General features: G+C 65.2%; 35 protein-coding genes and 1 riboswitch (2 of these 36 cut by a window edge). Of the genes, 22 read left to right on the top strand and 13 right to left on the bottom strand.

The genetic code is table 11. The annotated features are described in order from the left end of the window. Positions 1 to 321, bottom strand: partial view of a ShlB/FhaC/HecB family hemolysin secretion/activation protein gene (locus EDF56_RS06185; protein ID WP_165912098.1) — the start only. It extends 1,425 nt beyond the left edge of the window; only the first 321 of its 1,746 coding nucleotides appear in the window; the start codon lies at positions 319 to 321; its stop codon lies beyond the left edge, outside the window. A gap of 2 nt (positions 322 to 323) precedes the next feature. Beyond that, entirely contained in the window at positions 324 to 12,194 is an 11,871-nt protein-coding gene (locus EDF56_RS06180) for a YDG domain-containing protein (protein WP_165912097.1), read from the bottom strand. Positions 12,195 to 12,597: 403 nt separating this feature from the next. Here EDF56_RS06180 and EDF56_RS06175 point away from each other — a divergent pair, with 403 nt between their 5' ends. Next, entirely contained in the window at positions 12,598 to 13,155 is a 558-nt protein-coding gene (locus tag EDF56_RS06175) for an XRE family transcriptional regulator (RefSeq protein ID WP_132386313.1), read from the top strand. A 13-nt stretch (positions 13,156 to 13,168) separates the two neighbouring features. Further along, entirely contained in the window at positions 13,169 to 13,693 is a 525-nt protein-coding gene (locus EDF56_RS06170; protein WP_132385887.1) for a GNAT family N-acetyltransferase, read from the top strand. 2 nt (positions 13,694 to 13,695) lie between these two features. Here EDF56_RS06170 and EDF56_RS06165 read toward each other — a convergent pair whose 3' ends face one another. The 5 genes from EDF56_RS06165 to EDF56_RS06145 all read right to left on the bottom strand — a co-directional run bounded on the left by EDF56_RS06165 (position 13,696) and on the right by EDF56_RS06145 (position 24,755). Next, on the bottom strand, positions 13,696 to 15,627 hold the full coding sequence (locus EDF56_RS06165; RefSeq protein ID WP_132385886.1) for an alpha-L-fucosidase: 1,932 nt from the start codon (positions 15,625 to 15,627) through the stop codon (positions 13,696 to 13,698). A 41-nt stretch (positions 15,628 to 15,668) separates the two neighbouring features. Next, a complete protein-coding gene (locus EDF56_RS06160) occupies positions 15,669 to 17,114 on the bottom strand; it encodes a glycoside hydrolase family 125 protein (protein ID WP_165912144.1) in 1,446 nt (481 codons plus the stop codon). A 23-nt stretch (positions 17,115 to 17,137) separates the two neighbouring features. Beyond that, a complete protein-coding gene (locus EDF56_RS06155) occupies positions 17,138 to 19,747 on the bottom strand; it encodes a glycoside hydrolase family 3 C-terminal domain-containing protein (protein ID WP_243652423.1) in 2,610 nt (869 codons plus the stop codon). Further along, a complete protein-coding gene (locus tag EDF56_RS06150; RefSeq protein WP_243652484.1) occupies positions 19,747 to 22,293 on the bottom strand; it encodes a glycoside hydrolase family 2 protein in 2,547 nt (848 codons plus the stop codon). The genes EDF56_RS06155 and EDF56_RS06150 overlap by 1 nt, the downstream gene beginning before the upstream one ends. Before the next feature lie 62 nt (positions 22,294 to 22,355). After that, positions 22,356 to 24,755 (bottom strand): family 20 glycosylhydrolase, encoded by a 2,400-nt coding sequence (locus EDF56_RS06145; protein ID WP_132386309.1) that lies wholly within the window; start codon positions 24,753 to 24,755, stop codon positions 22,356 to 22,358. Positions 24,756 to 24,940: 185 nt separating this feature from the next. On the opposite strand from EDF56_RS06145, the gene EDF56_RS06140 reads away from it, so the two are divergent. The 5 genes from EDF56_RS06140 (at position 24,941) to EDF56_RS06120 (ending at position 33,360) form a co-directional block, all read left to right on the top strand. Next, positions 24,941 to 25,681: a GntR family transcriptional regulator gene (locus tag EDF56_RS06140; protein ID WP_132385885.1), complete on the top strand. Its 741-nt coding sequence runs from the start codon at positions 24,941 to 24,943 to the stop codon at positions 25,679 to 25,681. Then, positions 25,678 to 28,590, top strand: a complete 2,913-nt coding sequence (gene galA / locus EDF56_RS06135) for a beta-galactosidase GalA (RefSeq protein ID WP_132385884.1) — start codon at positions 25,678 to 25,680, stop codon at positions 28,588 to 28,590. The genes EDF56_RS06140 and galA overlap by 4 nt, the downstream gene beginning before the upstream one ends. 234 nt (positions 28,591 to 28,824) lie before the next feature. Continuing rightward, on the top strand, positions 28,825 to 30,831 hold the full coding sequence (locus tag EDF56_RS06130) for an elongation factor G (RefSeq protein WP_243652422.1): 2,007 nt from the start codon (positions 28,825 to 28,827) through the stop codon (positions 30,829 to 30,831). Positions 30,832 to 30,948: 117 nt separating this feature from the next. Then, positions 30,949 to 31,716, top strand: coding sequence for an SDR family NAD(P)-dependent oxidoreductase (locus EDF56_RS06125; protein ID WP_132385882.1), 768 nt, complete (start codon positions 30,949 to 30,951; stop codon positions 31,714 to 31,716). A 151-nt stretch (positions 31,717 to 31,867) separates the two neighbouring features. Further along, positions 31,868 to 31,944, top strand: a riboswitch (Fluoride riboswitch). Between the two features lie 24 nt (positions 31,945 to 31,968). Beyond that, the gene (locus EDF56_RS06120) at positions 31,969 to 33,360 is read left to right on the top strand and encodes a voltage-gated chloride channel family protein (RefSeq protein ID WP_165912096.1); all 1,392 of its coding nucleotides are present in this window, start codon (positions 31,969 to 31,971) and stop codon (positions 33,358 to 33,360) included. A gap of 50 nt (positions 33,361 to 33,410) precedes the next feature. On the opposite strand, the gene EDF56_RS06115 is transcribed toward EDF56_RS06120, so the two are convergent. Continuing rightward, positions 33,411 to 33,872 carry a DUF4136 domain-containing protein gene (locus EDF56_RS06115; RefSeq protein WP_165912095.1) on the bottom strand — a complete coding sequence of 154 codons (462 nt, stop codon included), beginning with the start codon at positions 33,870 to 33,872 and terminating at the stop codon, positions 33,411 to 33,413. 320 nt (positions 33,873 to 34,192) lie between these two features. Between EDF56_RS06115 and EDF56_RS06110 the strand changes: the two genes are divergently transcribed. The 6 genes from EDF56_RS06110 (at position 34,193) to EDF56_RS06085 (ending at position 41,472) form a co-directional block, all read left to right on the top strand. Then, positions 34,193 to 35,497, top strand: a complete 1,305-nt coding sequence (locus EDF56_RS06110) for an ammonium transporter (RefSeq protein WP_132385880.1) — start codon at positions 34,193 to 34,195, stop codon at positions 35,495 to 35,497. 463 nt (positions 35,498 to 35,960) lie between these two features. After that, positions 35,961 to 36,614, top strand: a complete 654-nt coding sequence (locus EDF56_RS06105) for a TIGR02466 family protein (RefSeq protein WP_207904637.1) — start codon at positions 35,961 to 35,963, stop codon at positions 36,612 to 36,614. Positions 36,615 to 36,988: 374 nt separating this feature from the next. Next, the gene (gene paoA, locus EDF56_RS06100; RefSeq protein WP_132385878.1) at positions 36,989 to 37,633 is read left to right on the top strand and encodes an aldehyde dehydrogenase iron-sulfur subunit PaoA; all 645 of its coding nucleotides are present in this window, start codon (positions 36,989 to 36,991) and stop codon (positions 37,631 to 37,633) included. Further along, on the top strand, positions 37,630 to 38,592 hold the full coding sequence (locus tag EDF56_RS06095; RefSeq protein ID WP_132385877.1) for a xanthine dehydrogenase family protein subunit M: 963 nt from the start codon (positions 37,630 to 37,632) through the stop codon (positions 38,590 to 38,592). The genes paoA and EDF56_RS06095 overlap by 4 nt, the downstream gene beginning before the upstream one ends. Next, a complete protein-coding gene (gene paoC, locus EDF56_RS06090; RefSeq protein ID WP_132385876.1) occupies positions 38,589 to 40,802 on the top strand; it encodes an aldehyde oxidoreductase molybdenum-binding subunit PaoC in 2,214 nt (737 codons plus the stop codon). Before EDF56_RS06095 ends, paoC begins: the two co-directional genes overlap by 4 nt. Before the next feature lie 49 nt (positions 40,803 to 40,851). Continuing rightward, the gene (locus tag EDF56_RS06085) at positions 40,852 to 41,472 is read left to right on the top strand and encodes a cysteine hydrolase (RefSeq protein WP_132385875.1); all 621 of its coding nucleotides are present in this window, start codon (positions 40,852 to 40,854) and stop codon (positions 41,470 to 41,472) included. A gap of 46 nt (positions 41,473 to 41,518) precedes the next feature. Here the strand turns inward: EDF56_RS06085 and EDF56_RS06080 are convergent, their stop codons facing one another. Continuing rightward, positions 41,519 to 42,418, bottom strand: a complete 900-nt coding sequence (locus EDF56_RS06080; RefSeq protein ID WP_132386307.1) for a LysR substrate-binding domain-containing protein — start codon at positions 42,416 to 42,418, stop codon at positions 41,519 to 41,521. Positions 42,419 to 42,534: 116 nt separating this feature from the next. Here EDF56_RS06080 and EDF56_RS06075 point away from each other — a divergent pair, with 116 nt between their 5' ends. From EDF56_RS06075 to EDF56_RS06045, 7 genes are all read left to right on the top strand, one after another. After that, the gene (locus EDF56_RS06075) at positions 42,535 to 43,287 is read left to right on the top strand and encodes a glucose 1-dehydrogenase (RefSeq protein ID WP_132385874.1); all 753 of its coding nucleotides are present in this window, start codon (positions 42,535 to 42,537) and stop codon (positions 43,285 to 43,287) included. Positions 43,288 to 43,551: 264 nt separating this feature from the next. Further along, positions 43,552 to 44,058: a sigma-70 family RNA polymerase sigma factor gene (locus EDF56_RS06070; RefSeq protein ID WP_165912094.1), complete on the top strand. Its 507-nt coding sequence runs from the start codon at positions 43,552 to 43,554 to the stop codon at positions 44,056 to 44,058. A gap of 138 nt (positions 44,059 to 44,196) precedes the next feature. After that, positions 44,197 to 45,219, top strand: coding sequence for a FecR domain-containing protein (locus EDF56_RS06065; RefSeq protein ID WP_132385872.1), 1,023 nt, complete (start codon positions 44,197 to 44,199; stop codon positions 45,217 to 45,219). Between the two features lie 131 nt (positions 45,220 to 45,350). After that, positions 45,351 to 47,864: a TonB-dependent siderophore receptor gene (locus EDF56_RS06060; RefSeq protein WP_165912093.1), complete on the top strand. Its 2,514-nt coding sequence runs from the start codon at positions 45,351 to 45,353 to the stop codon at positions 47,862 to 47,864. Between the two features lie 22 nt (positions 47,865 to 47,886). Beyond that, complete coding sequence (locus EDF56_RS06055) at positions 47,887 to 48,921, top strand: PepSY-associated TM helix domain-containing protein (RefSeq protein ID WP_132385870.1); 1,035 nt, start codon at positions 47,887 to 47,889, stop codon at positions 48,919 to 48,921. After that, complete coding sequence (locus EDF56_RS06050; RefSeq protein ID WP_132385869.1) at positions 48,918 to 49,133, top strand: hypothetical protein; 216 nt, start codon at positions 48,918 to 48,920, stop codon at positions 49,131 to 49,133. The genes EDF56_RS06055 and EDF56_RS06050 overlap by 4 nt, the downstream gene beginning before the upstream one ends. Further along, the gene (locus EDF56_RS06045; protein ID WP_132385868.1) at positions 49,123 to 49,833 is read left to right on the top strand and encodes a TonB family protein; all 711 of its coding nucleotides are present in this window, start codon (positions 49,123 to 49,125) and stop codon (positions 49,831 to 49,833) included. The genes EDF56_RS06050 and EDF56_RS06045 overlap by 11 nt, the downstream gene beginning before the upstream one ends. Positions 49,834 to 49,921: 88 nt before the next feature. Here EDF56_RS06045 and EDF56_RS06040 read toward each other — a convergent pair whose 3' ends face one another. Next, on the bottom strand, positions 49,922 to 51,220 hold the full coding sequence (locus EDF56_RS06040) for an oligogalacturonate lyase family protein (RefSeq protein WP_243652421.1): 1,299 nt from the start codon (positions 51,218 to 51,220) through the stop codon (positions 49,922 to 49,924). Positions 51,221 to 51,510: 290 nt separating this feature from the next. Between EDF56_RS06040 and EDF56_RS06035 the strand changes: the two genes are divergently transcribed. Further along, a complete protein-coding gene (locus tag EDF56_RS06035) occupies positions 51,511 to 51,840 on the top strand; it encodes a YbaY family lipoprotein (protein ID WP_243652420.1) in 330 nt (109 codons plus the stop codon). 23 nt (positions 51,841 to 51,863) lie between these two features. Here the strand turns inward: EDF56_RS06035 and EDF56_RS06030 are convergent, their stop codons facing one another. Together EDF56_RS06030 and EDF56_RS06025 are read right to left on the bottom strand one after the other, a co-directional pair. After that, a complete protein-coding gene (locus EDF56_RS06030) occupies positions 51,864 to 53,468 on the bottom strand; it encodes a GMC family oxidoreductase N-terminal domain-containing protein (RefSeq protein ID WP_132385866.1) in 1,605 nt (534 codons plus the stop codon). After that, positions 53,468 to 54,604: a serine hydrolase domain-containing protein gene (locus tag EDF56_RS06025; protein ID WP_132385865.1), complete on the bottom strand. Its 1,137-nt coding sequence runs from the start codon at positions 54,602 to 54,604 to the stop codon at positions 53,468 to 53,470. The genes EDF56_RS06030 and EDF56_RS06025 overlap by 1 nt, the downstream gene beginning before the upstream one ends. Positions 54,605 to 54,838: 234 nt before the next feature. On the opposite strand from EDF56_RS06025, the gene EDF56_RS06020 reads away from it, so the two are divergent. Continuing rightward, positions 54,839 to 55,546 (top strand): FCD domain-containing protein, encoded by a 708-nt coding sequence (locus EDF56_RS06020; protein ID WP_132385864.1) that lies wholly within the window; start codon positions 54,839 to 54,841, stop codon positions 55,544 to 55,546. A gap of 20 nt (positions 55,547 to 55,566) precedes the next feature. Here EDF56_RS06020 and EDF56_RS06015 read toward each other — a convergent pair whose 3' ends face one another. Beyond that, on the bottom strand, positions 55,567 to 57,671 hold the 3' portion of the coding sequence (locus EDF56_RS06015) for a GH92 family glycosyl hydrolase (protein ID WP_132385863.1). 235 nt of this gene lie beyond the right edge of the window; the window shows 2,105 of its 2,340 coding nt (coding positions 236-2,340); its start codon lies beyond the right edge, outside the window — the gene reads right to left on this strand; its stop codon occupies positions 55,567 to 55,569.

The following is a 57,671-nucleotide window of genomic DNA, read 5'->3' as shown; positions in this document are numbered from 1 at the left end:
AAAGGCCGGATTGGCCAGCAGCGGCAGCCCGCGCACTTCGACGCCGGAGCTCGCCCCATCGGCGGCAATGCCCGCCGGTTGCAGCCCGGCGGGGCCGTTCACGAAGACCAGTCCGCGCAGCACGGGAAGGATCTGCGTGGCATCATCGGCGGAAGCGGCCGGCGCCGGCGGCGTGGGCACTTCCGGAGCGGGCTGGTTGGGCGGCTGTTTCGGCATCCGCCGCTCGAAGTCCTGCGCATGGGCCAGCCCCATTCCCAGCCCGGTCCCGAACGTTGCCGCACCCGCCGCGACAAGCGCGGTCACCACCTTCATCGATTTCATCATCATTGCCCCCCGCCAAGACCGATTGCCGGTGAAGGCGTGTCGTAGTGGATCTGGATCTGCACGCTGCCGCCGCCCCGGTTCAGGATCTGGTCACTGGAATTGACGACGGCGGTGCGCTTGCGGATCGTCCAGTCAGTCGCGGTCTGGTCGATCCCGCCAGGCTGGAGGATGCTCGGCATCGCCGCCATGCCCTGCGTGAGTCCCTGATAACGCGGGAAGATGCTGGGGTAGACGATATAGAACCGCCCGAAGAGGCCGCCCCAGAACTTGGCTTGCAAGTCCGGCAGATCAGGCAGGCAGAGCACCACCGAAGCGCACGGATAGGCATAGAGGATCGTGCCCGGCCCGGTCGCAACGTCCGGCAGGTTGTAGTTGGCGAGCAGCGTGCCCTGGTTGGCCAGATAATCGGAAGGCGAAAGTGCGGCGGTCACCAGATGCTGGCCCGGTTCGGGCGAGGCATAAGTGCCCTGCGTCTGCGTGATGCTGGCGCCGTCACCCGCCACGAAACCGGTGATCGTGTAGTCGCCGGGCTTGAGGGTGGCATTGGTATTACCGTCGCGCTGCTTGGTGGGATTGCCGGTGATCGCCACCGTCAGGTCCGCGCGGTTGATCGTGCCGTCGCCCGAGGCGCTGGTGGGCAAGACATAGTTGCTGAGCAGCGTGCCGCTATTGGCGGTGTAGTCCGAACTGTCGAGCGCCGCGGTCTCGGTATGGGCACCGGCATTGGGGCCATCGTAGAGGCCCGAGGTCTCCGTAATCCGCGCGCCCTCTCCGGCCACGAAGCCGGTCAGGCTGTAATTCGCGCTGGTCAGCGTGACGTTGCTGTTGCCGTCATAGGTCTTGGTGGGATCGCCGATGATCGCCGCCATCAGGATCGCGCGGTCGATCGTGCCCGCACCCGAAGCGCTGGTGGGCAGGACGTAGTTGCTCAGCAGCGTTCCGCCGTTCGCGGTGAAATCGCCCGTGGCAAGGCCAGCCGTGACAATGCGGGCGCCGGCATTGGCGCTGTCGTAGGTGCCGACGGGTTGGGTGATGATGGCGCCCTCCCCGGTGGCGAAACCGGTCAGGCTGTAGTTGGCGCTGGTGAGCGCGATCGTCTTGTTGCCGTCGTAGGTCTTGGTCGGATTGCCGATGATCGCCGCCATAAGGACCGCGCGGCTGATCGTACCGGCACCCGAAGCGCTGGTCGGCAGCACGTAGTTGCTGAGCAGCGTGCCGCTGTCCGCCGTGAAGTCCCCCGCGTCGAGGCTGGTCGAAACAGTGTGCGGACCGGCGTTGGCGCCGTCGTAGAGGCCCGCCGTCTGGTTGACCGTCGCGCCTTCGCCGGGCGCGAAGCCGGTCAGGCTGTAATTCGCGTCGGTCAGCGTGGCCGAGGTGGTACCGTCATAGGCCTTGGTGGGATCGCCCACGACCGTGATCGACAGTACCGCCTGGTCGATAGTGCCCGCACCCGAGGCGCTGGTGGGCAGTGCGTAATTGGACAGGAGCGTGCCGCTGTTGGCGTTGAAGTCGCCCGCGCCAAGGCTGGCGGTGACGGTGCGCGATCCGGCGTTGGCGCTGTCATAGAGCCCCGCCGTCTGCGTGATGGTGGCGCCCTCTCCGGCGATGAAACCGGTGAGGCTGTAATTCGCGCTCGTCAGCAGGGCGTTCGCATTGCCGTTGTAGGTCTTGGTGGGGTTGCCGATGATCGCCGCCAGCAGCGCGGCCTGCGTGATCGTGCCTGCTCCGGTGGCGCTGGTGGGCAGGATATAGTTGGTCAGCAAGGTGCCGCTGTTCGCGCTGAAATCTGCGCCGCCAAGGCTGGCGGTGACCGTGCGCGATCCGGCATTGGCGCTGTCATAGAGCCCCGCCGCCTGCGTCACGCTTGCGCCCTCGCCCACAGCGAAGCCGGTGAGGCTGTAATTCGCGCTCGTCAGCGTGGCATTGGCGTTGCCGTCGTAGGTCTTGGTCGGATTGCCGATGATCGAAGCCGTGAGGATCGCCTGCGTGATCGTGCCCAGCCCTGCCGCGCTGGTCGGCAGCACGTAGTTCGACAGCAGCGTCCCGGAATTGGCGGCGAAATCGGCACTGCCCAGGCTGGCGGTAACAAGGCGCAGGCCCGCGTCACGGCTTTGATAGGTGCCGGAGGTCTGGGTGACGCTCGCCCCCTCTCCCGAAACGAAGCCGGTGAGGCTGTAGTTCGCACTGGTCAGCATGGCGGCGGTGGTGCCGTCGTACGTCTTGGTCGGGTTGCCGATGATCACTGCCAGCAGGGTCGCCTGCGTGATCGTGCCCGGACCGAAGACGGTTGTGGGCAGCAGATAGTTGGACAGCAGGGTTGTGCCGGTTGGCGTGAAATCGGAAGGATCGAGGTCCGCCGTGATCAGGTGGATACCGGCATCCTTCGACGCATACCTGCCCACCGTCTGCGTGACGATCGCGCCGTCGCTACCCACGAAACCGGTCAGGTCGTAATTGGCCGGGGTGAGCGTCGCGATCGTATTGCCGTCATAGACCTTCGTAGGATTGCCGATGATCGCGCCGTCGATCGCGCGCCCGTTGATGGGGCGCGGGTTGATCGTTCCTGCACCGGACGCACTGGTCGGCAGGATGTAATTCGACAGCAGCGTGCCGCTGTCGGCCGCGAAGTCGATGCTTCCCAGTGCGGCAGTGACGATCCGGGGCCCGGCGTTGGGGCTATCATAAGTTCCGAAGGTCTGCGTCACGCTCGCGCCCTCACCGGCGACGAATCCAGTCAACATGTAGTTGGCACTGGAGAGCGTGGCATCGGTAGTGCCGTCGTACGTCTTGGTCGGATTGCCGATGATCGCAGCGGTCAGGATCGCCTGCGTGATCGTCCCCGCGCCGGTCGCGCTGGTGGGCAGGATATAGTTGCTGAGCAATGTGCCGCCGTTCGCCGCAAAATCGCCGCCTGCAAGGCTGGCTGTCACGCTGTGCGCTCCGGCATTGGGTCCATCGTAGAGGCCGGCGGTCTGGGTGACGGTCGCCCCCTCACCCGCGATGAAGCCGGTGAGCGTGTAGTTGGCGCTGGTCAGTATGGCGTTGGCGTTGCCGTCGTAAGTCTTCGTGGGATTGCCGACGATCGCGGCCAGCAGCGTGGCCTGGGTGATCGTGCCCGCGCCGGTGGCATCGAGCGGCAGTACGTAGTTGGTGAGCAGCGTGCCGCTGTCGGCCACGAAATCCGGACTGCCGAACGTGACGCTCACGGTGCGGGGCCCGGCATTGGCGCTGTCGTAAGTACCCGCGGTTTCGGTGATCGTCGCGCCCTGCCCGGCCACGAAGCCGGTGAGGCTGTAGTTCGCGCTAGTCAGCGTGGCGGCGGTGGTGCCGTCGTAGACCTTGGTCGGATTACCGATGATGCTGGCCGTCAGCACTGCGCGCTCGATCAGGCCGAAGCCGGTTGCCGTAGAGGGCAGGAGATAGTTCGACAGCAGCGTGCCGCTATCGGGCGCGAAGTCGCTTGCCCCCAGCGTTGCCGTGATCTGGCGGAAACCGGCGTCGGGAGAGGCGAAGAACCCGTCCGTCCGCGTGATCGTCGCGCCCTCACCGGCAGCGAAACCGGTCAACGAATAGTTGGCGGGGGTGAGCGTGATCGCCGTGGTCGCATCGTAGGTCTTGGTAGGCACGCCGACGATCGAGGCGACCAGTACCGCCCGGTTTATCACGCCGGCGCCGCTGGCCGTGGTGGGCAGGATATAGTTGGACAGCAGCGTGCTGCCGGTCGCGGTGAAGTCGGTGGCGGCAAGGCTGGCGGTGACGGTCCGCGCGCCCGCATTGGGGCTGTCGTAAGTGCCCACGGTCTGCGTCACGCTTGCGCCCTCACCGGCGACGAAGCCGGACAGCGCGAAGTTCGTGCTGTTCAGCAGCGCGGCGGTGGTGCCGTCATAGCTCTTGGTCGGCGTGCCGACGATGGCGGCGGTGAGAAGCGCCTGCGTGATCGTGCCCGCGCCGCTCGCGCTGGTGGGCAGCACGTAGTTGCTCAGCAGCGTGCCGGATCCGGCCGTGAAGTCTCCGCCGCCGAGGCTGGCCGTCACCGTGCGCGGTCCGGCATTGGCACTGTCATAGAGCCCCGCCGTCTGCGTCACACTGGCGCTTTCGCTGCCGATGAAGCCGGTGAGCTGATAATTGCCCGAAGTGAGCGTCGCGGCCGTATTGCCGTCGTAGACCTTGGTCGGGTTGTTGATGATGACGGCGCTGAGCGTCGCCTGCCCGATGGTGCCCGCGCCGGAGGCCGTGGTCGGCAGAACGTAGTTCGTCAGCAAGGTCCCGGAATTGGCCGTGAAGTCCCCGCCCGCAAGGCTGGCGGTGACGGTGCGCGGGCCCGCGTTGGCGCTGTCGTAGGCGCCCACCGTCTGCGTCACGCTGGCGCCTTCGCCGGTGACGAAGCCGGTGAGCTGGTAGTTGCCGCCGGTCAGCGTGGCCACGGTGTTGCCGTCGTAGGTCTTGGTGGGATTGCCGATGATCGCCGCCGTCAGCACCGCCTGATCGATGGTGCCGAGGCCCTGTGCGCTGGTCGGCAGGATATAGTTTGACAGCAGCGTGCCCGATCCGGCGGTGAAATCCCCCGAGCCCAGCGCGGCCGTGACCAGCCAGTTCCCGGCATTGGCGGACGCGTAAGTACCAAAGGTCTGGGTGACGGTCGCGCTCTGCCCGGCGACGAAGCCGGTGAGCTGGTAATTTCCCGCGTTCAGCGTGGCATTGATGTTGCCGTCATAAGTCTTGGTGGGATTGTTGATGATCGCGGCGCTCAGTTGCGCCGGAGTGATCGTGCCGGCCCCGGTGGCGCTGGTCGCCAGCACGTAGTTGGACAGCAGCGTTCCCGAATTCGGGTCATAGTTGGCCTGCGTCAGCGCGGCGGTGATCGTGCGGGCCCCCACGTTGGCGCTGTCGTAGGTGCCCACCGTTTGATTGATGGTCGCCCCTTCGGTGCCCGCGAAGCCGGTGATCAGGAAATTGCCGCTCGCCAGCGTGGCCGCGGTGTTGCCGTTGTAGACCTTGGTCGGATTGCCGATGATCGCGACGTTCAGCGTGGCGGGCGTGATCTCGCCGATGGGCTGGGCGGTCACCGCACCGGAAATGCTGTAATTGCTCGCATCGATCCCGGCGAGCGTCAGTCCGGTCAGCGTCACATTGATCGCGGGCGCCACGTTCTTGTCCGCGTAAGACCCCGTAATCCCGGCAGTATTGACGCTGACGTCATCCCCCGAGACCACGCCGTTCAGCGTATAGGCGGTGGACGCCATCGGCAGATCGGTGGTGGAATCGTAGACCTTGGTCACCTTGGTCAGCTCGATCAGTGCCTGCGTGATATCGGCCGAGAGCCCGGTCGGCTGTGCCACCACATAGTTGTCGAAGGGATTGTTCAGCAGCGCATAGCCCGCCGCCGTGACCGGAATGTTGGTACCGACGTTCTTGGTCGCGAACGTGCCGCTCGCGGCCGAAGAATCGAGTGCGACAGTATCGCCGCTGACGACATTGACCAGCACCGCCGAACCGCTGTTCAGCGTGGCATTGGTGTTGCCGTCATAGACCTTGTTCTGCGCCGTCACGCCCGAGATCGTCAGCACGCGCTGGTCGATAGTCCCCGCTCCGGTGGCGCTGGTCGGCAAGGCATAGTTCGAAAGCAGCGTCGCCCCGGTCGGCGTGAAATCGCCGGCTCCAAGCAAGGCGGTAACTATCCTGCTGCCCTGATTGACCGTATCGTAAGTTCCCGCCGTCTGCGTGATGGTCGCGCCTTCGCCGGACGCGAAGCCGGTCAGCGAATAGTTCGTGCTGCCCAGCAGGGCACTGTTGTTGCCGTCATAGGTCTTGGTGGGATTGCCGATGATCGCGGCGAACAGTTGGGCCTGCGTGATCGTGCCGATATTGCCCGTCACGCTGGAACTGATGGAATAGTTCCCCGCGCTCGCCCCGGTCAGGCCGAGGTTGTTGACCGTTACCGGCTTGCCGGTGCCGACATTGGCGCTGTCGTTGTACTGGCCCGTTACACCGGACGTATCGGCAATCACCGTGTCCCCGCCCAACACGCCGCTGAACGTATAGCCTGTCGAGGCGCCCGGCAGCGTCACCGTGCCATCGTAGACCTTGGTGACCGAAGTCAGGAAGATCTCCAGCGGCGTGATCTGCGCGCTCAGGCCCTGCGGCTGCACGAGGTTGTAATTGCCGGCGTCCACGCCGGTAACGGTATACCCGCTGGTCAGCACGTTCCACAAACCGACATTGGCGGTGGCATTGCCCGCGCCGTCAATGAAAGTGCCGGTGTTGTTGACGTTGTCCAGCCTGACGTCATCGGTTCCGAGAACCCCGCTAAGCCCCGCACCGGTAGTGTTGAGCGAGGCGACGGACGACTGGTTGTAAATCTTGTCCTGCGCAAGGACGCCAGTCACATTGAGCGTGGCAGGCGTGATCGTGCCGATCGCGGCATCGGTCACGCTCGTTGCTATCGAATAGTTGCCCGCGTCCGCACCGTTCAGGACCACGCCGCTCAAAGTTACCAGCTTGCCGGTGCCGACGTTCTTGGTGTCGTAATTGCCGGTAATTCCGCTCGCCGTTACGCCCACGCTGTCCCCGGCGACCACGCCGGACAGCGCGTAGGCGCTGTCCACCGTAGGGACCAGAGTGTTGGCATCGTAGACTTTGGTGACGGAAGCGAGCCGGATCGTCGCCTCGGTAATGTCAGCGGCAAGGCCCACGGGTTGCAGCACGATGTAGTTGGGCGCATCCACGCCCGAGGTCGTATAGCCCGTCGCGGTCACCGGAATGGCGGTGCCGACGTTCTTGGTGGCGAACTGGCCGCTGGCGCCGCCGGACACGAGATTGACCGTATCGCCCGCGAAGACGCCGGACAGCGATCCGCCCGAGCTGTCGAGGGTGGCCTGCGTGGTGCCGTCATAGACCTTGTTCTGCGCGGTAATGCCGATCACTTGCAGGGTGGCCTGCGTGATCGTGCCCGCACCGCTGGCACTGGTGGGCAGGAGGTAGTTCGCAAGGTTGGTGCCCGATCCCGCCGCGAAATCGCCCGCGCCGAGCGATGCGGTGACCACGCGCGAACCCACGTTCTTGCTGTCGTAAGTGCCCACGGTCTGCGTTACGTCGGCGCTCTCGCCCCCAACGAAGCCGCTGAGCGAATAATTGGCGCTCGTCAGCGTGGCGACGGTGTTGGCATTGTAGATCTTGGTCGGATTGCCGACGATGATCGCGGCCAGTTGCGCCTGCGTGATCGTACCGGGGCCGGAGATCGAGGTCGGCAGGACATAGTTGGACAGCAGCGTCCCGGCATTGGCGGTAAAGTCCGAAACCGCAAGAGTGGCGGTCACCGTGCGCGCACCGGCGTCGGGGCTGTCGTAGGCCGCCCCGGCGGACTGTCCGACGGATCCACCCTCGCCCGCGATGAAGCCGCTCAGCGCATAGTTCGCGGCGGTGAGCGAAACTTCCGTAGTACCGTCATAAGTCTTGGTCGGATTGCCGATGATGCTGCCAGTCAGCGCCAGCGGATTGATGTCCGCCGTCAGTCCCGAAGGCTGCGCCAGCGTGTAGTTGCCCGCCTGTCCGCCGGAAATGGCATAGCCGCCGACATCCACCCGCAAGTTGGTGCCGACGTTGGACTGGCGGAACGCGGCGGAAGAGCCCGAACCGCTCAGGACCACATCGTCGCCCGAAAGCACGCCCTGAAGCGTGGCTGTGCCCGAAAGCGTGGCGGCGGTGGTGCCGTCGTAGAACTTGTCGTTCGCCAGCAGGTTGGCAATCGTCAGCCCGCGCGGCGTGATGTTGGCCGTGAGGCCCTGCGGCTGGAACAGCTGGTAGTTGCCGATGGACGCGCCGGTGACGGTATAGCCCGAAACCGTGACCGCGATTCCGTTGCCGACGTTCGGCGTCGCGAAGTTACCGGTGGACGCGCTGGGATCGAGCGTAACGTCGTCGCCGCTCACCAGACCGAACAGCGTAGGCGTTCCGGCAAGCTGAGCCAGCGTGGTCTGATCGTAGACCTTGTTCTGCGCCGTCATGCCCAGGATGACCAGCGGCGCAGGCGTGATCGTGCCGGGCCCGGCGGCTTCAACTGGCAGGACATAATTGGTCAGCAAGGTGTTGGCGCCGGCCGTGAACGCGGCCGAGGAGGGCAGCGCTGCGGTAATCACGCGGCTGCCGGCGTTCGGGCTGTCGAACTCCCCGGTGGCGGCGCCGGTGATCGTCATCGATTCACCGGTGATGAGGCCCGATATCTCATAGTCGGTCGGGTTGAGGCCGATCCGCGTGGTGCCGTTGTAGACGCGCGTGGGATTGCCGATGATGGTCGCGGTAAGCGGCGCGCGCAGGATCGTGCCGATGCCGGTCGCTTCGGTCGGCAGCGTGTAATTGTCGAGATTGGTGCCGGAATCGGCGATGAAATCGGTGGGCGCCAGCTGGGCGATCACGGTGCGCAGGCCGGCATCCTTGCTGCCGTATTCGCCCACCGTCTGGGTGATCGTCGCGCCTTCGCCGGCGATGAAGCCGCTCAGCGTATAGTCCGCCGGAGTCAGGGTGGCGACGGTATTGCCGTCGTAGACCTTGGTGGGATTGCCGGTGATGTCCGCGTTGATGACGCCCGGCCCAAGGTTGCGCCGGACGATCGTGCCCAGGCCGGTGACCGGCGAGGGAATGATGTAGTTCGACATGAGCGTATTGGCGTTGGGATCGAAATTGCTCGCATCGAGATTGGCGGAAACGGTCCAGATACCGGCGTTGGCAGAGGCGTACTGGCCCTGCGTCTGGTTGATCGAGGCGCCCTCTCCGGTGACGAAGCCATCCACGAAGAAGTTGGTGGGGCCAAGCGAGGCGTTCGCATTACCGTCATAGGTCTTGGTCGGATTGCCGACGATGACGATGGTCAGCGGAGCAGGCGTGATCTCACCCTGGATCGCGCCGGTCGTGGGCAGGATATAGTTCGAGAGCAGCGTGTTCGGCCCGGCGACATAGTCGGACGGGTTCAGCGCCACGGCAATATCCCAGATGCCCACGTTCTTGGACGCGTAGTTGAGCCCCGAAGCCTGCGACAGCGAGATGGATTCGCCCGCGACCACATTGCCCAGCGCAACCTGGCTGCTGTCCACGACCGCATTGGTGGTGCCGTCATAGATCTTGGTCGGCATGCCGTTGCCGGTCAGCGTCAGCGGCCTTGGAGTGATGGCGGCCGTCAGCGAGGAGGAGAAGCTGAGATTGTAGTTGCCGGCGTCGGCTCCGCTCAAGACGATCCCGCTGATCGTAACGGGAATGCCTTGTCCCACATCTTTCTGGGCAAAGGTGATCTGCGCCCCCGGCGTGGAAATCGGGACGACCACATCGCGCGAATAGAGGCCGGAAATCTGCAGCCCCGAAGTGTTGACGTCGGCAAAGAACGTACCGTCATAGATCTTGTCGTTCGCCGTGATCCCGGTAACGACCAGAGATGCCCGCGTGATATCGGCCGAAAGCCCGCTCGGCTGCGAAACCACGTAATTCCCGGCGGACGACCCGCTCAGCGTAATGCCGGTGGCGGTAACGGGGATCGCGGTGCCCACGTTCTTGGTCGCGAAGACGCCGGTCGCGCCCGCGAAGTCCAGCGTGACATCGTCGCTGCCCACCACGCCGAAGACCGAGGCGCCGGTGGTATTGAGAACGGCATTGGTGGTGCTGTCGTAGACCTTGTCCTGCGCGACGATGCCGCTGACCAGCAGCGAGGCCGGATTGATCAGCCCCGCCCCGGTCGCGATGGTGGGCAGGATATAGTTGGACAGGCTGGTGCCCGAACCGGCACTGAAGTTCGGCGTGGTGAAAGTTGCATTGACGGTCCGCGCGCCCGCGTTGGGGGAATCGTACGCCGCCGTCGCCGCGTTGGAGACATTGATGGTCTCGCCGGTCACGACACCTGTCAGCGCGAAATTGGCGGCGGTGAGCGAGACTGCCGTGGTGGCGTTGTAGGTCTTCGTCGGCGTACCGACGATCGCCGCCGTCAAAGCCACCCGGTTGATCGTACCGACCGTGTCGGTCACGCTAGGTGTCGTTACGGCATAGTTGTAGACCGGTATGCCATTGTGGGTCGCCTGGAAATTGCTCGCCGTTACGGCAATGCCGGTGCCGGCGTTCTTGTCGGCATAAGCCCCGTCGAGCGTCCATACGTCATTGTTGATAATGCCCGTGACAGTAGTGTTGCTGTCGTTGAGCGTGGCCAGCGTCGTGCCGTCATAATCCTTCACCACCGGCCCCAGCGTGAAACTGACACTGGGCGTCACGCGGTAAAACCGCCCGTTGCCGGGAGCCGGGAACGCGGTCAGGCCGTCGTAGGCGTAGGAATAGTAATCGGGGATCAGGCCGCCGTCGGTATCGTTCGCGGGATCGTTGGAGGCGACGAACCAGTCGGCCGTTCTGGACGTGAGCGCACCGGCGCCCGCATTGTTCACGAAAGTGCCCGTCTCCAGTCCGATGTAACCGTTGGTGGTGATCGAACTACCGGCCGCAAGAGTCAGCGTCCCCGGCAGCGAGAACAGCGTCTGCCCGACCGAGATCGGGGCGTTTACGGTAACATTGCGCCCGGCATCGATCTCCAGTTCACCCACACCCGAGATCATCTGGCCGACAACCACGTCGCGGTAGGCATCGAGCGTAAGCGTACCGGTGCCGGTCCAGACGATCGGCGCGGCAACGGTAATGTCGCCCAGGCCGCCCGTGCCGCTGGCACTCGTCTGCTGCGTGACGTTGGTGCCGGTGTTCAACGTACCGACGATCGTGGAGGCCGCCGTGGCATCAATCACCAGATCATCCGGGTCGATCAGCCAGTTGCCGCCGGTGCCTGCTGAAACCGTGGCCGCGCCGACGCTGAAGCTGTGACCGGAAGTCTCGATCAGCCCGCCACCTTGCGGGCCGCCCGCCGTTATCCGGGCGCCATCGGCAATCGTGGTCGACTGGGCAATATTCGCACCGCTGGCATAGCCGGACGTGCCGACAAGCACTTCGCCGCCGCCGGTCCCCGTCGCGCGGATATCGGCGCTTCCGGCCAGTTGGACTTGCGCGCCGTTGACGCCAACGGTGCCGCCGCTGCCATCCGCGCGCGTGGCGGAGAGCGTGCCGCCGACATCCACGGTGCCCGAAGGCGCGGTCAGCCAGAGCTGGCCGTCAATCGTCGCGGTGCCCGTGGCCTTTACAAGACCGTCACGATTGCCCGCCAGCGCGAAGATATTGCCGTTGGCCGCCTTGAGCGCCACTGCCGCCGCCTCGATCCGGCCGGTCTGGGTCACGTCGCCGCCACCGGCACCGTAGGAGACGTAGATGCCGTCCGCCTTGCCGTCGGTCGTCGCCAGAAGCACATCGTCCGCCGCCGCCAAAGTCACACGGCCCTGCGCGGCACTGATAAGGCCGCTGTTCGTAACCGAGCGCGCGATCAGGACGACGCTGCCGTTCTCGGCACTGATGGTGCCCTGATTGTCGATTCCGCCCGGCGAATTGCCGGCAGCGCGTACTGCCCCGCCCGCCATGAACTGGCCGGGATCGATCTGGCGCGTGGTGCCGACGAAGCTGCCCCCGGTAAGCACTTTGCCCCCCGGCCCCACGATCATCCCGGCGGGGTTCATCAGATAGACCGAGCCGGTTGCCGAGAGCGTCCCGTCGATTTGCGAAAGCTGCCCGCCCATCACGCGGTTGAGCGTGGCGCCGGCCGCATTGTTGATCTGGACGGTGCGGTCCGCCCCGATCGAGAAGTCCTTCCAGTCGATCACCGCGCGGGCCGAGCCCTGCGTGATCGTCATCGTCGAGCCGGACGTGGCGATGGTGCCAGAGCCGCCCGCGAACACGCCGCCTGTCGGCAGCGGGGCGGTTTGCGCCAGACAAGGCGTCGCCAGGGAAAGGAGCAGAGGGACCGCCATCCCGCCCGCCGGAAGTACTCCGCGCGCGCCGCTCCGGAGCAGTCTTTTCAGGATCGTGGTGCTCAGCATAGCTGAGCGAACATGTGCAGATCCGTGCATAAAGCCTCGCTGCCCACCCGTTGTATTATCTACTTTCCTCCTGTTGACGCAGCCATCCGGAAAAACCCTTAGTACTAAGCATAAATACTTGGAGCGACTGGTTACTTAGTTAGTCAGCCGCTTTGTGTGACATAGTCGACGCAGCGTTTGACGGCAGCAAGGTCATCGCGGCTTATGCGACCGGCGGTGGCGCTGCCTTCCCGAAACCCGCTCGTTTCGAGGCCCACAATCTGCATCCACGACTGCGCGAAATCTTGGATTGTCCAATTGCGAATCATTTCATATTCGGGAATATATCTCGTATATGGAACATGCCATTCATCCTTATCGCGCCTTGGCCGATCACATCCGGCTGCTTCGGACCGATCATGGCCTCAGCCTGCAGGATCTCGCCGCGAAGAGCGGGGTCAGCCGCGCCACGCTGTCGCGGATCGAGAACGCAGAAGTCAGCCCCACGGCCGAAACCCTCGGCCGGCTGGCCACCGCCTTCGCGCTTCCACTCTCTCAGCTTTTTGCCCCGCTCGAACGCGATTTTCCGCCACTGGTCCGTCATGCGGAGCAGAGTATCTGGTCAGACCGGGATAGCGGGTTCACCCGCCGCGCCGTCTCGCCTCCGAGCGGCCGGTTGAAGCTGGAATTGATCGAGTGCGAGATCGCGCCCGGCCAGCACATTGCTTACGATCAACCGGCATTTCCGGGGCACGAACATCACCTGCTCCTCCTGACCGGGGCGCTCACTCTCACTGTCGATGGGGTGCGGTACGAACTGCGTCCGGGCGACTGCCTGAGGTACCGCCTGCAGGGTGCGTCCTGCTTCGAGACCGGCGATCAACCGGCCCGCTACATCATCGCTCTGGCCTGAGGAACGGCTCGAAATGGAAACGAAGGTTGTCGCGCTTGACGCTCAGGCGCTTGAGAAATGCGTTACCTCGCTGTCCCGGATCCTTGCCGACAGCGTCGGCGATGGCGCGTCCATCAGCTTCATGGCGCCGCTGTCCCGGGACGATGCCGAGGGCTTTTGGATGGGCGATGTTCTGCCCGAGGTCGCGGCCGGGCGACGGCTATTGTTCGGAGCAGAGCGCGGCAACGAGATCGTCGGAACCGTCCAGCTCATCACGGCGATGCCCCCGAACCAGTTGCATCGCTGCGAGATTGCAAAGATGATCGTCCATCCAGGAGTCCGCCGGCTTGGCATCGGGCGGGCTCTCATGAACCGGGCGCTCGACAGCGCGCGGAAGCTCGGCAAGACCCTCGTCACGCTGGACACGAGAACGGGAGACATTGCCGAGCCGCTCTATGCCTCGGCCGGCTTCAAGGTCGCCGGAATCATTCCTGACTTCGCCTGGGACCCCGACGGGAAGGCCCGGCATGCCACCACCTACATGTACCGGCAGATCTAGCCTTACCGGGCGATGAAACCGCCGATGCCCGCGATGGCAAGCTTGCCTGCCGGAAGCGCTGTTTCCGCGAATGTGAGCCGCAGATAACGGGTCTCCACCATGGCCGGGAACGCGATCCGCTGAGTCGAGAGCGCATAGGCAATATTGCCGAACTCGCCCGCGGCGGCGCGCGTCCAGGTCTTGCCGTCAAGGCTGGTCTCGGCAAGGTAGCCTTTCGGCGGCGCGGAATCCGCCATGACCTGCCGCGAGGGCGTGAGCGTGAAGCCGCCAAGGCGGGTCGGCGCGCCAAGGTCCACGGTCACGTTGGCAGGCTGGCCCGGCTGCGGCGCGGGCTGCTTCCAGATCGTGCCCGCATCATTGTCCAGCAGCACTTCGGCGTGCGGGGCGCTGGCCGAGACGACCGACCACTTCGTGGTGTCGAGCACGCTGGGATCGGTTGAAACGATGACCGGCACGTCCACCGGCGCGACGCTGGCGAAGAGCCCGAATTCCGAGATCGCCGGAGCCGCGCTGCCTTCCAGCACGACCAGCCGCACGCGGCGCGGCGCGATCGGCTGCGGCAGGCGCAGGATGCGTTGGGCACCGATGCATTCCTTTTCGGCAATGCGCTGCCACTGGCCGTCGATCTCCGCCTCGACAGCGAAGCGCGTCACGCGCACGCCGAGCGGCAGGAATTCGCGCAGACGCACCACGTCGAAGCGCGTACCCGGCGCGAGGTCGAGCGTCAGCGTCGGTGTGAGCACGGCATCCGGCGTGGACCAATAAGTCTCGCGCTGTCCGTCCAGCACGTTCGCTGCCGCGAACCGGCTTCCGCGCGTGGCGCTGGCATGGGCGACACTGCCCTGCGCCAGATCGCGAGCGAACGTGGCCCGGATCGCATCGCCGAACGAGGTGAGGATCTTCACGTCCTGATCGGCGATCCGGCCGCGCCGGTCCGGCGGCAGGTTCAGGTTGAGATTGGTGCCGCGCCCCACCGACTCGTCGTAGAGCCGGATCAGGCGCGCCGGGGTCTTGACCTTGGAGTCCTCGTCCGCGTGATAGAACCAGCCGGGCCGGATCGAGACATCGGTTTCGGCGGGCCACCAAAGCTCGCCGCCGCGCAGGCCGGAATTGCCCACGGCCTGTTCGTAGAGGCGGTTGGGCATCGTCGGCCAGCAGGGATCGCCCGCCACGCCGTCCTCGTTGCCCACCCAGCGGACATCGGCGCCCAGCGGATCGAATGTGCAGGCATCAGGCTGGAGTTCGTGGACCAGCTTCACGATCGAGGGCCAGTTGTAATACTTCGGCGCGTCGATCTTGCGGGCCTCGCGCGCGCCGCCGTAGTAGCCGTCACCGCCGTTGGCGCCATCGAACCAGACTTCGAACAGCTTGCCGTAGCGGGTGCAAAGCTCGGTAAGCTGGGTGCGGTAATAGTCGATATAGGCGGGGCGGCCATATTCCGCGTGGTTGCGATCCCACGGCGAAAGGTAGAGGCCGAACAGCATGCCCGCTTTGCGGCTCGCCTCGGACATTTCCGCGACGATATCACCCTTGCCCTGCTTGTAGGGGCTGTTGCGGATCGAGTGCTCGGTGGTCTGGGTCTGCCACAGGCAGAAGCCGTCATGGTGCTTGGCGGTCAGGATCACGCCGCGCATGCCCGCCGCTTTCGCTGCCGCCACGATCTGGTCGGCGTTGAAATCGGTGGGGTTGAACCACTTCGGGTCCTCGTCTCCGTAGCCCCATTCCTTGTCGGTGAACGTGTTCATCGCGAAGTGGATGAAGGCGTACATCTCGTGCCCGTGCCACTTCCATTGCCGCTCACTCGGAACGGCGCCGGAGGGTGCGGGCGCCCCGACCTCACCCAGCTTCGGGCGCGCGGCCTGCGCGGCATCGGCGCCGAGCGCGGCAGTCGCGACGGCGGAAGTGGCCAGAAAGCGGCGGCGGGAAAAGTCCATCGTCAGTCCTTGTGGGGAGCAGGTGTGCCGGAACGCTCTGGTCAGAGCGGGGCAGAGAGCAGTTGCGGCTGGGTATCGGCCAGCTTGACCAGCAGTTCGCCGAAGAGGCCATTGGCCCAGGCGAACCAGTCGCGCGTGAATTTGGCAGGGTCGTTGCTGTCCACCGCCTCGTGGATGAAGCCGGTGCCCGCATCGGTGTCGCGCAGCATGCGCAGCATCGCGCGGATCACTTGAGGATCGCTGCTGGACAGCGCGCGCACGATCAGGCTCATCGGCCAGACTTGCCCAAGCCCGACATGCGGCCCGCCGATGCCCTCGATCTTCGATCCCCGGAAGAAATAGGGGTTCGCATCGGACCAGCAGGCATCGGCCGTCGTCCGCCAGAGCGGATCAGTCGCGGGCACGCATTCGAGGAAGGCCAGACCCAGCAGCGAGGGGACATTGGCATCGTCCATGAACATCGCGTTGCCGAAGCCATCCACTTCGTAGGCCCAGACGCGGCGGCCATCGGGCAGCAGCATCGTGCCCCATTGGCGCAACGCTGCATCCACCTCGTCCGCCAGCGAACGGGCGTCGGCGGCGAGCGCGGTATCGCCGCGCGCCTGCTCGGCCACGCTGGCCATCTCGCGCAGGGCCGTCACCGCGAAAAGGTTCGCAGGGATCAGGAACGGATAAGCGCAGGAATCGTCCGAGGGGCGGAAGCCGCAGTGGATCAGCCCCACCGCGCGGCTCGGCGCGCCCCAGCCGTCCAGTTGCAGTGTCTCGCTCGGCCGATTGCTGGTGCGGCGGAAGCGATAGGGGCCGGGCGATCCCTTGCGCTGCTGTTCGCGCAAGGTGCGCACGCAGGCCCGCGAGGCATCGGCCCAAGTCTCGTCGAAGGGGACCTTGTCGCGCGTCTGGCGCCAGTACCGGAAGCCGAGCCGCATTGCATAGCAAAGCGAGTCGATCTCCCATTTGCGCTCGGCGACGCCGGGCTTCATCTCGGTATCGTCCTTCAGCGCCCACGAGAGGTTCGTCTTCTGCGAAGGATCGCGCATGAAAGCATTGGCGTAAGGATCGATGAGGATCGAGCGCGACTGGCGGGCGATCAGGCCCCGGAACAGCGCGGTCAGCGCCGGGTCCTTGTTCACCAGATGGAGGTAAGGCAGCACTTGCGCCGTGCTGTCGCGCAGCCAGAGGCAGGGGATGTCGCCAGTGATGACGAAAGCATCCGGGCGGCCGTCCACTGTGTCCATGTAGACGGTGGTGTCGAGCGTGTTGGGATAGCAGCCCACGAACATCGCGCGCAGCTTGGGATCGGCGATCTTGCGCGATACGCGGTCGATCTCCGCCTCCACCGCGCGGCTGACATAGCGGCGCTCTGACACCGGCGGGCGGCCTCCGCCTGCGGGCATGGGGATCGTCGCCGCCCGGGCCGCACCCGGAAGGGCGAGGCTGGCGGCGCCCGCAGCAACCCCGGCAAGCGCACCGCGCCGGTCGAGGTTCATGATCGTCTTCATAGTTTCGCTCGTCACTTCGGGAGTTCCAGTTCCTGCCCGGTCAGGGTGAACTGCGCCCATGCGCCCGCGCCGTCGCCCGGCTGGCCGCCGCCGATCCACACCTTGTAGTCGCCCGGAACGACCTTTCGCGTGCCCTTGCGGTCCACCACGGAGATGCTGCGCGGATCGATCGTCAGCGTGACCTCCCGCGACTTGCCCGGTGCCAGCGAGACCCGCGTGAAGGCGGCAAGCTGGCGCTGCAACACGCCCTGCGTCATGACCGGATGGTGCTCGATCACCGGCGGCACGACATAGGCCTGCACCACTTCCTCGCCCGCCATCGCGCCGAGGTTGCGCAGCGTGGCGGTAACCGTGACCGGCTGGCCGATGCCCGGCGCGGAGACCTTGGCGCCCTCGTAGCCGTAAGTCGTGTAGCTCAGGCCATGGCCAAAGCCCCACAACGGCGTGCCGGTGAAGTAGCGGTACGTGCGCTCCTTCATCGAATAGTCGACGAAGGCGGGCAGATCGGTGGTCGAACGATAGAACGTCACCGGCAGGCGGCCCGAGGGGTTGTTGCGTCCGGCCAGAGTCTCGGCAATGGCAGTGCCGCCTTCCTCGCCCGGATACCAGGCCTCCATCACCGCATCGGCCATGGTGTTATCAATCGAGACGGCGCTGCCGCTCGTCAGCACCACGATCACCGGCTTGCCGGTGGCCTTGAGCGCCGCCAGCAGTTCGGCTTGCGGTTCGGGCAAGGCAATGTCGCTGCGGTCGCCGCCGACGAAGCCCGGCACCTGAACCTGAAGCGCCTCGCCCTCCAGATCGGGCGAGAGGCCCAGCACGGCGACCACGGCATCGGCCTGCCCTGCCGCCTTCAGCGCCTCTGCGCGCTGCGCGGCTGCGGGCGGCAGCCACATCAGGCGCAGGCCCTCGTCCTCGCCGTAATGGTCGAGTTCGAGGCTGATCGGCTGCGGCGTCCCGTCAAGGGCGAGTTCGAATTCGACCCGCTGCTTGCCGAGCATCCCGGCGTGAAGCTGCTTGCCCCCGACACTCAGGCGTACCTCATCGTGCCGCTTGCAGTCCTTCCAGCAAGCCGGAATATCGAGCGCGAGGCGGTAGGTTCCCGGCCCCGGCGGGACCAGCGATCCGCTCCAGCGCGCCTTGAAGCCCGCTGCGTCCAGCCCCTTGGGAGCCATGCGGGTGAGGTTGAAGTCCACCCGCCGGTCCTGCCGCACGAATGCCTGCTTGCCCGAAAGGTCGAAGTATTCGGCCCTGAGCCCCGGCTTGCCGTCCGCGACAAGCGCCGTTTCCGGCACGACGACCGGCGCGCCCTCGGCAAGGACGGAGCCTTGCGCATAAGCGACGTTCGCCGCGCCGAACTGGCGGCGGATGCCTTCCAGCGGCGTCACCGGGTCGGCGGCGGTGCCGTGGTAATTGGCCTCTATCACCGCAAGATCGTCGGCATTGGTGCCGATCACGGCAAGGCGAGTGCCCGCCTTCAGCGGCAGCCTGCCGTTCTCGTTCTGGAGCAGGACGATGGCCTTGCGCGCAGCTTCCAGCGCCAGTGCGCGGTGCGCGGGCGTGTTGACCTCGGAAGGCTTGATCTTGCCCCACGGATTGCTCGCGCCGAAGGCGATGCCCAGCTTGTAACGCGCCTCCAGCGAACGCGCGAGCGCACGGTCCACGTCCGCCTCGCTCAGCAGGCCGCGCGCCACGGCCTGCGTCAGCGCCGCATATGTCGTGCCGCAATCGAGGTCCGTCCCGGCCTTCACCGCCGCAGCGGAAGCCTCGGCCGCGTCGTAGCGGTAATTGTGGAACATCCAGATGTTCGCCACCGCGTCGCAGTCCGACACGACGAAGCCCTTGAAGCCCCAGTCCTGCCGCAGCCGCGTGGTCAACAGCGCCTCGTCCGCGCAGACCGGCGTGCCGTGCGTGGAGTTGTAAGCGCACATCAGCGAGAGCGGCTTGCCCTGTGTCACTGCCATGCGGAACGCGGGCGTATACGTCGCCTCGCGGTCCTGCGGGCTGACGTCTACGTCAAAGCTGTCGCGCCCGGCCTCGGGGCCCGAGTGGACCGCGAAGTGCTTCGGCGTGGCGATCACGCGCGGGTGGAGCGGATCGGGGCCCTGAAGACCCTTGATGAAGCCCACTGCCAACGAGCCGGTGAGGAACGGGTCCTCGCCGTAGGTCTCCTGCCCCCGGCCCCAGCGCGGGTCGCGGAAGATGTTGATGTTGGGCGACCAGATCGTCAGCCCTTCGTAGATGCGCCGGTCGGCGTTCACCGGCCCGGCGTTGAACTTGGCACGCGCTTCGGTCGAAACGACCGTGCCAACCTGCTCCATCAGTGCGGGATCGAACGTGGCCGCCAAGCCGACAGCCTGCGGGAACACGGTGGCAACGCCGTTGCGGGCAAGGCCGTGAAGCCCCTCGTTCCACCAGTCATAGGCAGGCAGGCCCATGGCCTTGGCGGCAGGCGCGGTGCTCTGGAGTTGATCCGCCTTCTCGGCCAGATCGGCCTTGGCGATGGCAGCGAGCACGGCGGGATCGGCCTCACCCGACAAGTCCTGCGCGGCAACCGAGGGAGCCGCCAGAACCATTGCGATGGTGATGGGAGCGAGCGTGATCGGGAAGAGGGCCTTCATCACCCTTCTCCCGCCAAAGTACGCAGCACCAGCGCCTTGCGCAGCGCGGCCTCGTCCGCCTTCGACGTGATCTCGATCCGGCGGCTTTCGCCCGGCAGCAGGTCGAACCCGTTGTCCGAAGCCTGCGCGCCGACCGCGCCGAAATCGAGCATGACCGCGCGGGCCAGCGACTTGGCGGTAATCGTCACCACCTTGCCCTCCCACGTTACCGAAAGGCCGGGCGCGGGATAGGCCATGGCCTTGGGCAAGGCCCGCTCGACGATCTGGCGCGAGACGGTCTTGCCGCCGATCGCCAGTTCCGCCACGCCGTAGCTCGCTTCGGCCGGCGCGCTTGCGAAGACTTGCGCATCGGCCACATCGGGAACGGGCGTCGCCGTCGTGGGCGCGAGTGTCACCGCCCCGCCCGCTTCACCCAGCTTGCTGCCATCCATGGCATAGCCAGTCAGACGCCATTCCGCCGCGATCGGGCTGGTGGCATCGGACGCGAAGCTGACCTTGGTGGCCGCGTCATGATGCTCGGCAATCACCGCCTGCGGCGCAAAGAACCGCCGCGCGGCATAGTGCAGCAGCTTCCAGCGCCCGTTATAATCCACGCTCGCCCACGAGATCGAGGGCCAGACATCGTTGATCTGCCAGTAGAGCGAGCCCAGCGTCACCGGCGCGCAGGCGCGGTGATGGCGCGCGGCCAGATCGATCGCCTGCGCCTGATTGACCTGCGTCAGGTAGACGAAGTCCGCAAGATCCTTGGCCGGACGCAGCCTTGCGTCGAGGTAGAACTTCAGGCGCTCATTGCCCTCGCCCGCCAGGAACTTCTGGTGCGCCTTCATCACCGGGCTGTCGGGCGCCTGCGCCGCATCGCCTGCGAAATCGCGGATCGTCGCCATGACCGGCATGGACTGGAAGCCATATTCCGACATGAAGCGCGGGCAGGAGAGCGTGTAATTCTCCACCGGCTTCGAGCCCGACCAGACATCCCAGAAATGGCGATCCCCGGCGGCATCGGTGTCGACCGGACCTTCATAATCGGTCGAGGGCGAGCCGGGCCAGTAAGGCGTCGTCGGCGCATGATCGGTCACGGCCCCGCGCAGCACGCGGTCGAACAGCACGGTCATCGATGTGGCCATGCGCTCGTGTTCGTCGGGGCCGACGGCCTTCTTCCACGCCTTTCGGTCGCTCCAGGTCTCCCAGCCGGACAGCACTTCATTGCCGCCCGCCCAGACCACGATGGAGGGATGCGAACCCAATCGCTCGACCTGCTGGTCGGCCTCGATCCGCACGTTCTCGCGGTAGGCCGCGTCTGCGGGAGGCACCGCGCCGCCGAACATGAAGTCCTGCCAGACCATCAGGCCCATGCGGTCCGCCGCGTCGTAGAAGCTGTCCGGCAGGTAGTAGCCGCCGCCCCAGACGCGGATCATGTTCATGTTCACTGCGCGGGCATCGTCCAGGATCGACTGCATCTTCGCGTCAGTCACGCGCGAGGGGAACATGTCGAACGGGATGAGGTTCGCGCCCTTGGCGAACACGGTCACGCCGTTGACGCGGAAGCCGAAAGCGCCGTTCCCGCGCACCAGCTGGATGTCGCGTAGGCCCACGCTGCGCGCGGCCTTCGCTCCGGCGCCCGCGCCCGAAACGATCTCTCCGGACACGTTATAAAGAGGCTGATCGCCATAGCCCACCGGCCACCAGCGCTTGGGCGCGGCGATGGTCAGCGGCACCGTCACCACGCTCTCGCCCGCATCGAACGCGGCCTCACGCTCGACGGGGGCCAGAACCTGCCCGTCCGGCCCGGTCACACGCGCGGAGAAGCGCGCCTTGCCGGGCTTGTCCGCCACGACGCGGAACTTCGCCACCAGTCGGGCCTCGTCCTTGCCGAGCGATTCCTGCACGACCTCGAACGCGCCGAGCCGCGCCTCGTCCCATGCCTCAAGGCGGACGGGGCCGGAAATGCCCTGATTGACGATGCGCGGGCCCCAGTCCCAGCCATAGTGATACTTGGGCTTGCGGATATAGGCGGAGGTCTGCTTGCCCTTGGGCTCGTCCCCGAAGGCGGAATCGTATTCCCCGGGCAGCGGGTGCGCCTCCGCCAGCACCATCGGCTGCAAGGTGCGGATCGGCGAGGCGAAGCGCACGACGATCTCGTTGCGCCCCTGCTTCAGGAACGGCTTGGCCGCCACGCGCCACTGGCGGTGTCCGTTGTCCGCCTTGAGCACTTGCTTGCCGTTGATGAAGACGGTGGCGAACGTATCCAGCCCGTCGAACACGAGATCGAGATTGTCTCGCACCATGTCCTGTGCACTCACGTCCAGCGTGCGGCGCAGTTCCCAGTCGGTCAGGCCCGCCCACTGGATCGCGGCTTCATTGGTGCCAAGGAACGGATCGGGCACCTGGCGCGTGGCGATCAGGTCCTGCTGCACGCTGCCCGGCACTTGCGCGCGGAACCAGCGCGCGGCCTTGGGATGGGCCTTCACGGCCGCCGCGTCGCCCGGTGCGATGCGGACCTGCCAGCCATCGTCCAGCGCGGTCTGCGCGGGCGGAGCCGCCAGCACCGCGCCCGAAACGCTCGCAAGCCAGATGGCCAGTGCCCCGCCTGCGAACTTGCCCGCCAACTTCACTGCGCCTTCTCCCCGTAAACCACTTTTTCAACTGCATAGACGGGATCGGACAGCGCCGCGGTGAACTGGAAGCACACGTCCGTCTCGTCGCTGAGTTCGGGCCGGTCCGGCAGATTCGCCGTGAAGGTGAACTGCTGAGGCGCGGTCTTCGGATCGGGCAGCGGGAACGAGGCCAGCACAGTCGAGCCCGGCATGGGATCGTGCTGCTTCTGCTTGGGATCGGCACTCTTGTCCGCCGCGCGGCATCCCGCGCTGATCACCAGTTCGCCGTGCGTCGTCACCGCGTAATGCCTGACCAGCGCTGCTTCATCATGCGCGAGCCCGTAATTGCGCGGCAAGCGCGCGACCGAAACGGTGATCGACTTCGCATGGGCCAGCGGCGCGTGGTCGTCGGCCTGACAGGTATCGAAGATATTGACGTTGTAGGCGGGCGCATTGTCCGTCGCATCCGCATTGAGCGGCACGCGCAGCCCCTGCGAACCGCGCGGACAGGCGGTAAGCGTGGAACTGGTGGAAGTCAGCAGCGCCTCGCGCGCGGTGTCGAAGCGGCGCGGTGCCGAAAGCGCGGTGCCATCCGGCGCGAAGCTGGCAGCAGTGACGACCGTGCCCGGCTTCACCGAAAGGGCCTTTGCATAGGCGGGGGACTTCGCGCCCGGCGCCTTGCCATCCAGCGTGTAGTGGATGGTGCCGTAAGGCGCCTGCATCGCCATGGTCACGCCGATGCTCTTGGCATCGAGCGCCGCGCCGCGCGTCTGCGTCGGCGTGAAGGCCACGCCGAAAGCACTGTCGGACACCTGGAAGCCGCCCTGCTTCCAGCGGCGGATCTGCGGCGTCAGGCGCGCGAGGAAGCCCGGATAGTCCTTGCTTGCCACCGGCGGAGACCAGGCCACTTCGGCAATCGCGCCCAGACGCGGGAACAGCTTGTGCTGCAATTGCCAGGGCGTGACGATGTACTCGCTCCAGGCATTGCCCTGCAGGCCCATCACGTGCTGCGCCTTGGAGGCATCGATCCCCTTGGGCATCGGATCGTAGCGATAGACCGCTTCCATCGTCTGGATCGAGATGCGCCCCGGCGCTTCGTCCGGCAGGGTCGATTCCAGATTGTCGAGATAGAGGTTCGGCGCGGGCGAGAGCACCACGTCGTGCCCGGCGTTGACCGCATCCACCGCGCCCTGCTCACCGCGCCAGCTCATCACCGAGGCGGAGGCCGGGAGGCCGCCTTCGAGGATCTCGTCCCAGCCGATCAGGCGGCGGCCGTGTTTCGCGAGGTATTCGCCGAACTGGTCGATCATCCAGCTCTGCATCGCGTTCTCGCTCTTGATGCCCAGCTTGCGCATCTGCGACTGGACTTCGGGCGAACGCTCCCACTGGTCCTTCACCGCCTCGTCGCCGCCGAGATGGATGAACTGCGAGGGGAAGACCTCCATCAGCTCATCCAGCACGTTGCGCACGAACGTCATGCCGCCTTCGTTGGGATTGAACAGCCAGGGGAAGATGCCCCAGCTGTTGCCCACCGCAGGCCGGTCCCCCAGCATGCCCAGTTCGGGATAGGACGCGACCAGCGCCTGCGCGTGGCCGGGCAGGTCGATCTCCGGCACCACGGTAATGCCGCGCGCGGCGGCATAGGCGACGAGCGCCTTGAGCTGCTCCTGCGTGTAGAAACCACCGGTTTTCGGGCCGGGTCCGTGGCCGGTATCGGGCCCCGTGCGCCATCCGCCGATGCGGGTGAGTTCGGGGTAGCGCTTGACCTCGAAGCGCCAGCCCTGATCGTCGGTCAGGTGGAAATGCAGGGTGTTGAGCTTCACTTCCACCATGCGGTCGACGATGGCGTAGATGGATTCCATCGGCTGGAAATGGCGCGCCGGGTCGATCATCACCCCGCGCCAGCCAAAGCGCGGTGAATCCTGGATGGTCAGCACGGGAACGGAAACGCCCTTGCCCGCCGCGGCTTTGGCATCGGCGGTCAGCAGCTGCATCAGCGTCATCGCGCCGTAGACGAGGCCGGACTTGCCCGAGGCCGAGATCACCGCGCCGCCGGGCGTGACGGTCAGCCGGTAAGCTTCCGCGCCGGAAATCGCGGGATCGCGCTCGAAGCGGATCGGTGCGGTGGCAGCGCCGGGCGCGACCGACAGCACAAGGCCGTTGGCACCCTTCACATGCTCGACAAGCAGGCGCGCCGCTTCGGCGGCATCGGCATCGCCGGCGGGAACGCCGATCGCGGCACCCGAACCGATGGTGAGCTTGCCGCTGCCCTGCTCCACCGAAGCAGGCCACGGCGCGAGCGGGAGGGAGGACGCGGATTGCGCGTAAGCAGGGGCCGAAAACGCCAGGCCCGCAAGAATCGCAGCCAGTGCCGCTCCGCTGCCCCGGACCTGCCGAGACCTTTTTGCCGTCATCCTCATACCTGCCCCCTTGTTTTTTGCGACCAGAGCCATCAACGTAACCAAAATATATCCTTTAGAGCAATAGGTCTTATCCGATTGCTGCAAAATGGGCTTGGACCGAGACAATTTGATGCGATTGTCAGCACGACATGACCAATGTAAAGCCATTCGCAAAGAATGGGACAAGGGGGGATCGAATGTCGTTTTCTGACCGGATTGGTCGTCTGCGCGAAGGTAACGCGGCGCCGCTGTATATCCAGCTTCAACAGCTGATCCGCGACGCGATTTCCGAAGGCGTGCTCGATCAGAACGAGGCGATTCCGCCCGAACGCAATCTCGCCATCGAATACGATGTCTCGCGCATCACCGTGCGCAAGGCCATCGCTGGCCTTGTCGAGGAAGGCAAGCTGACGCGCCGACGCGGGGCTGGCACGTTCGTCGCCTCGCGCGTGGAAAAGAGCTTCTCCAAGCTGACCTCGTTCAGCGAGGATATGGAAGCACGCGGCAGGCGCGCCTCCAGCGCCTGGATCTCGCGCACGACGGGGGCGGTCAATTCGGACGAAGCCATGGCGCTGGGCCTCGCGCCCGGCAGCACCGTGCTCCGCTTCACCCGCATCCGCTATGCCGACGACGAACCGCTCGCGCTCGAAATCTCGACGATTGCCGGATACTGCCTGCCCAGCATCGATGCCGTCGGGGATTCGCTTTACACCGCGCTGGAAAAGAGCGGAAACCGGCCGGTCCGCGCACTCCAGCGCCTGCGCGCGGTGCCCTTCGGCACCGAGCACGCGCGGATGCTGGGTGTCGATCCCGGCCACGCCGGTCTGCTGATCGAGCGCCACGGCTTCCTGCGGGACGGCCGCCCCGTGGAATTCACCCGCTCGTACTATCGCGGCGATTCCTATGACTTTGTTGCGGAGCTTATCGAAGGATCATGAAGCGTCGTGAATTGCTGCTGCGCGGCGCCTCTACCGGCGCCGTCGCTACCCTGTTGCCTGCTTTCGCTCCTTCCAGTTTCGCTGCTGAAACCCCGTTCGGCCCCGGCATGCCCGACGGTCTGCCGATGCCCGCGCCGCTTGCTGGGCCCTCGCCCCGCCTTCCCGAAACCGACCCCTCGCGCACGCTGCTCGAACGCGGCTGGCGGTTTCACGAGGGCGAGGTCTCGGTGCCCGAGCCTGCCGACCACAACGCCACCTACCTCTCGGTCAAGGCCGGCAATGCGCGCGGCTCCGCCGCCCTCGCCTTCGACGATTCCGACTGGCCGACCGTCGATCTCCCGCATGACTGGGCCATCGCGCAGGACGTGAGCGAGACGGCCAATGTCTCGCAGGGCTACCGTCCGCGCGGGATCGGCTGGTATCGCCGCCTGCTGCGCCTGGACGAGAGCCAGAAGGGCCGCCGCCTCGAACTCCATTTCGACGGCATCGCCACCCATGCCACGATCTGGATCAACGGCAGCGAAGTGGCCCATTCGTGGTCCGGCTATAGCAGCGTCATTGTCGATCTCACCCCCTTTGCCCGCTTCGGAGACGAGCTGAACTGGATCGCCGTGCGCGTCGATGCGCAGGCGCGCGAAGGCTGGTGGTACGAAGGCGCCGGGCTCTACCGCCACGTCTGGCTGGTCAGCCGCCCCGCCCTGTCGATCGAGACCGACGGCGTGCACTGCGATCCCGTGCGCCAGCCGGACGGGACATGGCAGGTTCCGGTCGAAGTGCGGCTCACCAATGTCGGCGAGGAAGCGGGGCAGGCCGAGATTTCGGCCCGTCTGCTCGATCCCGAAGGCCGGGAGATCCACCGCTCCGGCGGCGCGGCCACTGTTGGCCCGCTGGAACAGGCGCAAGTGACCACCGCGCTCATCCCCGGGCCGGTCAAGCTCTGGTCGCCCGATGCGCCGGTGCTCTACTGCGTCGAGGTGGACCTGCTGCGCGAGGGCAAGGTCGTCGACACCCGGCGCCAGTTCATCGGCTTCCGCACGGTCGTCTTCGATCCCGCGCGCGGCATGATCCTCAACGGCGTGGAGACCAAGCTCAAGGGCGTCTGCATCCATCAGGACCACAGTGGCGTCGGCACCGCGATCCCCGATGCGCTGGCGCTCTGGCGGCTCCAGCGGCTGAAGGCGATGGGCTGCAACGCCATCCGCATGTCGCACAATGCCCCCGCCAAGGAAGTCTTGGACTGGTGCGACCGGCTGGGCTTCCTGGTCATGGGCGAAAACCGCCTGTTCAACCCGGCGCCGGATTATTTGGCGCAGCTCGAATGGATGGTGCGGCGCGATCGCAACCATCCCTCCATCGTGCTGTGGTCGGTGTTCAACGAGGAACCGATGCAGGGCACCCATGCCGGTGTCGAGATGGTCCGCCGCATGCGCAAGGCGGTGCGAGCGCTGGACACGCAGCGCCCGGTGACGGCGGCGATGAACGGTTCGTTCTACAACCCGGAGAACGTCTCCACCGTCGTCGATGTGATGGGCTTCAACTACTATCAGGGCGATTACGACAAGTTCCACGCCCTGCACCCGGACAAGCCGATCACCAGTTCGGAGGACACCAGCGCCTACGAAACGCGCGGCGCGTTCGAGTCCATTCAGGCGCAGCAGGTCATCACCTCGCTCGACAAGGAATCGGCCTCCTGGGGCGCGACCCACCGCGACAGCTGGAAGATGATCGCCGAGCGTCCTTTCGTGGCGGGCGGCTTCGTCTGGACCGGTTTCGACTATCACGGCGAGCCGACGCCTTACGCATGGCCCTCCACCAGCAGCTTCTTCGGCATCATGGACCTCTGCGGCTTCCCCAAGACCGCTTTCGGCATCCATTCCGCCCACTGGCGCGACGACGCGCCGATGATCTGGCTGGCCCCGCACTGGACATGGCCGGGACGCGAGTGCCAGACGCTGGAAGTCTTCGCCATAACCAATGCCGAAGCCATCGAACTGCGCCTGAACGGCGAAGTCATCGAGCGCGTGCCCGCCGCCGACCGGATCATGGGCCATTCGTTCAAGGTGCCCTATCGCCCCGGTCGGATCGAGGCGCTGGCACTGCGCGGCGGCAAGGTCGTCGCCAGCGCGGTTCATGAAACCGCAGGCGCGCCCGTCGCGCTGCGCCTGACGCCTGCCCGGCAAGCCATCGCCAGCGACGGCGAGGACGTGCAGGCGATCACCGTGGACTGCGTGGATTCGCGCGGTCGCCACGTTCCCACCGCCAATCTGCCGGTGGAATTCGCGATCACCGGGGGCCGGATCATCGGCCTCGGCAACGGCAATCCCAACGACCACGACAGCGAAAAGGGCAACAAGCGCGCGCTGTTCAACGGCCTTGCGCAAGTCATCGTCGAGGGCGACGACAGCGGCAGCCGGTTGACGCTGACGGCCACTACCGGCGGCCTGCGGCCTGCCCGCCTCTCACTCGCCCGCGCACCGCGCGAACCGCGTGCACAAGTGCCGCCGGTGCCTGCCGAAATGCCGATCACCGACTGGCGCCGCTCGGCCCTGTTCGCGCAGCAGCCCGATCCGGCACTCGCGCCGGTGGACGGGGACAACAACTCGTGGGACTTCGTGCGCTCTGGCGTCGCCGCGGCTGCCGGCAACAGCGGCTGGCGCAGCTATCGCACCCGCTTCACGCCGTGGAAGAAGATCGCGGCGCAAGGCGGCACGCTCCACTTCGCGCAGATCACCGGCGCCGCCGAAGTCTGGCTGGACGGCAAGCTGGTCGCGCGCAAGGCGGACACTGCGGCGGCTTCACTGACCGCCACGATCCCGCCGGGCACGGGACCGCGCACGCTGGCCGTGCTGATCGAGGCGAAGGACAGCGCGCCAAGCGGGATCACCGGAAGGGTCTACGTCTCGGGCTGAGCGCCCTGCGCGAAAAGGCCCAAAATGTGCTTGCGCCTGTGACAAGAACGGCTCAGCTTGGGTGCCCACACCCTTGCGCGTCAGACGCAAGACAAGAGGACGCCGCCTGCGGCGAAGCTCTGCCTACAGCGCCCGGCGCGCCTTCGCATGAGAGGAGGCGGACCGATGGGCACAGCTCCCAGCGCCAATTTAGCCCCCAGCCCCCGTTCCGCCTTCGGCGCCTCGGGGGCTCGCATGATCGCTCTGGTCGGACCGGCAGGAGCGGGTAAGACGAGTCTGGCGGAAGCGCTGCTTTTCGCGAGTTCCGCGATCAACAGAGCCGGTTCAATAGAGGCCGGCTCCACGGTCGGCGATGCGAGTTCCGAAGCGCGTTCGCGCGGCGGTTCGACCGAAATCAATCTTTCGCATTTCGACTGGCTGGGAGATCGGTTCACACTCCTTGATCTGCCGGGCGCGGCGGGCTTTATCGCCGATGGTTTTGCGGCCCTGCAATCGGCAGACCTTGTTCTGGTGGTGGTCGATCCGGTGCCTGAACGCGCAGGTCTGGTCGAACCTCTGTTGCGGCGACTGGACGCGCTGGACATTCCCCACGCCATCGTCGTCAACCGCGTCGACACCGCACGCGCCGGATCTGTCCATGACTTGATAGACAAGTTGCAGCCGCTCAGCCGCGAGCCGCTGGCGCTCCGCCAAATTCCCATTCGCGAAGGCGAGCAGGTGGTCGGCTATGTCGATCTCGCGATGGAGCGGGCCTACCGATACCGTTCGGGAAGCGAATCCCAGAAGATCGAGATGCCAGCGGATATCGCCGATCTGGAGCGGGCCGACCGCGGCAAATTGCTCGAAACATTGGCGGATTTTGACGACGAGCTGCTCGAAACCCTGCTGATGGATGACATCCCCGACGCCATGAAGGTGATGGCCGACCTTGCCGAGGATACCGCGCACAATCGAGTGATTCCCGTGGTGCTGACTTCGGCGCTCACCGGAGGGGGTATCCACCGTTTGCTGAAGCTGCTGCGCCATGAAGCTCCCGGGCCGATGGAAGCCGCGACGCGCGTCGGCACGACCGATGGCATTCATGTATTCAAGGTGGCGCAAGGAAGCGCTGTCGGACGGCTCACGTATGCGCGGGTCTATGGCGGCCTGCTCCAGGAGGGTGAGGAACTTGTCGTCGGAGACAAAACCGCCCGCTGCGGTTCCCTGTTTGCCGTGCAAGGCGAAAAGACCGTTAAACAGGCGAGTGTCGGCACAGGCGAGGTGATCGCCATATCCAAATTGGACGATGCTTCCGTGGGCATGGTGCTGGCCCGCAAAGGAGGTGCGCCGAGCGACGTGGCCGTGCCGGACTATCCGCCGCGCAATGCGAAACTGGCCATCGCGGCGCGTGATCGCAAGGACGACGTCAAGCTTTCTGCCGCTCTTCACAAGCTGTGTGACGAAGATCCGATGCTGGAGTGGGGACATGACGAGGCTACTCGCGAGACCCTGCTCAGGGGCGTGAACGACGATCATCTCGAGGTTGTTCTTGCCCGGCTCCGGCGTCGCTATGGCGTCGTGGTGGATAGCCGGCCGCCAAGCGTCGCCTATCGGGAATCCATCCGGAAGAGCGCGACGCAGCGCGGACGGCACAAGAAGCAGTCGGGCGGGCACGGCCAGTACGGCGATGTCGTCCTCGAAATCGCTCCGCTTGAACGCGGTGAAGGCTTTCGTTTTTCGGACCGCACTGTCGGCGGCGCCATCCCGAAGCAGTGGATTCCTGCGGTGGAAATGGGCGTGCGCGACGCGCTGGAGGCCGGGCCATTGGGCTTTCCGGTTGAGGATGTTGCGGTTACGCTGACCGACGGCTCCCATCATTCGGTGGATTCTTCGGAGCTTGCCTTTCGCATCGCCGGCCGCATGGCTGCCAGTGAGGCCCTGGCAGCCGCCGCGCCTTATCTGCTTGAGCCCATCTGCCGGCTGGTGGTCGATATGCCGACGGGTACCGGCTCGAAAGCCGTCTCGGTACTTTCGAGCCGACGAGGACAAATCCTCGGCTTGTTGCCGCATCCGGATTGGGAGCGCTGGGAGCGCGTGGAAGCGCTTTTGCCCGAAGCAAACTTGCAGGGGCTCGACGGGGACTTGTGCTCGCTGAGCCAAGGGCTCGCCCAGTTCACCGTCAGCTTCGATCATCTCGCCGAGCTGACCGGAAAGCAGGCGAGCGAGGTCGTATTGGCCCGAAAAGACGTGGCAGCGGCATAACTCCCTGTTTCCGCAGGTCGCAGAATTTGGGAAGATCGCCGTAAGAGCGTTGCAGGCCTTCCACACGGTAGCGTCTGGATTCGTTCCGGATGGAAGCGACTGGAGAGGCGCAGCGGGATGCAGACTACTGACAAGAGAAGCGATCGGTTCGCGCTGGTCACTGGCGGGGGTTCGGGTATCGGCGAAGCGATCTGCCACCGGCTTGCGCGGGATGTGACAGCCGTGGCGGTGCTGGATATCGACGTCGATGCGGCACGTCGGGTCGCCGAAGACATCAAGCATGCGGGCGGCAACGCGATCCCCGTTCATGGCAATGTCGCGGACCGTGTTTCGATCGAAGAGGCCGTGAACCGGGTTCATGCGGAACTCGGCCCGGTGACGGTACTGGTCAACAATGCCGCTATCGAAGGTTTTCAACTGTTCGAAGACATCGAGGAGGCAAGTTGGGAACGCGTGATGGAAGTGAACCTCAAGGGTCCTTACATCGCGGTTCAGGCGGTTCTCGCGGATATGCGGGGCGCCGCCTGGGGGCGCATCGTCAACATCTCCTCTCTGGCAGCGCAAATCGGCGCCTTCAAGATGGCCCATTACAGCGCATCCAAAGGTGGTGTGACATCGCTGACGCGCACCCTTGCGATCGAACTGGGCGCGCAGGGGATCACGGTGAACGCAATTGCCCCCAGCTTCATCGACACCCCGATGGCGCGCCGCGCGATTGCCGCGAGCGACCTGCCGATACCCTTTGAAGAGATTTTGAAAAGCTACCCTATCCCGCGTTTTGGCCGCCCCGAAGAAGTCGCCGCGGCCTGCGCGTTCTTCGCATCGGACGAGGCTTCCTACATCACTGGCCAGCTTCTGGGGGTCAACGGGGGCGCAGCATTCTAGAGCATGATCGGATCGTACTGACCGGGAATTACGTCCAAGCCTTTCCGCCGACATTCCGGCCGGACGTCGGCAATGGCGCCCTCACGGGAACAAGGGCATCCGAAAACTTGCCTCCAAACCGATTGACGTTGCGGGCCGGAGCCGACATATGGCGGTCCAAGGCGATGGATTTCCGCCGGGCCGTCCGGCCGAACCGCCCTTGCAAGGGCCGATGATTCCTACTTGGCGCCGCAAGGCAGCAAAGGAGGAATTGTGCGCGCGACTTTTCATAACCTGTTCAATGTGGCGGCGTTCTTTGGCGATCGTCGTGATCATGCCATGTCGGTGGTGCGCTGGACACTGATCCTGGTCCCGATGGCCGCACTGGTCGGGACGCTGTGCGCAGCATTCCTGTGGAGCCTTGACGCCGCTACCCGGCTGCGGTTCGACTTTCCCTGGCTGCTGTACTTCCTTCCCGTGGGCGGCGCGGCCATCGCCTGGCTCTACCACCGCACCGGGCGGTCGGTGGAAGCCGGCAACAACCTCATTGTCGAACAGATCCACGAACCGGGTGGCGGCGTGCCACTGCGCATGGCGCCGCTTGTCTTTGCAGGCACCATCGCGACGCATTTTTTCGGAGGCTCGGCCGGTCGTGAAGGGACCGCAGTGCAGCTTGGCGGCAGTCTTGCCAGTGCAGTTGCCAGCCTGTTCAAGCTCGATCCTCCCGGCATCCGCATCCTGCTGATGGCAGGTATTGCGGCGGGCTTTGGCGCTGTGTTCGGCACTCCGCTGGCAGGCGCCGTCTTCGCGCTGGAAGTGTTGGCGCTGGGGCGGATCGAATATGCCGGCATCATGCCCGCCCTTCTTGCGGCGCTGGTGGGCGACTGGACGTGCCATGCCTGGGGCATCCACCACACGCCCTACCACATCGCCTATGTGGCATCGGATGCCGGCGCCCTTCTTGTCGAGCCGATGCTGCTTGCCAAAGTGGCGATAGCCGGCGTCGCCTTCGGGCTGGCCGGACTGGCCTTCGCGGAGGCCAATCACGCGCTCGGCGGCTTCCTCAAGCGCCGCGTCCCCTATGGCCCGACGCGCGCTGCGCTGGGCGGCGTCATGGTGATCGCGCTGGTCTATATCGTGGGCACGCGCGCCTATCTTGGCCTTGGCGTCTGGTCCGCCATCCCGGGCGACCCCACCATCGCGGGGTTCTTCACCGGCCCGGTCGATCGGTGGAGTTGGGCGCTCAAGTTGCTGTTCACGGTCGTAACGCTCAGCTCAGGCTTCAAGGGCGGCGAAGTGACGCCGCTGTTCTTCATCGGCGCGGCGCTGGGCAATGCGATGGGTTGGCTGCTGGGGGCTCCGCTCGATCTGTTTGCGGGGCTCGGCTTTGTTGCGGTGTTCGCTGGCGCTGCCAACACGCCGCTCGCCTGCACGATCATGGGCGTTGAATTGTTCGGCGCGACCCACGCGGTTCCCATCGCGGTGGCCTGCTTCGTCGCCTACATCTGTTCAGGCCATAACGGCATCTACCTGTCGCAGCGCATCGCCGTGCCGAAGCGGGCCTCACGCGCGCATCTCGGGGCGGCCACGCTGCGTGACGCGCGTGCGACGCGCAGCATGCCCCGCCCGCATTCTTCCACCGGCATCACCAACGAGCAACGTTGATGGCCCCAAAACACAAGGCGTGCCGGGCGAGATTGGGATGAATCGTTAGGTCAGGCCGCCGATCGCGCCGGGAATTGCGCCATCAGCTTGGCAACCTCCTTCTCCACTTTATCGGTATTGAGCTTCGAGCCGACATCGTCGACCGCCTTTCCGTGCCAGAGCGGCCGCTTCGTCTTCGCGTCGAAGGCATCCACGGACAGTTGCCCTTCCGTATATTGGCGTACGTCCACCTGCCGCCCGAAGGCGCCCCAGGTCTCGACATCGGTCTTGTCCTTGGCACCGACGGTGATGATGACGGCAAGGTCACCGTCATCCGCCTTGGCATAGCCCTTGCCGGTCAGGCCCTGCTCCACTCCCATCCGGATGCGCTCGAAGGCCACCGGGTCCATGCCGGAGGGCGGGCGCTCATTCACGATATGGAATGTCTTGTAATCGGCGAAGTTCACGCCGGGCGTTGCATCCGACGAAACTTTCGAAAAGCTTGCCGTGGGCGTTCCCAGCGCAATTGCCATTGCCAGGCAAAGTGCAATCCGTTTCATTTTCAACCTCCGCATCGGCCATTGGATGGCGGCGAGACTAACGCGCACCGATTCTCATGTTATTGCGGTTTTTCCCGAGAAATATGGGCGGTAACCCCGATCTTCCGCGAAATTTGTGGCGCCCTTTGCCGCGCCTCATCGCGGGTGCGGAAGACCGCGCCGCAGATCATCTCTGATTTCAGCATTTCGCTCACCCGTTCCTCAGACTTGCCACCCCACCGGTCGTTCTTCTAAGGGCGCCGTGAACAAGAATCGGCAGCTCCATCGTCCGGTCAGATCGAGGGACCTCTTCCATGCGCAAGAATATTGCGTGGCCGCTGGCATTTGCCGGTGTGTCTACGCCAACGCTCGCCCACGCAGCGAGCGCGGTCTCCAATCAGCCCAATGGCGCGGATACGGTCTGGATCCTGATCTCGTCGGCGCTGGTACTGATGATGTGCATGCCCGGCCTCGGCCTCTTCTACGGAGGGCTGGTGCGTGCCAAAAATTTCCTGGCGGTGCTTGTTCAGGTAGGTGCGGTCGCTGCGATCGCATCGCTGTTATGGATTGTGTGCGGGTACACCATCGCCTTTGGCACCGTCACCAACGGCTGGTTCGGCGCCGCCAACGCGCTGATGCTCTCCGGCCTCCCGGCCATGCGCGCCGGACTCACCCTGCCTGAAAATGCCTATGCCTTGTTCGAGATGTGCTTTGCAGCCATCACCCCAGCGCTCATGGTCGGGGCCTGGGTCGACCGGGCCCGCTTCAGCTGGGTCATCGGCTTTTGCGCACTGTGGAGCCTCGTTGTCTACGCACCTGTCGCGCACTGGATCTGGGGCGGCGGTTGGCTGGCGACCCAATGGGGTACGCTGGATTATGCGGGCGGCATCGTGGTGCATACCACGGCAGGTGTCTCGGCTTTGATCGTCGCGATCATGCTGGGCAAGCGTCAGGGCTTTCCCAAAGCGCTGATGCTGCCGCACAGCCCGGCCCTTACCATGGCCGGCGCTGGCCTGCTGTGGGTGGGATGGTTCGGCTTCAACGGCGGATCGGCTCTCGCTGGCAACGGCACGGCGGTGAATGCGATCATCAACACCCATATCGCCGCCTCGGCTGCCGCAATATCGTGGCTGCTGATCGAGCGTATCACTTTGGGCAAGCCGACCAGCGTGGGCTTCGCCACCGGCGCGATCGCGGGATTGGCGACAGTGACCCCGGCCGCGGGCTTCATTGCGCCCGGCGCCGCCCTGCTGTTCGGCGTGGTGGGAGCCGGTATCTGCTTCCCGATGATCCTGCTGGTCAAGCACAAGTGGGAAATCGATGACTCGCTCGACGTCTTTGCCGTTCATGGCGTGGGAGGCATGGCAGGTTCGCTCCTGCTTGGTGTTTTCCTGTCCAGCGGCCTGGGCGGCGTCGGCTACGCCGAGGGGATGTCCGGGGCCCGCCAACTCGTCGCGCAGTTGCTGGGCGTGAGTGTGGTCGCCCTTTGGTCAGCGGTTGCGACCGTAGCCATCGGGCTTTCGCTGGCACGGGTCCTGCCGATGCGGGTCAGCGAGGACGAGGAAGTCGACGGGCTGGACCTATCATCGCACGGCGAACGGGCCTGGGAGTTGGATTAAGTCACTCTCTGACCCTGTCCCGAAGGCGATCCTGCTGCTGCTGGAAACAGGTGGCGCCGGTGCCTTCGGGGCTGCCCCGAATCTCGCGTTCCGACCGGCGGCACGTGCTTTCGAACCGAATTCGCCTCGGCCCTCTCGGGCAGCTGCGTACGCCATGTCGCGTCTGGTTTACGTCATCCTTCATGCCGCCCGATACCTGCAATAATGCTGCAATATTTGCGACATCATTGCGCATCGCTGAGGTCGTAGTGGCCGTGCCGATAGCCACGACGGCACTATAAACACCCGCAGCTCCGGTAAAGAATACTCTCGACCGAAAGCCCTTTCGGAGGGGCAATCACCGACCACGACCAGTGGTAAAACCGACCAAGCTGCGCCTGTCTGTTTCCGTCCTCATTTCTTTAAGAACAAACGGAAATTCATGCGATCGCCAATTCATCAACGCGCTTCGGACACGGCCTCGTTGGTCAATTCAGACGCGATACAAGTCAGCAATATCTTTCCGACGCCATTGGCCAGCATCGAGCATCCCGATGCTTCGCGTCTCAACCGCGATCTGACCACGGCCATATTGGCGCGGGAAGCAGCCGATCCCGGCGTTCGGCACAGCAATCAGGGCGGCTGGCAATCACAGGATGACTTCCTCGACTGGAGCGGCGAGGCAGGCGCGGATCTCGTTGCCTTCGCCCTGGCTTTCGCCAACAGGATGTCCGCCATATGGCATCCCCAGCAGGGCTTGCTTGAAGCCAATCTTGACTGGGCTTTCAATGCTTGGGCGAACGTGAACCGCCACGGCCAAGGCAACATCGGGCACGCACATCCCGGTTGCTACTGGTCGGCCGTATATTGGGTCGATGACGGAATGGATGACGCCGAAGGTTTGGGCGGAGAGCTCGAATTTCTCGACCCGCGCGGCTCCATGCCGATCATGCTCACACCTGCGATAAAGATGCGCATAGAGGGTTGCTTGTTGGCAGGCCTCAAGCATCAGGTTCGCCCCTCGTCAGGCACGCTGCTCATGTTCCCGTCATGGCTGATACATGCGGTGAACATTTTTGAAGGCAAGCGGCCCAGGATTTCCGTGGCGATCAACTTCGTACCGCCGCTGGCGGCGTAAGGCCCACTTCACCGGGGCGGCCGGCCATGCCCCCCACGCCCCCCCCCTATGCAGGATGGGATCCGCGCAAATCCGGCCGCAGCGAAGCGACAGCTTCGGCGGCCGATGCGGCGCCGAAAACGCCCTCTTGGGCGTTTTCGACCAGCCTCTGAGACGCGATCGCGCAAAAGCTGCCGCACACGGCGCGCGCCGGCGCCTACCCGTAGCCTCCGAAAAGACCGATGCGCGTCATTGCGCAAGCCTGGCGAAAGATCCATGATCTGCCTTCAAGGGAGCAATGAACGATGTTCATGCCCGTTTTCGGCTGCCCATCGTTATCGTAGCGCCGGAAACTGCCTGCCTTCGATTTGAGTTCCTTGTGCGAAAGGACGTCCATGAGCCATCCATCCCCTCTCGCCGTATCGCGCCGCGTGGTTCTTGCGGGAAGCGCCGCCAGTGTCGGCCTCAGCGCGGTTCCGATCGGGGGTGCTTCCCAGAATGTCGAGGCCCCGCCGCTGACCATGCCGCCCACCATGCCGGTGTCGATGGAAGTCAATGGCAAGCCGGTCTCGCTCACCCTCGATACCCGCACGACGCTGCTCGATGCGCTGCGCGATCATTTAAAGCTCACTGGCACCAAGAAAGGCTGCGACCACGGCCAGTGCGGTGCCTGCACGGTGCTTGTTGACGGCGTCAGGATCAATTCTTGCCTGACCCTTGCCGTCATGCACGAGGGCGACAAAGTGACCACTATCGAAGGATTGGGCACCCCGAGCGACCTGCATCCAATGCAAGCGGCCTTCATCAAGCATGACGGCTACCAGTGCGGCTATTGCACGCCGGGTCAGATCTGCTCCGCCGTTGCCGTGCTCGAAGAGATCAAGGCGGGCGTGCCCAGCCATGTCCAGGCCGACATCACCCACGCCGCCAAGGCCACGAACATGGAGATGCGCGAACGCATGAGCGGCAATATTTGCCGATGCGGCGCCTACTCCAACATCGCCGAAGCCATGGCGGAAGTCGCGGGGACAGCCTCGTGAGGGCGTTCACCTACGAACGCGCCCGCTCGCCGCTGGCCGCTGCGGCGGCGGTAGCAGGCAAGCGCGGTGCCCGGTTCATCGCCGGCGGAACCAACCTGCTCGACCTCATGAAGCTTGAGATCGAAACGCCCACCCATCTGGTCGACGTTCAGGATATCGGCCTCGATCGGATCGAGCCTACCGACGGCGGCGGCCTGCGTATCGGTACGCTGGTGACCAACACCGCACTTGCCGCCGATCCGCGCGTGCGCCGCGATTATGGCGTGCTCACCCGCGCCATCGTCGCGGGTGCCTCGGGGCAGCTGCGAAACAAAGCGACCGTGGGCGGCAACCTGCTCCAGCGAACGCGTTGCCCCTATTTCTACGACACCAATCAGGCCTGCAACAAGCGCAAGCCCGGGTCGGGCTGCGCGGCAATCGGCGGGGTAAATCGTCTGCTGGGCGTTATCGGCACAAGCGATGCGTGCATCGCCACCAACCCCGGCGATATGGCAGTTGCGCTGCGACTTCTCGATGCCTCGGTCGAGACGGTGGATGGACAGGGCAAGACCCGCACCATGCCTATTGCCGAGTTCCACCGACTGCCGGGCGATACCCCGCATGTCGAAACGGCGCTCCAGCCCGGCGAACTGATAACCGCGGTAACCCTGCCGAGGCCCTTGGGCGGGCGGCATCTTTACCACAAAGTGCGCGACCGAGCCTCTTACGCCTTCGCCATCGTTTCGGTAGCGGCGGTGATCCAGCCGGACGGCAGCGGGCGCGCGGCCTTCGGCGGCGTGGCGCCCCGGCCCTGGCGGGTCGAGGCTGCCGAAGCCGCCATGCGCGACGGTGCGGCGGCGGTTGCCGCGCAAGTCTTCGCAGGGGCCCGGCCGACGCATGAGAATGCCTTCAAGGTTCCCCTGGCCGAACGCACGCTGGCGGGCGTTATGGCAGAGGCACGCGCGGAGAACCGGGCATGAAGTTCGACACCCCCGCAGGCACCAACCCCATCGATCGCATGAAGGTGGTGGGGCAACCGCACGAACGCGTGGAGGGGCCGCTCAAGACAACCGGAACAGCGGCTTACGCCTACGAGCACCAGCAATATCCCGGCGCGCCCGTCTATGGATACGTGGTGGGTGCCGCGATAGCCAAAGGCCGGATCGACTCCATCGACCGGACGGCGGCCCAGCACATGCCCGGCGTGCTTGCCATCGTGACTGCGCAAGACCTTGGCGCATTGGGCTTCGGCCCATTGGGGAAAGGCGACAAGAACACCGCCAACTTGCTCGGCGGCCCCGATATCGAGCATTATCATCAGGCCGTCGCGATCGTCGTTGCCGAGAGCTTCGAACAGGCGCGTGCCGCCGCCAATGCGGTTCATGTCGCCTATACGCGCGGACAGGGCCGCTTCGATCTGGCGCAAGAAAAGCCGAACGCCAAGGCGCTCACGGGATCGGATGCCGATACCGCGACCGGCGATTTCGAAACGGCCTTCGCGGCAGCGCCTGTCCAGATCGACCAGACCTATACCACGCCCGACCAGAACCACGCGATGATGGAGCCTTTCGCGACGATCGCGTGGTGGGAAGGCGATGCGCTTTCACTCTGGACCTCGAACCAGATGATCGCCTGGAACCGCGAGGATCTCGCCACAACGCTAAGCTTGCCGCTCGAAAAAGTGCGGATCATGTCGCCTTATGTCGGCGGTGGTTTCGGGGGTAAGCTGTTCCTCCGGTCAGACGCCGTCATGGCCTCGCTCGGCGCCAAGGCGGTTGGCCGGCCTGTGAAACTGGCGCTTCCCCGCCCCTTCATCATGAACAACGCCACCCACCGCCCGGCGACGATCCAGCGCATCCGCCTTGGCGCCACGCGGGACGGGAAGCTCGTCGCCATCGGCCACCAAAGCTGGTCGGGCGACCTGCCCGGTGGAGGCCCCGAAGTGGCGACGCAGCAGACCAAGCTGCTCTACGCCGGGGCCAACCGGATGACCGCCATGCGGCTGGCCGAACTCGATCTGCCCGAAGGTAATGCCATGCGCGCGCCGGGTGAGGCGCCGGGCCTGATGGCGCTTGAAATCGCGGTCGACGAAATGGCCGAGAAGCTGAAGATGGACCCGGTCGCCTTCCGCGTGCTCAACGATACGCAGGTCGATCCAGAGAAACCGACGCGCCCCTTCTCCCAGCGGAACCTCGTGCGCTGTCTGAAAGAAGGCGCCGAGCACTTCGGCTGGCATCGCCGCCTCGCCACCCCGGCACAGGTGCGAGAGGGCCGCTGGCTCGTGGGCATGGGCGTGGCGGCCGCTTTTCGCAACAATATCAACATCGCGTCAGCCGCCCGCGTCCGACTGAACGATCAGGGGATCGTCACGGTCGAAACCGACATGACCGACATCGGCACCGGCAGCTACACGATCATCGCCCAGACCGCAGCCGAGATGATGGGCGTGGGCATCGACAGGGTCGTGGTGCGGCTGGGGGATTCCGCGTTCCCGGTATCGTCAGGCTCCGGCGGGCAGTTCGGCGCGAACAGTTCCACTTCGGGCGTCTATGCAGCCTGCGTCAAGCTGCGCGAGGCGGTGGCGCAGCGGCTGGGATACGATCCTGAGCGAGCGGAATTCGCGGATGGTCTGGTGCGTGCGGACAATCGCTCCGCCACGCTCGCGGAAGCCGCCCAAGCGGGCGAACTCGTCGCCGAGGGCAGGATCGAATGGGGCAATCTCTCGAAGCAGTTCCAGCAATCGACGTTCGGCGCCCACTTCGTGGAAGCGGCCGTGGATTCCTTTACCGGTGAGATCCGCGTACGCCGCATGTTGGCGGTCTGCGCTGCCGGACGCATCCTCAATCCGCGAACCGCGCGCAGCCAGATGATCGGCGCGATGACGATGGGCGTGGGCGGCGCGCTGATGGAGGAACTCGCCGTAGACAAGCGCTTCGGGTTCTTCGTGAACCACGACCTCGCCGGCTACGAAGTCCCGGTCCATGCCGATATCCCGCATCAGGAAGTACACTTCATCGACGAGGCGGACGCCACCGTATCGCCGATGAAGGCCAAGGGCGTGGGCGAACTGGGTCTGGCGGGTGTCGGCGCGGCCGTCGCCAATGCCGTTTACAATGCCACCGGGGTCCGTGTGCGCGATTATCCGATCACGCTCGACAAACACCTCGCCGGATTGCCCACGCTGACTTGAGGCGGCCGAACCCAAAACGACCTGGATTATCCCTTCCCGGAGAACGATCATGAATCCCGACACGACGGCCCTGGTCCTGATCGAATTCCAGAACGACTTCACAAGCCCGGGCGGCGCCCAGTATGATGCGGTCAAGGCGGTGATGGACAGCACCGACATGCTCGCCAACACGCAGGCACTGGTCGAGCAGGCGCGGGCCGCCGGGGTGAGCGTGATGTATGCGCCGATCTCGTTCGCTGATGGCTATCCAGAGATCGCCAGCGACGCGTACGGCATCCTTGCGGGCGTGAAAGCTGCCGGGGCCTTCAAGCAGGGAAGCTGGGGCGCGGCGATCGTGGATGTCCTGGCGCCTCAATCCGGCGACATCGTCATAGAAGGCAAGCGCGGCCTCGACTGTTTCGCCAGCACCAACATCGATTTCATCCTGCGCCAGCGCGGAATAACGGATGTGGCCATCGCAGGCTTTCTGACCAATTGCTGCGTCGAATCCACCATGCGCAGCGCCTACGAGCGCGGCTACCGCGTCGTCACGCTGACGGATTGCACCGCCACGCTCTCCGAAGACGAACAGCGGCTCGCGACCGAGAAGAACTTTCCGATGTTCTCCCGTCCGATGCGCAATGATGCCTTTCTGGAAGAACTTGGCTGCGACGTGCTCTCCAAAGCCTGAATCGGGCGAGTGACGCAATAGTCGGAACGTCCGGTCACGATGACGATCACGATGACGGCGGCGGAATGGGGAACCCCGTTGCCAGATGGTCGATCCACGCCCTGACAGCCGGAGGAAGGCCTCGGCGTGTCGTGAAGACCAGATGCACGATCCCCTTCTGACCTCGCCAGGCCGGCAGCACATGCACCAGTCTCCCATCGGCGAGTGCTTCGCGGCAAACATGGTCGGGAAGAAGCGCAATGCCGAGGCCGTCGATCGCGGCATTCCTCACCGCCAGCATGTCCTCGCATGAGAGCCGAGGGGAAAAGCGGACATGATGCGAGGCTCCCTCGTCGGTTTCCAGCAACCATTGAATCTCGTCGCTGCTGTCGCTCGTGCTCAGGCAAGGCAGATCGGGCAATTGCGCAACCTCTTTCACGCGGCTCGCCATTTGGGGACTTCCCACGAGGATGCGCGTCGAAGTGCCCAGCGAACGCATGGTCAGGGACGCGTCGCTCGTCAGCGCCGTCCGCACGCGCAGGGCCACGTCGATGCGCTCGTCGATCAGGTCGACCGCCCGGTCGGTCGCCACAAGCTGAAGGCGGATCTTGGGGTATCGTACGAGAAATGAGGGAAGAAACGCCGAAACCAGCTCGACCAGACCGGTCGGGCAACTGAAGCGCACCCGCCCGTGAGGTTCGGCCTGGGCCTGCATGACCAGGGTCTCAGCCTGTTCCACTTCGGCCAGAATCGTTCGGCATCGCTCGTAAAACGCCTGCCCGGTGTCGGTCACGCGAAAGCGCCGGCTCGATCGTTCGATAAGGCGCAGGCCCAGACGCTCTTCCAGTCCCGCGATGCGGCGGCTGAGCTTGGATTTGGGTTCGCGCAAAGCGCGCCCGGCGGCCGCGAAGCCACCATGAGTCACGACCTCGGCGAAATAGGCATAGTCGTTGAGATCGATTTTCATCATCGTTCCTCCAATGGAACGCTAAGTGCCACATTTGCCGTCTACACGCATCATCGTTCTGGATGCATTTCCAAGGGGCAACGGCGATCCCGCCGCCAGCTTCAAGGAGAAAGACAATGACGGACAAGTTCAATGGCAAGGTCGTAGTGGTAACCGGCGGCACCAGCGGCATCGGGCTCGCAACTGCCAAGGCATTCGCCGACGAAGGCGCCTCGGTATTCATCACCGGGCGGCGTCAGGACGCCCTTGATGCGGCGGTCCGTGCGATCGGTGGCCGCGTGACCGGCGTGCGCGGCGACATGGCCGAGCTTGCCGATATCGACAGGCTCTACGACGCAGTCCAGCAGAAGCATGCCCAGATCGATGTGGTCTTTGCCAATGCCGGCGGCGGTGAGTTCGCCCCGCTCGGCGCGATCACCGAAGAGCACTACCAGCGCACTTTCGACACCAATGTGAAGGGTGTGCTGTTCACTGTCCAGAAGGCGCTTCCGCTGATCCGCGACGGCGGCTCGATCATCCTCACCGCCTCGACGACCAGCGTGTCGGGCACCCCTGCCCTCAGCGTATATTCGGCCACCAAGGCGGCAGTCCGCAACTTTGCCCGCAACTGGATTTTGGACCTCAAGGACCGCCGCATCCGCGTAAATGCCGTCAGCCCCGGCGTGACGGAAACGGCCGGGCTCAATGAACTGTTCGGCGGCGGCGAGCAGGCGGAAGGCACGAAGGACTACCTTGCCGGACTGATCCCCGCCGGGCGTGTCGGCCAGCCGGAGGAAATTGCCAAGGCAGTCCTGTTCCTCGCCTCCGACGAGGCAAGCTTCGTCAACGGGGTCGAACTGTTCGTCGACGGTGGGCAGGTCCAGATCTGAAGCGCATCGGGAGGTTTCCGCCGACGGGAACCTCCCTCCGTCCCCCAAGACGCCCAACGCGGCGGCGAGACACGAAGGCCTCTGGAAATCCAGGGGCCTTTGCCTTCATCACAGTGGCGAAATGAGCGGAAGGGTGCCGATCTCGCCCGCTCGCGGCAAGCAGCATGGGCACACAAATAAGGCATTGCCGCTGCGGATATGCTTGGCTACATGCGAATGACTCGCAAGTTCGGCAGGTCGTCGTTGAGGCTGAAAGGGAAGCAGATGCCGCAACGCGATGTCATAACCGACATTGTTACCGAGCGCCGGGACGAGTTGGTGAGATATGCGGGCGCAGTCAGCGGCGATGCGGACGGCGCGGAGGACCTTGTGCAGGAAGCATGGTTGCGGCTGGATCAGGCCGCGCGCGTGCAGGAGGTCGCCAAGCCCACGCACTTGCTTTGGCGGGTGCTCCGCAACCTGTCGATCGATCGCAGCCGCAGGATTGCCCACGAAGGCCGCGTTGTCGCGCAGGCGGACGAGCGGCGGTTTGCGGAACTCCCGGATGACCAGGCTTCGGTGGAAGCCATGCTGATCGCGCGCGACGAACTCGCCCGCATTCAGCGCGTGCTCGATGCGCTCGATCCCCGCACGCGCACCGCTTTCGAGATGCATCGCTTTGAAGGCGCAAAACTGCGCGAGATCGCCGCACGCCTCGGGGTTTCCGTGACGGTGGCGCATGGTCTGGTGGCGGCGGCCATCCGCGAAATTCGCGCCGCGATTCCCCGCTGATTGCGATCGATGCGCGTCGTGCGCGAAAAACACGCCGCTTCGCGCGTCTGTTGGGTAAGAGGATGGAGAAGATGCGCCTGAAAGGCGCAACGATCCTCGATACTGGCAGGAAACGGGAAGACGGGTGACAGGGCAGGGATGACGGGCACTTTCCCCGATGACGCCGCGCGGCACGCCGATGAAGAGGCAGTGGAGTGGGTCATCCTGCTGCGCGAGGAGGCCGATGAGCCCGAGACGCGCGCGCGCTTCGAGGATTGGCTGGCCGCATCGCCGCTCCATGCCGAAGCTTGGGCCGCAGCGGCCTATGCCTATGACCGGGCGGGCGATGCACGCCCGGCTTATGCCCCTCCCGTCCGCGCCGCCGAGCCGCGCCCGGTGCTGCCTGCCGGCCCTTCACCCTACCGGCGCCGGGGCGGGACGCGCCGTTCGCCGGGCTGGCGGCGCCTGCGAGTCCGCCATCTGGTTGTAGCGGCGGTGGCGGCCTGCCTCATGCTGGCCGTCGCGCCTTCGGTCATGCTGCGGGCTCAGGCGGATTACCGTACCGGAACTGCCGAACTGCAGCAGGCACAGCTCGCGGACGGCAGCGTGGCCCATCTCGCGCCGGGCAGCGCCATCGCCGTATCTTACGGCGCCAACCGCCGGGAAATCCGCCTGCTGAAAGGCGAGGCGTGGTTCGACGTGCGGCACGATCCCGCCCGTCCCTTCTATGTCGACGCAAACGGCGTCACCACGACAGACATTGGCACGGCCTTCGACGTCCGTCTCGATGCGGGCGGCGTCACCACGCAAGTAACGAGCGGCCGGGTCCGCGTCGCTTATGCGGCCCGGCCGCCGGTGTCCGAGCATCTGGCCGGAGGCGACGCCGTGCGCGTGGGATTCGACGGTGCGGTCGAGCGCAGTACGATGCCGCCCGCGCAGATGGCAGCGTGGCGCAATCGCCAGATCATCGTCCACGACCGCCCGGCGACCGATGTGATCGACGCGCTGCGGCCGTGGTTCGCGGGAGTCATCGTCGTCGGGGGCGATGGTTTCGCGCACCAGCGCATCACCGGCGTCTACAACGCCGGCGATCCGGCCGAGGCGCTGCGCGGGCTGACGCAGGCCTATGGCGGGTCCGTGCAGACGATCACGCCGTGGATGATCGTCATCTCCTCAAGCTGAAAACTTGCTGGAATCGGGCACTAAAACCGATTTCGCTCATGCCTCCCGAAAAAATTCCCGCAGCTGCGTCTATTCGGATGAGAGGTGTTATTGCGACGCATGAGCGGAAATGCCTCTGGTCAGGGATAACGATGAAGGAGGCATTTTTGGTGGTTCAGGGTGGGTTCGCCGGACGCGATGGTTTGCGGAACAAGAGGTCGCGCCGTGCCGCACTGGCGGCATTGTTGATGACGGCCGGGCCAGTCGCGCTGACCGCCGCTGCACCGGCGCAAGCGCAGGACGCAGCGCGCAGCTTCGATATTCCCGCCCAGCCCCTCGCCAATGCGCTCACCGCGTTCGGCCAGCAGTCCGGGCTTCAGGTTAGCGCGCAGGCGCCGCTGCTCGAAGGACGCACCTCGCAGGCGGTGAAGGGATCGCTCTCGTCCATGCAGGCGCTGAGCCAGATGCTGGTCGGCACAGGCCTGACGTTCCGGATGGTCGGAACGACGGTCTCGCTCGAAGCCGCGCCGCAGGCTGCCGGCGGCACGGTCCTGCTCGGCCCGGTGCGAGTGGAGGAATCGGGCGGATCGCAGAGCGCCGCCAATACCGCCGCGACCGACCCGCAACGGCCCACCGGCCCCGGCGAAGGCTATGTCGCAACGCGCAGCCTGACCGCGACCAAGACCGACACTCCGATTGCGCGCACCCCGCAGGCCATTTCGGTCGTCACCAGCGCCCAGATCGCCGCGCAGGCCGCGCAAAGCGTGCCGCAGGCGCTGCGCTACACCTCCGGCGTTCAGGCCGAACAGCGCGGCGTCAACACCGACGGCGAGGAATATGTGTTCGGCCGGGGTTTCCGGCTGGAGGAATACCTCGACGGACTGATCCTGCCCGACGTCTCCTACAACATCGCCTCCTATGAGCCCTACAACCTCGAACGCGTGGAAGTGCTGCATGGCCCGGCCTCGGTCCTGTTCGGGCAGGCCTACCCCGGCGGCATCGTCAATCTGGTGAGCAAGCGGCCTACTGCCGATCCGCTGCATGAAGTGCAGCTTTCGGCCGGAAGCTGGAACCGCTTTCAGGGCGCGGTCGATCTCGGCGGCCCGCTCGATGCCGGGGGCGACGTTCTCTACCGGCTGACCGGCGTTGCGCGCCACAGCGATTCCCAGATCGACCACGTCGAAACCGAGCGCTATTCGCTCGCGCCTGCCGTTACTGTCCGGATCGACAAGGACACCGACCTGACGGTGCTGGGCAACGTGCAGTACGATCCCAAGGCGGGGTATTACAATTTCGTACCCTCGCAGGGCACCGTGACGGCCAATCCCAACGGCAAGGTCTCCACCAGCCTCGACATCGGCGATCCTTCGTTCGACCGGCACAGCCGCACGCAGTGGGGGCTTGGCTACATGCTGGAGCACCGCATCGGCGAAACGTGGACGCTGCGCCAGAATTTGCGCTACACGCACATCCGCGACAGCCTCGACAACGTGTTCACATATGGCTTCCAGCCCGATCTGCGCACGCTCAACCGTTATACCTTCACCAACCACGAGAGCCTCGGGCAGATCGCTGTGGACAATCAGGTGCAGGCGAAGTTCTCGACCGGCGCGCTGGAGCACACGCTGCTTGTTGGCCTCGACTATCGCCGGATCGACTATGAGGAGCGCTATGGGTCGGACTTCGCCGGGCAGCCTACGCTGGATGCTTTCGCGCCGGTCTACGGCCAGAGCTTCACGATGCCCGCCTATTCGGGTGACGAGGATGTCGGGCAGGACCAGCTCGGCCTCTATGCGCAGGACCAGATCCGCGTAGGCAAGCTCGATATACTCGCCGGACTGCGTCAGGACTGGGCAGGATCGACGGATCACGAGCGGATCAGCGGGCAGGTCACCAAACAGAACGACAGCAAGCTGACGGGCCGCGTCGGCGCGGTTTACAGCTTCGCGGGCGGCCTTTCGCCTTATGTCAGCTATGCCACCTCGTTCCAGCCGACGGTCGGCACCGGCTATGACGGATCGGCGTTCCGGCCGACGACCGGAGAACAGTACGAGGCGGGCCTCAAGTACCAGCCCACCGGCCTGAATGCTTTCGCCACTGTCTCGGTGTTCCACCTGACGCAGCAGAATGTGACGACGCCCGATCCCGATCCCACGCATACCGGCTTCAGCGTCCAGACCGGTGAAATCCGTTCGCGCGGGGTGGAATTCGAACTGCACGCGCACCCGGTGCCGCAGCTTGGCCTCATCGCCACGTACACTTACCTCGACAACAAGGTGACCAAGAGCAACGACACCGAGAACGCCTTCGGCAACAACCTTGGCAAGCGGCCCTTCGGCGTTCCCCGCCAACAGGCGTCCGGCTGGGCGGACTATACGTTCGACGGCGGCCACATCTCCGGCCTGACGCTCGGCGCCGGTGTCCGCTATGTCGGATCGACCTATGGCGACAGCCTCAACACCTTCAAGGTGAAGGCCAGCACGCTTGTCGATGCGCTCGCCAGCATCGACCTGAGCGGAATGGGCGAAGCGCTCGAAGGCTGGAAGCTGAGCGTCAACGCCAGCAACCTGCTGGACAAGCGCTACGTCGCCTATTGCCAGAGCGCCTCGCTCTGCGCCTTCGGGCTGCGGCGTACCGTGCTGGGTTCGCTGGCCTACCGCTGGTGATGCCCGGGTGAGAGCGCGAAACATGCAGGCGTGGTCGGTCATCCATCGATGGTCGAGCCTCGCCTGCACGGCCTTCCTGTTGATGCTGTGCCTGACCGGCCTGCCGCTGATCTTCCACGACGAGATCGACGCGGCAAGCGGCCGCCTTGTCCATCCCCCGGCCGGGGAGCACGGGCCGGAACTCCCGCTCGACCGCATCGCGGACCGCGCCGATGGTGCGGTGCAGGCGATCTACTGGAAGGATGAGGAACCCCGCGTCGTGCACCTCGTCACCACGAAGGCGGGCGACACGGCTTGCGATGCGCGCACGGCCCTGCCGCTCCGCACGCCGACGGCTGGGCCGGACGTGATGGGCGGTGTGCTCATGCTGCACAGCCGCCTGTTCGCAGGGCTTGCCGGATACATTGCGCTTGGGCTTGCCGGGCTGCTCGCCGTGCTCGCGATCCTATCGGGCGTGGTTCTTTACGCGCCGTTCACCCGCCACCTGCGGTTCGGCGAAATCCGTCGCTCTCGCCCCCTTCGCGTGAGGATGCTGGACCATCACAACCTGCTCGGCATAGCTACGGCGGCGTGGCTGGCGGTGGTGGCGGTAACCGGCACGATCAACACGCTGGAGGAACCGCTCTTCGCGGTCTGGCGCGCTGACCGCCGGCCCGACGGTATCGCTGCTGCCCAAGGCAAAAGCGTCACACCGGGACAGGCCCTCGCCGCCGCCCGTCGCGCTGCCCCGGCGCTCATTCCGAACAGCATGGTTCTGCCCACATCGCCGGTGGGTACTCCCGGCGACGTGACCGTCTGGATGCACGGCGGCTCTCCGCTGACCGAGCGGCTCTATCGCCCCGTCATGGTCGATGTCCGGTCCGGAAGGGCCGAACTGGACCGGAACTTTCCATGGTACCTCAATGCCCTCAATCTCGCGCGTCCGCTCCATTTTGGCGACTATGGCGGATTGCCGCTCAAGATCATCTGGGCCTTGCTCGACATCGTGACGATCGTGGTTCTCGCCACCGGGCTCTTTCTGTGGTTCGGGAAGTGCAGGCCGAGGAGGCTCGGATGAAGGCACGGCACGTTTCCGCCCGCGAGCAATGGGGCTGGCCAGTCGCGCTCGCCGGGCTGACCCTGTTCGGGCTGCTATCCGCGCTGCTGGGTGAAGGCGGTCTATGGTGGGCCCTGTCGTGGACCGCGCTCGCAACGCCGCTGCTGGTAAGCGCGCGGCATGTCATGCGCCCTTCTCAGCCGATGACGAGGATCGACGACAATGCCTTGTGAACCGCAGGCCGAACGACTGGGCTACCGCCCCGCCGCGAGCGGGCGCTTCTACGGCCTGATCGGAACCGTCATCGTCTACGCGCTGGCCGCGTCGGGTTTTCTTGTCGCGATTTCCTTTGTCGCGACCCGGCCTCCGGCTGCTCCGGCGCTCGCGGTGGTGAACCTGAGGACGGCCGCTTCGCCGCCGGAAAAGACGCCCGAAAAACAGGATGCGCCCAAGCCGGTCGAAAACAAGCCTCTCCCGGCGGAACCGCAAAAGGTCCCGCCGCCTCTGCCGGTCGCCATCCCCATCGTATCGGTACCGGCGCCGACCGCCGCCGTTACCAAGCCGGCCGCCCCTGCTCCCCAGCAGACCGAATCCGCCGCGCCCAGGACGCTCCCCGCGCCGCCCGCCCCGCAAGTGGCCAGCAATGCGCCCGACACATGGGAGGGCCGGGTGCTGGCCGCACTCAACCAGCATCGCCACTATCCGGCCATGGCCAGATCGCGCCACCAGCAGGGCATCCCTTACGTGCGCTTCGTGATGGACCGGCAGGGCAAAGTGCTATCCTGCCGCCTTGAGCGCAGTTCGGGATTCCCCGATCTGGATCGCGAGGCCGTATCCCTGCCCAAGCGCGCTGAGCCCCTGCCCAAGCCCCCGGCCGAACGGATCGGTGACACCGTGGAACTGGTCGTACCGGTCGAGTTCCTGCTGAGTTGAGAGCGGCGAAGGCGCGTGATCGCCGGGCTTGCCTGAGGCCGTCCACTCTATCGACGGCCAGCTTCCCCTACCGCTGCCCAGCCATCTGTTAATTCGCCTTGGCCAATTCAGCCGCATAGAGCACCGGTTTGCCTTCGACATTCGCGCGATAGATCATCCAGCGCCCATCCGGCGTAAAATGCTCATTGGGCTCCAGCGTGTAGTCCTGCCGGGAAAGGTCAACTATCCGTTCGCTACGCAGCGTTCCGGTGGCGATCAGGCTCTCGGCATCAAGCGTGTCTTCAGCTTCGGGTGATGCGTCCGCGACGGGATGGAAAACGCTGATATACTTGTCGGCATCGTTACCGTCGCCCGCGACAACAGTGCCATCGGGCGAAGTGAGATAGTGGTAGGCACCTTGGTCGTGGGCAACCTTGTACCAAATACGCTTTTTGGCGTTGCCGCCGCTCTCGATCTCGTACCGGGCAAGCCAGAGCATGCCGCCCTTGGGCATTTGCAGGTCGTACCAGATCGCTTTGCCGTCGCTCGACCAGTATTCGTGCCCGGCGATTTCGCCCTGCATCGAACGCTGGTGTATCTTGGTGAGCGCGCTGCCGTCGGTGCGGATCGTCCAGATGCGGTCAACTTTGTGCCACGGGCCTTCGTGACAGAACATCATCAGTCCGGGGTCTTTGGGCGAGAACTGGACATGGTTCAGCCAATCGGTGGCGCGGTGGATGCTGTGGCTGGCGCCCGTCGCGGTATCGATCGTGAATATCTCCATCGGCACTTTTGCGGAGAGTCTTGCGTCCATCCAGCGCGCCTTGGCCGCTGCGAAAGAGAGCGGGTGGCCCTGCGCATCGGTGCCAGAATAGCTCGGCGAGCCGGTCTTGGGATCGCGCTTGCCTTGTGCGGCGATGGCGGGCGGCGGCGGTGCCAATTCGCGGTGCCCGGCAAGGAGAGTATCGTCGGCATTGATCGATTCGATGCGGCCGCCGAGCAATTGCGCAATTCTGCGCGACTTGCCGGTGTCGAGGTTCAGAACCCAGACGGTGGAAGGACCTTCGCCATCGTCGCTACCGGCCGGGCGGGTGGTGTAATAGGCTTCCGGACGGGTGTGGCCGGTGAAGAGCAGTCGGTCCACAGTACCCCGAAAGACCAGTTTCGTGGACCAGTCGCGGGTCGAGGCCGTGCGGATCCCTTCGGCAGTCAGATAGACCATCCTGTCGCCATTGGGCGTGAAAGCGTTGTAATTGAAATAGAGGCCGTAGACGCCGGGCCGATCATCTATCCTGACAATCCGGTGGCCGGTAGCAGGATCAATCCATTCGCGCGGGCCCTCCTTCGGCCAAGCCGCCGGCGCCATCAGAGCTGCGCCCGCCGCGATCACCAAAAGAGCTTTCCGCATTGCCTTCTCCGTCCCATTTTTAGAGATGCAATACCGAATATAGGGACGATGGCAATATGGGGATGGCACCCGAAGGCTGCACTCCCTGACGACTATCCGCCGGTGACCATGCGGGAGCGGGTCACCACCGATTGCCAGCGATCGCCGCTGCCGCCATACGTTTCCAAACCCGACAAGAAGGGAGCATCATGAAGAGACTCCATTTTCTTCTTCCGCTGATCGCCTCGCTGGCGGCTTGCGAAACCACACCGCACGCAACGGGGCCTCAAGAAACGGGGTCCACGAAGGCGATGATCACGCTCTCGGGCCACGCCACTTATCGCGAGCGGATCGCCCTGCCGCCCGCCGCGCACCTTTCGGTCGCGATCAGCGACGTAAGCCGGATGGATACCGCCGCGCCCGTGATCGCCTCTACCGAGTTCGCCACCGAGGGACGGCAGGTGCCGCTGGCCTTCACTCTCGATTACGATGCGACGAAAATCGACCCGCACGGTCGCTATGCGGTATCGGCGCGCATTACCGATGGCGGCGGGCAACTCATCTGGATAACCGACACTCACACGGCCTTGCCCGCTGTCGGGCAGCCGGTCGAATTGATGCTGGTGCAGGTTCAGCGATGAACCTTGGCGATTGCCGGGCTCTGCTAGAAAGTGTGCTCCGCAAGGATGATTTCCGCCGCGCGCCAGCCGATTGCCATCGTCGGCGCATTGGTGTTGCTGCCGGTGATCGAGGGCATGATCGAGGCATCGACCACGCGGAGTCCTTCCACACCTTGCACCTTGAGATCGGCGCCGACCACGGCGTTCTCGTCCGATCCCATCCGGCAGGTTCCGACGGCATGAAAACCGGTGGAGCCATACTTGAAGGTCGCCTCCAGCAGGTCCTCGTCGCTGACCGTGCCCGGGCCGGGGATCAGTTCCTCGACGATGTGCTCGGCTAGGACCGGCTGCGCGGCCAGCTTGCGGATGTAGCGCAGGATCGCAACCGCATTGTCGCGGTCGTACTGGGTCGCCATGTAGTTGGCATCGATCTTGAGCGGGGCCGAGGGATCGCTTGCGGTGATTTCCAGCGTGCCCCGGCTTTCGGGCCGCAGCGTGTAGCCATAGATCGTCACCGCCGGATAAGGACTGACGCCCTCCCGCCCGGACGTGAACGGCCCCAGTCCGATCTGCGCATCCGGTAACTTCAGGCTCGGATCGGTCTTGATGAAACCACCGGCAACGAACGTCGAGCGCGCAAGCGGCCCTCGCCCCAGGAGGCCCCAGGCCAACGCCGAGCGAACCAGTCCGAGGCCCTGAAGACCTGCGTTGCTGCCGCCGCGCTTCACCCGGTACTGGACGGGCAGGGTGCGGTGATCGCTCATATTGCGCCCGACCTCAGGGCGATCGACCACCGTCTCGATGCCGAGGCTTTGCAGCAGTCCTGCCGGACCGATACCCGAGCGCTGGAGGATCGCCGGAGAATTGAGCCCGCCGGCACTGAGGATTGTCTCCCGTCCGGCGGCAACGCTGAACTCGCCGCCCCGATGGCGAACGCGCACGCCGGTCGCCCGCCGTCCGTCGAATTCCACCGCAAGGACCTCGGCGTCCGTCACCACATCGAGGTTCTTGCGGCGCATCGCCGGCTTCAGGAATGCGCGCGCGGCGCTGAAGCGCTTGCCGTTCTTGCAGATCGTCCGAGGCTGGCGACCGAAACCGCCCTCCACGCTCGCCTTTACGCTGTTGATGTCGTCCACGACCGGAACGCCAAGCGCTGCCGCTGCTGAGATGGTCGCGCGGAACAGCGGATCGTCGCTGGGCGAGAGGTTGACCTGAAGGGGCCCCGCCCCGCCGCGTGCCTGTGCGGGGCCCAGTTCGTGCCGCTCCATTTCCTCGTAGCAGCGGCTGATGTCCTGCCAGCCCCAGCCCCTGCCGGAGCCGGCCTTGGCCTCCCAGTCATCGTAGTCGTCCGGCGCGCCGCGCGTGTAGACCATGCCGTTGATCGAACTGGATCCGCCCAGCGTGCGCCCGCGCATCCAGAACTCCGCCGGACGGTTGCCGCCGGGCGAGGCCATGTAGCGCCAGATATAGGGGCTTTTCGGCCCCATGAGCTTGGCGAGGCCCATTGGAACCGTGATGAGCATGTTGCGATCCGATGGGCCGCATTCGAGGAGCAGCACCGAATTGCGCGCGTCGGCCGAGAGGCGATTGGCCAGCACGCAGCCGGCGGACCCCGCGCCGACAATCACATAGTCGTAATGGGGGCGCATCAAGCGATGCCCAGCGCCGCGCGGATCGCGTTGCCCACCGCGCTTGCCCCGTCGGCCCCGCTCATGCGGTTGTGGCAATAGGCAACGGCAAGGCCCGTGGCGGGATCGGCCCATCCCAGCGAGCCGCCTGCCCCCGGGCACGCGATTGCGGTGGTCGATGCCAGCGCCATGGTGAGCGGCGACTGGCCATCGTACATCCAGTAGCCGCCCTGACTGAGCGGCATCGGCATGCCGAAGAACACCGGATCGGGAAGCGTGCCGCCGGGCCGCATCTGACAGCTCATCGCCACGCGTTCGGGCGAGAGCAGGCGCTTGCCATCAAGTTCGCCGCCATTGGCAAGGATTGCCCAGAACCGCGCGAGGCTGCGCGCGGTGAAAATACCGCCGACACCGGCAATCGTCGCCCGCCGCACGTCCTCCCGCTCGAAAATGTCGGGAGCGAGGCGAACATCGAAAGGCATTGCCTTTTCAAGCACCGTCCCCGGCGGTGGCGGCTGCATGTTAAGCGCGTCGACAAGCTTGGCGATGCGGGGCTCGACCTCCTCCGGAACCCCGATCCACAAGTCCTCGATGCCGAAGGGCGCGGCGATTTCCTGCGCCACGAATTCCTGAAAGCTGCGGTGTTCGGGGTCGGTCCGCCGGACAATCTCGCCGATCACCCAGCCGAAAGACACCGCCTGATATGCCGGTTGCCCCACCGGGAAGATCGGTTCGAGCGCGGCGATGCCGGTGGTCATCGCATTCCAGTCGCACATCATCTCGGGCGTGACGGCCGGCGGCATCTGCGGCGTGCCGGTCCGGTGCGAAAGCGCATCGCGAACGGTGACGGCCTCCTTGCCGTTGGCGCCGTACTCGGGCCAGTATTGGGCCACCGGACGGTCGTAATCGACAAGGCCGCGTTCGGCCTGAACGTGCAGTGCGGTCGCGGCAACAGCCTTGGTCACCGAGAAGACGTTGAACAGCGTATCGCCGTCCACCTCGCGGTCGCTGGCGGGATCCGCGACACCTGCCCAGGCATCCGCCACAAGCTCGCCGTTCAGATAGGCGGCGACCTGCACGCCGACTTCGGTTCCATCTGCGACCAGAGTGTCGAGAACTTTCTGGACAGCTGCATTCACTGCCTGATGCTTGGTCATGTCTACGCCTCTCCACCGGAGCGGCGTAAGGCCGGCTCAGACAGCCCCCGCCAACTCTGCAGGACTCATAATATGCATTTTATGAGCAGGTCAATTCCCGATAATCGGCATTCCTGCGGCGATATCCATCCATAATACGCTATATTAAAAATCCCTTGAAGTCCCGCCGCCGGGCGTGGAATGGAATGCGCACGGCCTCGCCGATGCGAGTTGAATGACGGGAGCAATGCGCAAATGGCTGGCAAGCCATCGAAGGAAGGCCTGGTTTCGGCAGCGGCCGGGCGCATGAAGGAGATGATCCTGGCGCGGGAACCCGACGCGCAGATCGGTTCACTTCCGGATGTCGCCAAGGCGCTGGGCGTCGGCGTGGTCACAGTGCAGCAAGCCGCGCGCGTGCTGGAGCATGAGGGGTTTCTGAAGGTCAGGCGCGGCAACGGCGGCGGCTATTACGGCGCCCGCCCGAACGCCGCGTCGCTGGGCCGTGCCATCGCGGGCTTCCTTCAGGTCAACCAGACGCGCGAACACGAAGCCATTGAGATCATGACGCTGCTCGACTGCGACCTGATTTCCGCTGCGGCGCTTGCGACCGACGAGACGCTTCGCGCGCGGCTGCGCGATCTCGGCAAGCGCATCGATGCCTGCGACACGGCGGAGCAGCGAGGCGCCTTCGAGCAGGAGATGCAGGACATCATCTATGCCATGGTCGATCGGCCGTTGATGGAGATGCTCGCGCGGGTGACCATGGAGCACTATTCCTCGCACGCCCACCTGCCGATCTATCCGGGAACGGACGGCGCGGAGCGCTGGAAGCAGGAGCGCCACAACATCATCTACGCCATTCTGAGAGGCGATCCGGGGCTCGCCCGTTTCGAGGCGCAGCGCCGGCGCGAGGACATTCTGGAACGTCTGGCAAAAGCCCAGTCAATGGCTGGCGGGCAGTAGCAAGGGTCAGGCCTGCTCTCTCACCGCATGGACATCGAATAGGGCCTTTTTGCAGAGCCCGAACCCCATGCCTTGTTCGGCGTCGCCTGCATCGTGAAACGAAGCGTGCCGCCGCTGCGCACGTCGGCATCGGATATCCACGCGTGTTCAAGCGGGCGTCCGTTCAGTTCCACCTTCCCGACATAGGCGTTCGCGTCGGTCAGGTTGTCCGCATCGACCGTGAAGGTCTTCCCGTTCGGCAGCGTGATCGCGGCGTGGCGCACGAACGGGCGGCCGATCACATACTGGTTCGAACCCGGCGTTACCGGGTAGAAACCGAGCCCCGTGAAGACCAGCCACGCCGACATCTGGCCAAGGTCGTCATTGCCCGAAAGCCCGTCCGGCGTCGGCTTGTACTGGCTTTCGACAATCTGCTTCAAACGTTCCTGCGCGCGCCAGGGCGCCCCGGCATGGACATAGAGATAGGCGACGTGGTGGCTGGGCTCGTTGCCGTGGATATACTGGCCGATCAGCCCTGAAATGTCTTCGGCATGGCTGTAGTCCAGCTTCGAATTGTCGAAGTCGAACATCGCGTCCAGCCGGGCAACGACCTTGCCGTCCCCGCCCAGCATCCGGAACAGGCCCGCCTGATCCTGCGGCACGAACCAGCTGTATTGCCAGGCATTGCCTTCGGTATAATCGGAGCCGTAGTTGATCGCCGTCGGATCGAACGGCGTGCGGAACGATCCGTCGCTCTTGCGCGCGCGCAGCCAGCCGCTCTTGGAATCGAACGAATTGCGCCAGTACCCGGCCCGTTTGTCAAAACGGGCGGCAAGATCGTTGCGGCCCATCGCCTGCGCCATGCGGGCGATGGTCCAGTCGTCGTAGGCGTATTCGACCGTCTTGGAGGCCGCCTCCGGCTCCTTGTCGATCGGCACATACCCGCGCGTCATGTACTCACCCAACCCGCCGTAGGGCGCATAGTCCGCGCTGGCCACCATCGCGTCGAGCGCCCTGGCCGCGTCGAACCCGCCGAAACCCTTGAGGTAAGCATCGGCGATCACCGGCGCCGCGTGATAGCCGATCATGGTCCAGGTCTCACGCCCGGCGAACTGCCACACCGGCAGGATACCCCAGGGGCTGTGCTCGCGGCTGGCGACCAGCGAATTGACGATGTCGGAGGTGGTCGCTTCGGGCTGGACCAGCGTGAGCAAGGGATGCTCCGCGCGGAACGTATCCCAGAGCGAAAACGTGGAGCGGAACGTGAAGCCCTCGGCCTTGTGAACCTGATCGTCAGGGCCGCGATAGCGACCGTCCGCATCGCTCCAGACGCTGGGCGCCAGCAGGCTGTGATAGAGCGCCGTGTAGAGGTTGGTCCGCATCTGCGGCGCGGCATCGATCGTCAGGCGGTCGAGCGCCTGCCGCCATTGCCCCTCGGTGCGGTGGCGCACGGTGTCGAAGTCGGCACCTTCGGCATCCAGATTGGCCATGGCGCCCTGCTCGTCCACGCCGGAAATCGCCACGCGCACTTCCAGAGGCCGGTCCAGCGCGCCGAAGTCCAGCCGCGCCTCCAGCGCCTTGCCCAGCTTTTCGGCCAGCGCATCGCCGCCCTGCCCCGGCAACGCCTGAGGGGCGCGGAACCCCTTGTAGGCCACATGCTCGTCGCGATCCACGAAAGCATGGTCCTTCAGCGGCGCGGAAAAGCGCATGGCGAAGAACAGCTTGCGGCCCGGTGCCCAGCCCCGCGTCTCGCGAAAGCCGGTGACCGTGCCGTCTGCGTGCAGATGCAGGCCGGACCACAGGATCTTGCCCGGATAGTCGTAAAGGCTGCTGCGCAGGTCCAGCACCAGATGGGCCTCGGCACCCTTGGGGAACGTATAGCGGTGGATGCCGACGCGGGTGCCGGCGGTCAGCTCGGCGCGCACGCCGCTATCGGCCAGCGTCACCGCGTAATAACCCGCGCTGGCGACTTCGCTGTCATGGGAGAAACGCTGGCGATAGCCGGAACCGGGCTGACCGGCGCTGCCGGGATCCAACTGCACATCGCCGGCCTTGCCTATCGCAGGCATGACCAGAATGTCGCCCAGGTCCGAATGTCCCGCGCCTGAAAAGTGCGTGTGACTGAACCCCTGAATGGTGCTGTCGT

It is taken from the genome of Novosphingobium sp. PhB165, from assembly GCF_004341845.1.
In the GTDB taxonomy this organism is placed as follows: Bacteria; Pseudomonadota; Alphaproteobacteria; order Sphingomonadales; family Sphingomonadaceae; genus Novosphingobium.
Note: the sequence above shows the minus strand (reverse complement) of the source record. Positions and strands in the feature narration are given on the sequence as shown.

What these genes read in the sequence shown, in the direction of transcription:
- EDF56_RS06180 (WP_165912097.1), bottom strand. Translation starts at nt 12,194, where the DNA reads ATGGCGGTCCCTCTGCTCCTTTCCCTGGCGACGCCTTGTCTGGCGCAA.
- EDF56_RS06175 (WP_132386313.1), top strand. Translation starts at nt 12,598, where the DNA reads ATGGAACATGCCATTCATCCTTATCGCGCCTTGGCCGATCACATCCGG.
- EDF56_RS06170 (WP_132385887.1), top strand. Translation starts at nt 13,169, where the DNA reads ATGGAAACGAAGGTTGTCGCGCTTGACGCTCAGGCGCTTGAGAAATGC.
- EDF56_RS06165 (WP_132385886.1), bottom strand. Translation starts at nt 15,627, where the DNA reads ATGGACTTTTCCCGCCGCCGCTTTCTGGCCACTTCCGCCGTCGCGACT.
- EDF56_RS06160 (WP_165912144.1), bottom strand. Translation starts at nt 17,114, where the DNA reads ATGAACCTCGACCGGCGCGGTGCGCTTGCCGGGGTTGCTGCGGGCGCC.
- EDF56_RS06155 (WP_243652423.1), bottom strand. Translation starts at nt 19,747, where the DNA reads ATGAAGGCCCTCTTCCCGATCACGCTCGCTCCCATCACCATCGCAATG.
- EDF56_RS06145 (WP_132386309.1), bottom strand. Translation starts at nt 24,755, where the DNA reads ATGACGGCAAAAAGGTCTCGGCAGGTCCGGGGCAGCGGAGCGGCACTG.
- EDF56_RS06140 (WP_132385885.1), top strand. Translation starts at nt 24,941, where the DNA reads ATGTCGTTTTCTGACCGGATTGGTCGTCTGCGCGAAGGTAACGCGGCG.
- galA (WP_132385884.1), top strand. Translation starts at nt 25,678, where the DNA reads ATGAAGCGTCGTGAATTGCTGCTGCGCGGCGCCTCTACCGGCGCCGTC.
- EDF56_RS06130 (WP_243652422.1), top strand. Translation starts at nt 28,825, where the DNA reads ATGATCGCTCTGGTCGGACCGGCAGGAGCGGGTAAGACGAGTCTGGCG.
- EDF56_RS06125 (WP_132385882.1), top strand. Translation starts at nt 30,949, where the DNA reads ATGCAGACTACTGACAAGAGAAGCGATCGGTTCGCGCTGGTCACTGGC.
- EDF56_RS06115 (WP_165912095.1), bottom strand. Translation starts at nt 33,872, where the DNA reads ATGGCAATTGCGCTGGGAACGCCCACGGCAAGCTTTTCGAAAGTTTCG.
- EDF56_RS06110 (WP_132385880.1), top strand. Translation starts at nt 34,193, where the DNA reads ATGCGCAAGAATATTGCGTGGCCGCTGGCATTTGCCGGTGTGTCTACG.
- paoA (WP_132385878.1), top strand. Translation starts at nt 36,989, where the DNA reads ATGAGCCATCCATCCCCTCTCGCCGTATCGCGCCGCGTGGTTCTTGCG.
- paoC (WP_132385876.1), top strand. Translation starts at nt 38,589, where the DNA reads ATGAAGTTCGACACCCCCGCAGGCACCAACCCCATCGATCGCATGAAG.
- EDF56_RS06085 (WP_132385875.1), top strand. Translation starts at nt 40,852, where the DNA reads ATGAATCCCGACACGACGGCCCTGGTCCTGATCGAATTCCAGAACGAC.
- EDF56_RS06080 (WP_132386307.1), bottom strand. Translation starts at nt 42,418, where the DNA reads ATGAAAATCGATCTCAACGACTATGCCTATTTCGCCGAGGTCGTGACT.
- EDF56_RS06075 (WP_132385874.1), top strand. Translation starts at nt 42,535, where the DNA reads ATGACGGACAAGTTCAATGGCAAGGTCGTAGTGGTAACCGGCGGCACC.
- EDF56_RS06070 (WP_165912094.1), top strand. Translation starts at nt 43,552, where the DNA reads ATGCCGCAACGCGATGTCATAACCGACATTGTTACCGAGCGCCGGGAC.
- EDF56_RS06065 (WP_132385872.1), top strand. Translation starts at nt 44,197, where the DNA reads ATGACGGGCACTTTCCCCGATGACGCCGCGCGGCACGCCGATGAAGAG.
- EDF56_RS06060 (WP_165912093.1), top strand. Translation starts at nt 45,351, where the DNA reads ATGAAGGAGGCATTTTTGGTGGTTCAGGGTGGGTTCGCCGGACGCGAT.
- EDF56_RS06055 (WP_132385870.1), top strand. Translation starts at nt 47,887, where the DNA reads ATGCAGGCGTGGTCGGTCATCCATCGATGGTCGAGCCTCGCCTGCACG.
- EDF56_RS06050 (WP_132385869.1), top strand. Translation starts at nt 48,918, where the DNA reads ATGAAGGCACGGCACGTTTCCGCCCGCGAGCAATGGGGCTGGCCAGTC.
- EDF56_RS06045 (WP_132385868.1), top strand. Translation starts at nt 49,123, where the DNA reads ATGCCTTGTGAACCGCAGGCCGAACGACTGGGCTACCGCCCCGCCGCG.
- EDF56_RS06040 (WP_243652421.1), bottom strand. Translation starts at nt 51,220, where the DNA reads ATGCGGAAAGCTCTTTTGGTGATCGCGGCGGGCGCAGCTCTGATGGCG.
- EDF56_RS06035 (WP_243652420.1), top strand. Translation starts at nt 51,511, where the DNA reads ATGATCACGCTCTCGGGCCACGCCACTTATCGCGAGCGGATCGCCCTG.
- EDF56_RS06030 (WP_132385866.1), bottom strand. Translation starts at nt 53,468, where the DNA reads ATGCGCCCCCATTACGACTATGTGATTGTCGGCGCGGGGTCCGCCGGC.
- EDF56_RS06025 (WP_132385865.1), bottom strand. Translation starts at nt 54,604, where the DNA reads ATGACCAAGCATCAGGCAGTGAATGCAGCTGTCCAGAAAGTTCTCGAC.
- EDF56_RS06020 (WP_132385864.1), top strand. Translation starts at nt 54,839, where the DNA reads ATGGCTGGCAAGCCATCGAAGGAAGGCCTGGTTTCGGCAGCGGCCGGG.